General features: G+C 69.9%; 46 protein-coding genes and 3 pseudogenes (1 of these 49 running past the window's edge). 29 read left to right on the top strand and 20 right to left on the bottom strand.

The annotated features are described in order from the left end of the window. Positions 1-438 carry the final stretch of a proline--tRNA ligase gene (locus ACZ6TU_RS22220; RefSeq protein WP_467677119.1) on the top strand. Its footprint begins 1,263 nt before the window's first position, so 438 of the gene's 1,701 nt are visible here — the last part of the coding sequence; its start codon lies beyond the left edge, outside the window; it ends in the stop codon at positions 436-438. Positions 439-477: 39 nt separating this feature from the next. Here ACZ6TU_RS22220 and ACZ6TU_RS22215 read toward each other — a convergent pair whose 3' ends face one another. Genes ACZ6TU_RS22215 through ACZ6TU_RS22205 form a run of 3 tightly spaced genes read right to left on the bottom strand, consistent with a single transcriptional unit; the run spans position 478 to position 2,475 of the window. After that, on the bottom strand, positions 478-1,416 hold the full coding sequence (locus ACZ6TU_RS22215) for an aminoglycoside phosphotransferase family protein (RefSeq protein ID WP_467677121.1): 939 nt from the start codon (positions 1,414-1,416) through the stop codon (positions 478-480). Between the two features lie 49 nt (positions 1,417-1,465). Then, on the bottom strand, positions 1,466-1,930 hold the full coding sequence (locus ACZ6TU_RS22210; RefSeq protein ID WP_467677123.1) for a ferritin-like domain-containing protein: 465 nt from the start codon (positions 1,928-1,930) through the stop codon (positions 1,466-1,468). Further along, positions 1,927-2,475, bottom strand: coding sequence for a hypothetical protein (locus ACZ6TU_RS22205; RefSeq protein WP_469550484.1), 549 nt, complete (start codon positions 2,473-2,475; stop codon positions 1,927-1,929). The genes ACZ6TU_RS22210 and ACZ6TU_RS22205 overlap by 4 nt, the downstream gene beginning before the upstream one ends. A gap of 205 nt (positions 2,476-2,680) precedes the next feature. On the opposite strand from ACZ6TU_RS22205, the gene rimP reads away from it, so the two are divergent. From rimP to ACZ6TU_RS22160, 9 genes are all read left to right on the top strand, one after another. Then, positions 2,681-3,181, top strand: a complete 501-nt coding sequence (gene rimP / locus ACZ6TU_RS22200) for a ribosome maturation factor RimP (protein WP_467677127.1) — start codon at positions 2,681-2,683, stop codon at positions 3,179-3,181. 2 nt (positions 3,182-3,183) lie between these two features. Then, on the top strand, positions 3,184-4,194 hold the full coding sequence (nusA, locus tag ACZ6TU_RS22195; RefSeq protein WP_467677129.1) for a transcription termination factor NusA: 1,011 nt from the start codon (positions 3,184-3,186) through the stop codon (positions 4,192-4,194). A gap of 102 nt (positions 4,195-4,296) precedes the next feature. Continuing rightward, on the top strand, positions 4,297-4,593 hold the full coding sequence (locus ACZ6TU_RS22190; RefSeq protein ID WP_467677131.1) for a YlxR family protein: 297 nt from the start codon (positions 4,297-4,299) through the stop codon (positions 4,591-4,593). Positions 4,594-4,737: 144 nt separating this feature from the next. Next, positions 4,738-7,857, top strand: coding sequence for a translation initiation factor IF-2 (gene infB / locus ACZ6TU_RS22185; RefSeq protein ID WP_467677133.1), 3,120 nt, complete (start codon positions 4,738-4,740; stop codon positions 7,855-7,857). Between the two features lie 251 nt (positions 7,858-8,108). After that, complete coding sequence (locus ACZ6TU_RS22180) at positions 8,109-8,402, top strand: DUF503 domain-containing protein (protein ID WP_193507094.1); 294 nt, start codon at positions 8,109-8,111, stop codon at positions 8,400-8,402. Positions 8,403-8,446: 44 nt separating this feature from the next. Then, positions 8,447-8,899, top strand: coding sequence for a 30S ribosome-binding factor RbfA (rbfA, locus tag ACZ6TU_RS22175; protein WP_274820165.1), 453 nt, complete (start codon positions 8,447-8,449; stop codon positions 8,897-8,899). Further along, positions 8,896-9,801 carry a tRNA pseudouridine(55) synthase TruB gene (gene truB, locus ACZ6TU_RS22170; protein WP_469550478.1) on the top strand — a complete coding sequence of 302 codons (906 nt, stop codon included), beginning with the start codon at positions 8,896-8,898 and terminating at the stop codon, positions 9,799-9,801. Before rbfA ends, truB begins: the two co-directional genes overlap by 4 nt. Before the next feature lie 245 nt (positions 9,802-10,046). Beyond that, a complete protein-coding gene (locus tag ACZ6TU_RS22165; RefSeq protein WP_469550476.1) occupies positions 10,047-13,538 on the top strand; it encodes a trypsin-like peptidase domain-containing protein in 3,492 nt (1,163 codons plus the stop codon). Positions 13,539-13,707: 169 nt separating this feature from the next. Beyond that, positions 13,708-14,664, top strand: coding sequence for a bifunctional riboflavin kinase/FAD synthetase (locus tag ACZ6TU_RS22160; RefSeq protein WP_467677139.1), 957 nt, complete (start codon positions 13,708-13,710; stop codon positions 14,662-14,664). A gap of 45 nt (positions 14,665-14,709) precedes the next feature. Here ACZ6TU_RS22160 and ACZ6TU_RS22155 read toward each other — a convergent pair. Further along, positions 14,710-14,882, bottom strand: a pseudogene (locus ACZ6TU_RS22155) (TetR/AcrR family transcriptional regulator); the annotation flags it as partial. 9 nt (positions 14,883-14,891) lie between these two features. On the opposite strand from ACZ6TU_RS22155, the pseudogene ACZ6TU_RS22150 reads away from it, so the two are divergent. After that, positions 14,892-15,026 (top strand): annotated as a pseudogene (locus ACZ6TU_RS22150) (TetR/AcrR family transcriptional regulator); the annotation flags it as partial. Between the two features lie 90 nt (positions 15,027-15,116). Here ACZ6TU_RS22150 and ACZ6TU_RS22145 read toward each other — a convergent pair. From ACZ6TU_RS22145 to eccE, 9 genes and pseudogenes are all read right to left on the bottom strand, one after another. Continuing rightward, entirely contained in the window at positions 15,117-16,118 is a 1,002-nt protein-coding gene (locus ACZ6TU_RS22145; RefSeq protein ID WP_467677141.1) for an oligopeptide/dipeptide ABC transporter ATP-binding protein, read from the bottom strand. Further along, the gene (locus tag ACZ6TU_RS22140) at positions 16,115-17,146 is read right to left on the bottom strand and encodes an ABC transporter ATP-binding protein (RefSeq protein WP_469550472.1); all 1,032 of its coding nucleotides are present in this window, start codon (positions 17,144-17,146) and stop codon (positions 16,115-16,117) included. The genes ACZ6TU_RS22145 and ACZ6TU_RS22140 overlap by 4 nt, the downstream gene beginning before the upstream one ends. After that, positions 17,143-18,054, bottom strand: a complete 912-nt coding sequence (locus ACZ6TU_RS22135) for an ABC transporter permease (RefSeq protein WP_467677145.1) — start codon at positions 18,052-18,054, stop codon at positions 17,143-17,145. The genes ACZ6TU_RS22140 and ACZ6TU_RS22135 overlap by 4 nt, the downstream gene beginning before the upstream one ends. Then, positions 18,051-19,097, bottom strand: coding sequence for an ABC transporter permease (locus ACZ6TU_RS22130; RefSeq protein WP_467677147.1), 1,047 nt, complete (start codon positions 19,095-19,097; stop codon positions 18,051-18,053). The genes ACZ6TU_RS22135 and ACZ6TU_RS22130 overlap by 4 nt, the downstream gene beginning before the upstream one ends. Positions 19,098-19,116: 19 nt before the next feature. Further along, the gene (locus ACZ6TU_RS22125) at positions 19,117-20,970 is read right to left on the bottom strand and encodes an ABC transporter substrate-binding protein (protein ID WP_469550469.1); all 1,854 of its coding nucleotides are present in this window, start codon (positions 20,968-20,970) and stop codon (positions 19,117-19,119) included. Between the two features lie 299 nt (positions 20,971-21,269). Then, positions 21,270-24,161, bottom strand: a complete 2,892-nt coding sequence (locus ACZ6TU_RS22120) for a MinD/ParA family ATP-binding protein (protein ID WP_469550896.1) — start codon at positions 24,159-24,161, stop codon at positions 21,270-21,272. 672 nt (positions 24,162-24,833) lie between these two features. After that, positions 24,834-24,995, bottom strand: a pseudogene (locus ACZ6TU_RS22115) (SCO5717 family growth-regulating ATPase); the annotation flags it as partial. A 301-nt stretch (positions 24,996-25,296) separates the two neighbouring features. Continuing rightward, on the bottom strand, positions 25,297-26,085 hold the full coding sequence (locus ACZ6TU_RS22110) for a hypothetical protein (RefSeq protein ID WP_467677151.1): 789 nt from the start codon (positions 26,083-26,085) through the stop codon (positions 25,297-25,299). Next, positions 26,082-27,398, bottom strand: a complete 1,317-nt coding sequence (gene eccE / locus ACZ6TU_RS22105) for a type VII secretion protein EccE (RefSeq protein ID WP_469550466.1) — start codon at positions 27,396-27,398, stop codon at positions 26,082-26,084. The genes ACZ6TU_RS22110 and eccE overlap by 4 nt, the downstream gene beginning before the upstream one ends. 201 nt (positions 27,399-27,599) lie before the next feature. Here eccE and eccB point away from each other — a divergent pair, with 201 nt between their 5' ends. The 9 genes from eccB (at position 27,600) to ACZ6TU_RS22060 (ending at position 36,122) form a co-directional block, all read left to right on the top strand. Then, positions 27,600-29,126, top strand: a complete 1,527-nt coding sequence (gene eccB / locus ACZ6TU_RS22100; protein ID WP_469550463.1) for a type VII secretion protein EccB — start codon at positions 27,600-27,602, stop codon at positions 29,124-29,126. Positions 29,127-29,146: 20 nt separating this feature from the next. Beyond that, positions 29,147-30,409, top strand: a complete 1,263-nt coding sequence (gene mycP / locus ACZ6TU_RS22095; RefSeq protein ID WP_467677157.1) for a type VII secretion-associated serine protease mycosin — start codon at positions 29,147-29,149, stop codon at positions 30,407-30,409. Further along, positions 30,397-30,744, top strand: coding sequence for a hypothetical protein (locus ACZ6TU_RS22090; RefSeq protein WP_469550459.1), 348 nt, complete (start codon positions 30,397-30,399; stop codon positions 30,742-30,744). The genes mycP and ACZ6TU_RS22090 overlap by 13 nt, the downstream gene beginning before the upstream one ends. 453 nt (positions 30,745-31,197) lie before the next feature. Next, positions 31,198-31,650: a hypothetical protein gene (locus tag ACZ6TU_RS22085; RefSeq protein WP_469550456.1), complete on the top strand. Its 453-nt coding sequence runs from the start codon at positions 31,198-31,200 to the stop codon at positions 31,648-31,650. Next, the gene (locus ACZ6TU_RS22080; protein ID WP_469550453.1) at positions 31,650-33,323 is read left to right on the top strand and encodes a WXG100 family type VII secretion target; all 1,674 of its coding nucleotides are present in this window, start codon (positions 31,650-31,652) and stop codon (positions 33,321-33,323) included. The genes ACZ6TU_RS22085 and ACZ6TU_RS22080 overlap by 1 nt, the downstream gene beginning before the upstream one ends. Positions 33,324-33,517: 194 nt before the next feature. Beyond that, positions 33,518-34,615 carry a S8 family serine peptidase gene (locus ACZ6TU_RS22075; RefSeq protein WP_469550894.1) on the top strand — a complete coding sequence of 366 codons (1,098 nt, stop codon included), beginning with the start codon at positions 33,518-33,520 and terminating at the stop codon, positions 34,613-34,615. Positions 34,616-34,708: 93 nt separating this feature from the next. Further along, the gene (locus ACZ6TU_RS22070) at positions 34,709-35,047 is read left to right on the top strand and encodes a WXG100 family type VII secretion target (RefSeq protein WP_467677165.1); all 339 of its coding nucleotides are present in this window, start codon (positions 34,709-34,711) and stop codon (positions 35,045-35,047) included. An 87-nt stretch (positions 35,048-35,134) separates the two neighbouring features. Further along, on the top strand, positions 35,135-35,437 hold the full coding sequence (locus ACZ6TU_RS22065; RefSeq protein ID WP_097221215.1) for a WXG100 family type VII secretion target: 303 nt from the start codon (positions 35,135-35,137) through the stop codon (positions 35,435-35,437). Between the two features lie 343 nt (positions 35,438-35,780). Next, positions 35,781-36,122: a hypothetical protein gene (locus ACZ6TU_RS22060; RefSeq protein WP_469550448.1), complete on the top strand. Its 342-nt coding sequence runs from the start codon at positions 35,781-35,783 to the stop codon at positions 36,120-36,122. A gap of 631 nt (positions 36,123-36,753) precedes the next feature. On the opposite strand, the gene ACZ6TU_RS22055 is transcribed toward ACZ6TU_RS22060, so the two are convergent. The 4 genes from ACZ6TU_RS22055 to eccCa all read right to left on the bottom strand — a co-directional run bounded on the left by ACZ6TU_RS22055 (position 36,754) and on the right by eccCa (position 44,428). Then, positions 36,754-37,305, bottom strand: a complete 552-nt coding sequence (locus ACZ6TU_RS22055) for a hypothetical protein (RefSeq protein ID WP_467677169.1) — start codon at positions 37,303-37,305, stop codon at positions 36,754-36,756. A gap of 27 nt (positions 37,306-37,332) precedes the next feature. Further along, complete coding sequence (locus ACZ6TU_RS22050) at positions 37,333-39,627, bottom strand: hypothetical protein (protein ID WP_469550444.1); 2,295 nt, start codon at positions 39,625-39,627, stop codon at positions 37,333-37,335. Continuing rightward, on the bottom strand, positions 39,627-40,142 hold the full coding sequence (locus ACZ6TU_RS22045) for a hypothetical protein (RefSeq protein WP_467677173.1): 516 nt from the start codon (positions 40,140-40,142) through the stop codon (positions 39,627-39,629). The genes ACZ6TU_RS22050 and ACZ6TU_RS22045 overlap by 1 nt, the downstream gene beginning before the upstream one ends. Before the next feature lie 311 nt (positions 40,143-40,453). Further along, positions 40,454-44,428 (bottom strand): type VII secretion protein EccCa, encoded by a 3,975-nt coding sequence (eccCa, locus tag ACZ6TU_RS22040; RefSeq protein ID WP_469550891.1) that lies wholly within the window; start codon positions 44,426-44,428, stop codon positions 40,454-40,456. A gap of 325 nt (positions 44,429-44,753) precedes the next feature. On the opposite strand from eccCa, the gene eccD reads away from it, so the two are divergent. Continuing rightward, positions 44,754-46,259 (top strand): type VII secretion integral membrane protein EccD, encoded by a 1,506-nt coding sequence (gene eccD / locus ACZ6TU_RS22035; protein ID WP_467677215.1) that lies wholly within the window; start codon positions 44,754-44,756, stop codon positions 46,257-46,259. Between the two features lie 192 nt (positions 46,260-46,451). Here the strand turns inward: eccD and ACZ6TU_RS22030 are convergent, their stop codons facing one another. Further along, a complete protein-coding gene (locus ACZ6TU_RS22030; RefSeq protein ID WP_184989017.1) occupies positions 46,452-46,745 on the bottom strand; it encodes a DUF397 domain-containing protein in 294 nt (97 codons plus the stop codon). A 301-nt stretch (positions 46,746-47,046) separates the two neighbouring features. Here ACZ6TU_RS22030 and rpsO point away from each other — a divergent pair, with 301 nt between their 5' ends. From rpsO to ACZ6TU_RS22005, 5 genes are all read left to right on the top strand, one after another. Then, the gene (rpsO, locus tag ACZ6TU_RS22025) at positions 47,047-47,334 is read left to right on the top strand and encodes a 30S ribosomal protein S15 (RefSeq protein ID WP_010042739.1); all 288 of its coding nucleotides are present in this window, start codon (positions 47,047-47,049) and stop codon (positions 47,332-47,334) included. Between the two features lie 299 nt (positions 47,335-47,633). Then, entirely contained in the window at positions 47,634-49,850 is a 2,217-nt protein-coding gene (locus ACZ6TU_RS22020; protein ID WP_469550439.1) for a polyribonucleotide nucleotidyltransferase, read from the top strand. Continuing rightward, positions 49,847-51,226: a M16 family metallopeptidase gene (locus ACZ6TU_RS22015; RefSeq protein ID WP_469550435.1), complete on the top strand. Its 1,380-nt coding sequence runs from the start codon at positions 49,847-49,849 to the stop codon at positions 51,224-51,226. Before ACZ6TU_RS22020 ends, ACZ6TU_RS22015 begins: the two co-directional genes overlap by 4 nt. Positions 51,227-51,253: 27 nt before the next feature. Then, the gene (gene dapB, locus ACZ6TU_RS22010; protein ID WP_467677179.1) at positions 51,254-52,006 is read left to right on the top strand and encodes a 4-hydroxy-tetrahydrodipicolinate reductase; all 753 of its coding nucleotides are present in this window, start codon (positions 51,254-51,256) and stop codon (positions 52,004-52,006) included. Positions 52,007-52,019: 13 nt separating this feature from the next. Continuing rightward, positions 52,020-52,475 carry a tetratricopeptide repeat protein gene (locus tag ACZ6TU_RS22005; protein ID WP_467677181.1) on the top strand — a complete coding sequence of 152 codons (456 nt, stop codon included), beginning with the start codon at positions 52,020-52,022 and terminating at the stop codon, positions 52,473-52,475. 83 nt (positions 52,476-52,558) lie between these two features. Here ACZ6TU_RS22005 and ACZ6TU_RS22000 read toward each other — a convergent pair whose 3' ends face one another. Continuing rightward, positions 52,559-53,113, bottom strand: coding sequence for a hypothetical protein (locus ACZ6TU_RS22000; RefSeq protein WP_467677183.1), 555 nt, complete (start codon positions 53,111-53,113; stop codon positions 52,559-52,561). Positions 53,114-53,224: 111 nt separating this feature from the next. Continuing rightward, the gene (locus ACZ6TU_RS21995; RefSeq protein ID WP_467677185.1) at positions 53,225-53,464 is read right to left on the bottom strand and encodes a hypothetical protein; all 240 of its coding nucleotides are present in this window, start codon (positions 53,462-53,464) and stop codon (positions 53,225-53,227) included. A 176-nt stretch (positions 53,465-53,640) separates the two neighbouring features. On the opposite strand from ACZ6TU_RS21995, the gene thyX reads away from it, so the two are divergent. From thyX to ACZ6TU_RS21980, 3 genes are all read left to right on the top strand, one after another. Continuing rightward, positions 53,641-54,381 (top strand): FAD-dependent thymidylate synthase, encoded by a 741-nt coding sequence (thyX, locus tag ACZ6TU_RS21990; RefSeq protein WP_467677187.1) that lies wholly within the window; start codon positions 53,641-53,643, stop codon positions 54,379-54,381. Between the two features lie 211 nt (positions 54,382-54,592). Continuing rightward, a complete protein-coding gene (gene dapA, locus ACZ6TU_RS21985; protein ID WP_467677189.1) occupies positions 54,593-55,492 on the top strand; it encodes a 4-hydroxy-tetrahydrodipicolinate synthase in 900 nt (299 codons plus the stop codon). Between the two features lie 155 nt (positions 55,493-55,647). Continuing rightward, positions 55,648-57,333 (top strand): ribonuclease J, encoded by a 1,686-nt coding sequence (locus ACZ6TU_RS21980; protein WP_469550428.1) that lies wholly within the window; start codon positions 55,648-55,650, stop codon positions 57,331-57,333. Positions 57,334-57,671: the final 338 nt, after the last annotated feature.

The raw sequence follows: 57,671 nt of genomic DNA, 5'->3' as shown, positions 1-57,671 counted from the left end.
TACACCGACGCCCTCAAGCTCGACGTCCTCGGCCAGAACGGCAAGCCGGTCCGCGTCACCATGGGCTCCTACGGCATCGGCGTCTCCCGCGCGGTCGCGGCCCTGGCCGAGCAGAGCGCCGACGACAAGGGCCTGTGCTGGCCCAAGGAGGTCGCCCCGGCCGACGTCCACGTGGTCGCCGCCGGCAAGGCCCTCCAGACCGAACTCGCCCTCGACATCTCCGGGAAGCTGGCCGCCGCCGGCGTCCGCGTCCTGGTCGACGACCGCCCCGGCGTCTCCCCGGGCGTCAAGTTCACGGACTCCGAGCTGATCGGCGTACCGCAGATCCTGGTGGCCGGGCGGCGCGCGGCCGACGGCGTGGTGGAGCTGAAGGACCGCCGCACCGGTGAGCGCGAGGAGCTGACGGTCGAGGAGGCCGTCGCCCGGCTCACGGCCTGAGTTCCCGTGCCCTGTGAGCGCTCCGGACCTCCGGAGCGCTCACAGCCAGCTCGCGAACTCCAGCAACAACTCGGCATCCCGCGGCCGGCCGACCCGCCCCGCCCGCACACCCGACTCCACGGCCCGGAACAGCGTCCACCCCCGCAACCGCTCCTGGTCCACATCGAGCGACTCCGCGAGCCGCTTGACCCGCCGGCGGGTCGTCGCCGCACCGGACGGCTGGGCGATCAGGTCCTCCACCCGGTCGCGGACCAGCCGGGCCAGATCGAAAGCGCACTCGCCGACCACCGGGTCGGGGCCCACGGCCAGCCACGGCGTCCGCTCCCCGGAGAGCACCTTGCTCTGCCGGAACGTGCCGTGCAGCAGCCGGTGTTCGGGCGGCGCGGCCAGCAACTCCTCGCGTGCCGCGAGCGCCAGGCCGACCAACGGGGCCACCTCGGGATCGGCCTGCGCCCGAGCCCGCATCGCCTCGGCCTGCCGCCCGGTCCGCTCGGCCACGGTCTCGAAGGGAAAGTCGGCAGGCGGCTCCACCCACAGCCGCCGCAGCGTCCCCGCCGCCTCCAGCAGCGCCTTCGCCTCCGGCAGCGACCGCACCGACACGTCCGGATGCAGCCGCTCCAGCAGCAGCACTCCCTCGGTCGCCGGGGGTACCTCCCTGCTCGAGTGAAGCCGAGATCCTGGGGGAGGTCCGAGCAGCTGTACGGCACCCCGTCCGCCCCAGTGCGCGAGCGCGGCCCGCTCCGCCTCCGGGCGGGCCCGGCCCGGCGCCAGCTTCAGCACGGCGGGCGTTCCGTCGGCCGTCCGCACCAGCACGACCAGGCTGCTGCGCCCGCCGGGCACCTGCACCCGCTCCACGGTCAACTCGCGTAGCGTGACGGCCTGCTGCGCCGCCTCGGGCAGCTTCTCCAGCCAGTCGTCACCGTCCGGTGCCGTCTCACCGAACGCCCTGACCAGACGCTTCGGCGGTTCGAAAACCATGCGCGAGTCGTTCCCTTCGTGCTGTCCGCGGTGCGTGCCCTTGCGCGGGTCACGCCGTCGGCGCCGCCAAGGGCGGGGCCGTGCCGGCCCGCTCGGCGAGCCCAGGGAAGGCTACGCTCTCGCCGCGCCAGCGCACCGCCCGCACCGCCGCCTCCCGCAGCGCCTCGGCGGCCAGCGCCCGCCGTCCGCCGCCCGCCGCGCGCACCAGGTCCGAGTACACCCCGGCCACCCGGTCCTCCAGCTCGGCGGCGAGCCGCGCGGCCGCCGCCGCGTCCGGCACCGGGAACGGCAGCGCGTACCCGGCGGCCGCCGCCACGGGCCTGCCTCCCAGGTCCTTCACCTCGCGCACCAGCGCGTCCCGGCGCGCCCGGTGCGCGTCGTACGCCGTCCGTGCCTCGGCGCGCTGCCCCTCACCGATCCGCCCGCCGACGACGCCGTACCCGTACACCGCCGCGTGTTCGGCCGCCAGCGCCGCCTGGAGGGCCCGCATCTCCCGGTCCTTCGCCTCGCTCACGCGCTACCTCCCGTCAGCAGATACACGTGCGCGGCCCCCGCCGCCGCCACCGAGGCCAGCAGCCGCGCCAGCTCGCCCGGCACGTCGAGCAGCTCCTTGGCCCGCCGGTCGGCGAGCTCCCGCTCCGCGGCGGCGAGCGCGGCCAGTGCCTCCTTGTCGTCGCCCGGCACGGCGGCGGCCGAGGGAGAGGCGGAAGGGGAAGGAGAGGCAGAGTCAGAGACAGAGGCAGAGGGAGACGCCTTCCGGCCCGGTCCCCCTCCGAAGGCCTGCGCATGCCGTAGGGCCACCGCCCGCAGCGGCCGCAGCCGCTCCGCGAGCCCCGGGTGGACGGCGATCACGGCGTCGTACCGCTCCACCAGCCCCTCGCTGTCCCGCGCCGCACGCGCGCGTGCCCGGCGGTCGGCCGCCGACGGGCCGTCCTCCGGGGCACCCGGGTCCTCGCCGCCGGCGGTGCAGCCGGCCAGGGCGAGGGCCGTCGGGCCGACGGCGAGCAGAGTCCTTCTGCGCGGCCCCGAGCGGGCGCGCGGCGAAGAGGGGAACGGCACGTCAGACGTCCTCGGGGGCTCGTACGAGAAAGAAGCGACTCACAGGGCTGAACGCTCGTGATCACGGTACCCGGGCGCCCGCCCGGGACCACTCAGCGGCACCGTTCGTCACCGGGTGGACGGCAACACACCCCGCGACCGGATACCCTTTGACCAGACACGCGACCCATCCCACAACAGCACACGCGGCCGAGGAGTCACCCGGATGAGCACCACCCAGAGCGAGAGGCTGCGAGGACTGCTGGAGCCGCTCGTCACCTCTCAGGGCCTGGACCTCGAAGAGATCGAAGTGGACTCCGTCGGACGCAAGCGTGTGCTGCGTGTCGTCGTCGACTCGGACACGGGCGCCGACCTGGACCAGATCGCCGATGTGAGCCGCGCGCTCTCGGCGAAGCTCGACGAGACGGACGCGATGGGCGAGGGGGAGTACACCCTCGAGGTCGGCACCCCGGGCGCGGAGCGCCTCCTCACGGAACACCGGCACTACGTCCGCGCCACGGAGCGGCTGGTGAAGTTCCAGCTGGCCGAGGGCGGCGAACTGGTCGCCAGGATTCTGAAGGTCGACGACGAGGGCGTCGACACCGAGGTGCCCGGAGTCAAGGGCCGCAAGGCCACCGCGCGCAGACTCGCCTTCGACGACATCGTCCGGGCGCGTGTCCAGGTCGAGTTCAGCCGCAAGGACAACAAGAAGGAAGAGGAGGCGTAGCCGTGGACATCGACATGAGCGCCCTGCGGGGCTTGGTTCGGGAGAAGGAGATCTCCTTCCCCCTGCTGGTCGAGGCGATCGAGTCGGCCCTCCTCATCGCCTACCACCGCACCGAGGGAAGCCGCCGCCACGCGCGCGTGGAGCTCAACCGGGAGACCGGCCATGTGACCGTGTGGGCGAAGGAGGACCCCGACGACCTCGAGGAGGGGCAGGAGCCCCGCGAGTTCGACGACACCCCGTCCGGCTTCGGCCGTATCGCCGCCACCACGGCCAAGCAGGTCATCCTGCAGCGCCTGCGCGACGCCGAGGACGACGCGACGCTCGGCGAGTACGCCGGCCGCGAGGGCGACATCGTCACCGGCGTGGTCCAGCAGGGCCGCGACCCGAAGAACGTGCTCGTCGACATCGGCAAGCTCGAGGCCATCCTGCCGGTGCAGGAGCAGGTACCGGGGGAGACCTACCAGCACGGCATGCGGCTGCGCAGCTACGTGGTCCGGGTCGCCAAGGGCGTCCGCGGCCCGTCCGTGACGCTGTCGCGTACACACCCCAACCTGGTGAAGAAGCTCTTCGCCCTGGAGGTGCCGGAGATCGCCGACGGGTCCGTGGAGATCTCCGCGATCGCCCGTGAGGCGGGTCACCGCACGAAGATCGCCGTACGGTCCACCCGGTCCGGCCTGAACGCCAAGGGCGCCTGCATCGGCCCCATGGGCGGCCGTGTGCGCAACGTGATGGGCGAGCTGAACGGCGAGAAGATCGACATCGTCGACTGGTCGGAGGACCCGGCCGAGATGGTGGCGAACGCGCTGTCCCCGGCCCGCGTCTCCAAGGTGGAGATCGTGGACATGGCGACCCGGTCGGCCCGCGTGACCGTGCCCGACTACCAGCTGTCCCTGGCCATCGGCAAGGAAGGGCAGAACGCCCGCCTCGCGGCCCGGCTGACCGGCTGGCGGATCGACATCCGGCCGGACACGGAACCGGCCGGGGACCGGACCGGGGACCCGACCGGGGAATAGATCCAAGCCGCGGGTCGTTCAGATCACGACAGGTTCGGGCGCGGCAACTGTTCGAATCCTGCCCCAAAGGGGTGAGGCGCCTACGGGGAGGTAGACTTAACGGTGTCTGGCCGGACGCGCACCCGCGCATGCCCTGAACGCACCTGTGTGGGGTGTCGGGAGCGAGTGGCCAAGGCCGATCTGTTGCGGATCGTGGTGATCGAGGGTGCATGCGCCCCTGATCCACGCGGTACGCTGCCCGGCCGGGGTGCGTATGTGCATCCCACACCGGTCTGTCTTGACCAGGCGGTTCGCCGCCGGGCGTTCACGAGGGCACTGCGCGCCCCGGGAGCGCTCGACACAAAGGCGTTGCGCCGATACGTCGAGCAGACGACAGTTGCCGAGCAGGCAACACGGTAAGACGTGCCGTACGGAACCCCGTGCGGCTAGGTACCTCGCGAGTCGAAAGCAGGTCGAGATTGCGATGAGCACTCGATGAGTACGCGATGAGTACGCCCATGAACTAGCGACGGTCCGGCTTCACCCGGACCTCAAAGGAGCGAAGTGGCTAAGGTCCGGGTCTACGAACTCGCCAAGGAGTTCGGTGTCGAGAGCAAGGTCGTCATGGCCAAGCTCCAGGAGCTCGGTGAATTCGTCCGTTCGGCGTCTTCGACGATCGAAGCGCCCGTTGTACGCAAGCTGACGGACGCCCTCCAGCAGGGCAACGGAGGCGGCAAGTCCGCCCCCGCCCGCAAGGCTGCCCCGGCGAAGCCGGCAGCCCCCTCCCCGGCGCAGGCTGCCCGTCCGGCCGCCCCGCGCCCGCCGGCCCCCAAGCCGGCCGCCGCCGAGAAGCCCGCGGCTCCCGCCGCGCCGGCCTCTCCCGGCCCCCGTCCCACCCCGGGCCCGAAGCCCGCGCCGCGGCCCGCCCCGGCGTCTCCGGCTCCGACCACGCCCGAGTTCACGGCACCCCCGTCGGCTCCCGCCGCGCCGTCGTCGCCGTCGTCGCCGTCCTCGTCCCAGGGTTCCGGTCCGCGTCCGGGCGCCCCGCGTCCGGCCGGCCAGGCGCCGCGTCCGGGTGCTCCGCGTCCGGGTGGTTCCGGTCAGGGTGGCCAGGGTCGTGGTGACCGTGGCGACCGTCCCGGCGCCTCGCGTCCGGGTGGCGGCGCTCAGCGTCCCGGTGCCCGTCCGGCGGGCCCCCGTCCGGGCAACAACCCGTTCACCTCTGGTGGCTCCACCGGCATGGCGCGCCCGCAGGCGCCCCGTCCGGGCGGTGCCCCGCGTCCGGGCGGCCCCGGTGCGCCCGGCGGCGCCCCGCGTCCGCAGGGCCAGGGCCAGGGCGGTCCCCGTCCGCAGGGTGCCGGCGGCGGTCCTCGTCCGCAGGCTCCGGGCGGCGCGCGTCCGACCCCGGGCGGCATGCCCCGCCCGCAGGGCGGCGGTCCGCGTCCCGGCGGCGGCCCGGGCGGTCCGCGTCCGAACCCCGGCATGATGCCGCAGCGTCCTGCTGCCGGTCCGCGTCCCGGTGGCGGTGGCCCCGGCGGCCGCGGTCCCGGTGGCGGCGGTCGTCCCGGTGGCGGCGGCGGTCGTCCGGGTGGCGGCGGCTTCGCCGGTCGTCCCGGTGGCGGCGGTGGCGGTTTCGCCGGTCGTCCCGGTGGTCCCGGTGGCGGTGGCGGCGGTTTCGCCGGTCGTCCCGGTGGTCCCGGCGGCGGTGGCCGTCCCGGCTTCGGTGGTCGTCCCGGCGGTCCCGGTGGCCGTGGTGGCACGCAGGGTGCCTTCGGCCGTCCCGGCGGTCCGGCGCGTCGTGGCCGCAAGTCGAAGCGGCAGCGCCGTCAGGAGTACGAGGCCATGCAGGCCCCGTCGGTCGGCGGTGTGATGCTGCCTCGCGGCAACGGCGAGACCGTTCGCCTGTCGCGCGGTGCCTCGCTCACCGACTTCGCGGAGAAGATCAACGCCAACCCGGCGTCGCTCGTCGCGGTCATGATGAACCTCGGCGAGATGGTCACGGCCACGCAGTCCGTCTCCGACGAGACGCTGCAGCTCCTCGCCGACGAGATGAACTACACGGTTCAGATCGTCAGCCCCGAGGAGGAGGACCGCGAGCTGCTCGAGTCCTTCGACATCGAGTTCGGCGAGGACGAGGGCGACGAGGAGGACCTGATGGTCCGCCCGCCGGTCGTCACCGTCATGGGTCACGTCGACCACGGTAAGACCCGGCTCCTCGACGCCATCCGCAAGACGAACGTCATCGCGGGCGAGGCCGGCGGCATCACCCAGCACATCGGTGCCTACCAGGTCGCGACCGAGGTCAACGACGAAGAGCGCAAGATCACCTTCATCGACACCCCGGGTCACGAGGCGTTCACCGCCATGCGTGCCCGTGGTGCGAGGTCGACGGACATCGCGATCCTGGTCGTCGCGGCCAACGACGGCGTCATGCCGCAGACGGTCGAGGCGCTCAACCACGCCAAGGCGGCCGAGGTCCCGATCGTCGTCGCGGTCAACAAGATCGACGTCGAGGGTGCGGACCCGACCAAGGTGCGCGGTCAGCTGACCGAGTACGGCCTGGTGGCCGAGGAGTACGGCGGCGACACGATGTTCGTCGACATCTCCGCCAAGCAGGGTCTGCACATCGACTCCCTGCTGGAGGCCGTGGTCCTCACGGCCGACGCCTCGCTCGACCTGCGGGCCAACCCGAACCAGGACGCGCAGGGCATCTCGATCGAGTCCCGCCTCGACCGCGGCCGTGGTGCCGTGTCGACGGTCCTCGTCCAGCGCGGCACGCTGCGGGTCGGCGACACCATGGTGGTCGGCGACGCGTACGGCCGAGTCCGGGCGATGCACGACGACAACGGCAACAGCGTTGCCGAGGCCGGTCCGTCGACGCCGGTTCAGGTCCTGGGCCTGACCAACGTCCCGGGTGCGGGCGACAACTTCCTGGTGGTCGACGAGGACCGTACGGCCCGTCAGATCGCCGAGAAGCGCGCCGCCCGTGAGCGCAACGCCGCGTTCGCCAAGCGCACGCGTCGTGTCTCGCTCGAGGACCTGGACAAGGTGCTCAAGGCCGGCGAGGTCCAGCAGCTGAACCTGATCATCAAGGGTGACGCTTCCGGTTCCGTCGAGGCACTCGAGTCCTCCCTGCTCCAGCTGGACGTCGGCGAAGAGGTCGACATCCGCGTCCTGCACCGCGGTGTCGGTGCGGTCACGGAGTCCGACATCGACCTGGCGATGGGCTCGGACGCCATCGTGATCGGCTTCAACGTGCGCGCCGCCGGGCGTGCGCAGCAGATGGCCGAGCGCGAGGGCGTGGACGTCCGGTACTACTCGGTCATCTACCAGGCGATCGAGGAGATCGAGGCGGCCCTCAAGGGCATGCTCAAGCCGGAGTACGAAGAGGTCGAGCTCGGTACGGCGGAGATCCGCGAGGTCTTCCGCTCGTCCAAGCTGGGCAACATCGCGGGTGTGCTCATCCGCTCCGGCGAGGTCAAGCGCAACACCAAGGCGCGACTCCTGCGCGACGGCAAGGTCATCGCGGAGAACCTCAACATCGAGGGTCTGCGTCGCTTCAAGGACGACGTCACCGAGATCCGCGAAGGGTTCGAGGGCGGTATCAACCTCGGCAACTTCAACGACATCAAGATCGACGACGTCATCGCGACGTACGAGATGCGCGAGAAGCCGCGGGTGTAACCCACGGTTCCCAGACCGGCCGACGGGGCCTCGCCCCGTCGGCCGGCTGGCCGTTGGAGGAGTGCCGGGGCGTAGTCCCCGCCGGGGTCTGGGGCGGAGCCCCAGGGGCAGTACCTCCTGGCCGACCGTGTCGGGCGGGTGGGCCGAGGAAAACCCCGTCGAGCCACCGGCAGGTACGCGGTACCGTTCTTGATGTCCCTGCCCCGACCGCAGGGCCATCGATCCCGTACCGGCGGGTCATCCGGTTGCACATGTATGTGGGGACGCTGTCCTTCGACCTGCTCCTCGGCGACGTACGGTCGCTGAAGGAGAAGCGCTCCGTCGTCCGCCCCATCGTCGCCGAGCTCCAGCGCAAGTACGCGGTGAGCGCGGCCGAGGTGGATCACATGGACCTCCACCGCAGGGCCGTCATCGGCCTCGCGCTGGTGTCCGGTGACGCGGCGCACGTGAGCGACATACTCGACCGGTGCGAACGGCTGGTCGCCGCCCGCCCCGAGGTGGAGCTGCTGTCCGTCAGGCGGCGCTTCCACGGCGAAGACGACTGACGAACCGAGAACGACCCAGACAGGAAAGAACGGGAGACGGACCAGTGGCCGACAACGCGCGGGCCAAGAGGCTGGCGGACCTCATCCGGGAAGTGGTGGCCCAGAAGCTGCAACGCGGGATCAAGGACCCGCGGCTCGGCTCGCACGTCACCATCACGGACACGCGGGTCACGGGTGATCTGCGGGAGGCGACCGTCTTCTACACCGTGTACGGGGACGACGAGGAGCGGAACGCGGCCGCGGCCGGCCTGGAGAGCGCCAAGGGCATCCTGCGCTCCGAGGTCGGCCGGGCCGCCGGCGTGAAGTTCACGCCGACCCTGACCTTCGTCATGGACGCCCTCCCGGACACCGCCCGGAACATCGAGGACCTCCTCGACAAGGCGCGCCAGTCCGACGAGAAGGTGCGCGAGGCGTCCGCCGGTGCGAAGTACGCCGGTGACGCCGACCCGTACCGCAAGCCGGACGAGGACGACGAGACGGACGACACCGCCGAATGACCCAGAAGCACACCACGCCCGACGGCCTCGTCATCGTCGACAAGCCGTCGGGCTTCACTTCGCACGACGTCGTCGCCAAGATGCGCGGCATCGCCAGAACGCGACGCGTCGGGCACGCCGGCACCCTCGACCCGATGGCGACGGGCGTCCTCGTCCTCGGCATCGAGAAGGCCACCAAGCTCCTCGGCCACCTCGCTCTGACCGAGAAGGAGTACCTGGGCACGATCCGGCTCGGGCAGAACACCCTCACCGACGACGCCGAGGGGGAGATCACCTCCTCCACGGACGCCTCCGAGGTCACCCGCGACGCCATCGACGCCGGCGTCGCCAAGCTGACCGGCGACATCATGCAGGTGCCGTCCAAGGTCAGCGCCATCAAGATCAACGGCGTGCGGTCCTACAAGCGGGCCAGGGACGGCGAGGAGTTCGACATCCCGGCCCGGCCCGTCACGGTCTCCTCCTTCGGCGTGTACGACGTCCGGGAGGCCGTCGCCGAGGACGGCACTGCCGTACTCGACCTGGTGGTCTCGGTCGTCTGCTCCTCCGGCACGTACATCCGGGCCCTGGCCCGCGACCTGGGCGCCGACCTCGGTGTGGGCGGGCATCTCACCGCCCTGCGCCGCACCCGCGTCGGCCCCTACAAGCTGGACGCGGCCCGCACCCTGGACCAGCTCCAGCAGGAGCTGACCGTGATGCCGGTCGCCGAGGCCGCCGCGGCCGCGTTCCGGCGCTGGGACGTCGACGCCCGGCGCGCCCGGCTGCTCACCAACGGCGTACGGCTCGACATGCCCGAGGAGTACGCGGGCTCGGGCCCCGTCGCCGTCTTCGACCCGGAGGGCCGCTTCCTCGCCCTCGTCGAGGAGCAGCGGGGCAAGGCCAAGTCCCTGGCCGTCTTCGGCTGACAGCCGTCCGCCCGTGGAGCGGCGACCACGGGGTACCTCCACTGCCGCCGCTCCACGGTCCCCCCTCGGTTCCCCCACCCCTAGGGTGTATCCAGCCGCCCCGCTCAGTTCACCCGTCCGGGCAGGCGCTCGGAGTGAACCGGGGGAGCGGAAGGGGGCGCTTTCGCCGAGCGATCTGTCCCGCTGATCTTCTCGCCCCTACCGTCGAACACAAGGGCACGGGTGTACGGCGGGGAGGTTCGACGATGACGTCGCGGAACCGGTCCGGGGAGACACACGACAGCGCACCAGGACCCCAGGACCGCCCCCGAACAGCAGAGCAGACGAGCGAGGGAGCCGACGGCGGGGCGTACGGCCCGGCCCTCGTCCGGATCCACGACCTCGCCGGCCGCCCCCGGGGCACCGGCTTCCTGGCCGACCACCACGGCACGCTCGTCACCAGCCACGAGGCGGTCGACGGCCTTCCCAGGCTCGTCCTGCACGGGGCCGGTGACCGCCGCCGGGTCGTGTCCGCCGACGCGGTGACCCCGCTCCCCGCGCTCGACCTGGCCCTCGTACGGACCGAGGGGCTCGGCGTGCCGCCGCTGCCGGTCACCGTGCGGGGCGGGGCCGGGACGGGCGCCTATGTGCGGATCGCCGCCGACGGCTGGCGCGAGGCCAGGGTGCTGGGCTCGACGGCCGTGACGTACACGGCCACGGACCGCCTCCACCGCCTCGACGGCGCACTGGAGCTGGCGGTCGGCACGGCAGGGCGGGACGCTCTGCGACGGGGCGGCGGAGCGGCCGGCGGCCCGGTGCTCGACGCCGCGACCGGCGCGGTCGTCGGTGTCCTCGGCACCGCGCTCAGTTCCGACCACAGCGACGTCGGGTTCGCCGTACCCCTGCATCCCCGGGCCCCCGGCGCGGCGGGCCCGCTCGCCGGGCTGCTCGCCGAGAACGCGGCGACGGTCCCCGCGTACGGCGCCGATCTCAACCTGGCCGGGGTGCTGGAGCTGACCGGCGCCGCGGTGGGACTGGACGGCCCGCCCGGCGGCACGGGTCTCCCGGAGCCGGTCGAACGGGCGGCCGTGGTGGCCGAGTTCAGCGAGTTCGAGGCAGGCCCGGCGGCCGTGCTCGGCCTCGTCGGGGCGCCCGGCAGCGGTCGGACGACGGAACTCGCGGCGTTCGCCGCGCGCCGCGCCCGCAGCGGGCATCCCACGCTGTGGCTGCGCGGCTGCGAACTGCGGGACGACGACGCCTCGGTGGCCGACGCGGCACGCCGGGCGCTGACCCGGGCGGCCCCTGCCATGGCCGCGTCCCGGTCCCGTTTCCCGTCGGCCGACCTGGGCGACACCACGCCCGAGCGCATCGCCCACCTCACCGGTGCCCTCGGCAGGCCCCTGTTCCTGCTCCTGGACGGCCCGGAGGAGATGCCCCCGGCGCCGGCCCGCCGCCTGGCCGACTGGACGGACCGGACGGTGCGGTGGCTGCGGGAGACGGGCGTGCGCCTGGTCGTGGCGTGCCGGGCGGAGTACTGGGAGAAGGCGGGGTTCCCGGCGGAGGTCCTGCACCGGCCGGCCGGTGCCGAAGGGCGGCCCGCGTGTGTGCGCCTCGGCGATCTCACCGAGGACGAGGCCCGGGAGGCCCGGCTGCGCCACGGCATCCCGGAGGGCGCCCTCGTCGACACCGACGCCCGGCACCCCCTCACCCTGCGACTGCTCGCCGAGATCCGGGACGCCCTGGGTGTCTTCGACGGCCCGGACATCGCCGGCGCCCCCGACGGCCCCGGTTCCACCGTCGACCGCGACGACGTCTTCGCGGCCCACCTGGACCTGATGTCCCTGCGCATCGCCGTGCGGCTGGCCGCCGGGAACGGCCTGTACGGCACCGCCGTGCGCCGGCTGGCCGCCAAGGTCGCCGGGCAGGTGCACGAGGCCGCCCGGCGCAGCCTCGGACCCGGGCTGGGGGATCTGGACCGGGAGGCGTTCGAGACGGTGTTCCCGTGGGGGCCCGCACCGGCGCGGCTCGGCGGCGGGACCGGATGGGCGTCGGCCGTCCTGGCCGAGGGCCTGCTCGTGCCCGCCGGAGACGGCTACCGCTTCGCCCACGAGGAGCTCGCCGACTGGCTCCAGGGCCTGCACCTCGACCTCGACGAAGCCCTGCAGGCCCTCGTCCACCCCCGGCAGGACGCCCAGTCCGACCCCGTCCCGCACCACCGCATCGGGCCCGTCGTCCAGGCCCTGCTGTTCCTCGCCCGCCAGCACGGCACCGGCCGGCTGGCCTCCCGGCTGGCGGACCTGGTGCACGCCCTGGACGCCGATCCACGGTCCTGGTGGGCCGCCCGGCTACTCGCCGGAACCCTGTCGGCCGTGCCCGAGGCGGCGCCGTACACGGAGGTGCTGCGGCTGCTCGCCGACCGGATCGTGGCCTGGCGGCGGCAGGAGAGTCCCGTGCCGGAGGAGGTCGGGCCCGCCTTCTGGGCCGGCGTACGGCTGCCGGAGCACGAGCGCTTCGCCCTGCTGAGGCGGCTGGTGCGCGCCGACGGCCCGCCGTGCGAGGCCGACCCCCGGTTCCTGGACACGGTCGCGCAGCTGCTGGCCGCCGATGCCACCGCCGTACAGCCGCTGCTGGCCCGCTGGTTCGACGACGAGCAGCCGCTGCCCGCCACCCCCCACGCGACCGTGGCCACGGCCGCGCAGGCACTGCTGCACACCCACCGGCACAGTGCCCTGGACGACTTGGCGGACGTGCTCGCCGACCGCGCGCACCGGAGGGCCGACGAGCTGCTCGCCGTGCTGGCCGAGGAGGAACCGTCGGCGGTGTGCCGGGCCGTCGACCGGTGGGCGCGCGACGAGCGGCCGGCGCGACGGAGTGCCGCGGTGGCGCACGGCCTGCGCGTCGCGCCGCACGTGAGCACGGGAGGCGACCGCGCCCTCCTGCGCTACGCGGCCCTCACCCTGCTCGCCCGCCCCGCCGACGCGGCCCTGCACGGCGGCGCACTCGCCCTCCTCGTCCAGGATCCGCACACCCGGGCCCGCTATCTCCCGCGGGCGCTGGAGCACTTCGCGGCGGGCGACCCGCATCTCCCGCCGACCGCGCCGGCCGCCGCCCTCCTGGCCCATCCCGAGCCGGTCCTCGGCGCCTTCGCGGTGCGCCTTGAGCGGCCGGACGCGGAGGAGGCGCTGCGGGCGCTCGCCGACGCCACCCCGCCCGGCCTGGCCCGTCGAGTCGCCGGGCTGGTGGGGCAGGCGGCGGAGCGGCGGCCGGAACTCGCCGGGCACGTGGCCGCGTACGTGGACCAGCGGCTCGACCGGGGCCCTGCCGCCCGGGACGTGCTCCTGCCGCTGGTCACCGGCCTGCTGGAGGACGGCCCGGTGCGGCTGCGGTGTGCCCTCGCCGCGGTCCTCACTCCGCCCGGCATTCCCGCCTCCTGCCCGCTGCGCCGCGAGCTGCGCGACGCGCTCCTGGCCCGCGAGCACGACAGCGACGTCCTGGACGCGCTGCTGCAGGCCGCCGCCCGGAACAGCGGCGACGACCTGCGCGACCTCGTCCGCCGCGTCGGACTGCTCCTCGTGCGCACCCCGGAGGGCGCCGCCCGCTTCGACCGCGCCCTGGTCGATCTCGGCAGGCACGTGCCCGGCTTCGCCGCCCGCGTGGCCCGCTGGCTGGCCGACGCGCCCGGGGAGTGGGCGGCGCTGGTCGGGCCGAGCTCCCACCGGACGATCGAGAGCCTGGCGGGCGTGAGCGTCCTCGTCTGAGGGGCATCGCGCGCACGCAGGAGGGGACGAAGCGTCGTGCGCCCCGTCACAGCCCCCATGCCGATGCGGGCCGGAGACACCCGGCATGGCACCCTTAGACCTGCGTACGAGGCAACCAGGAACAACCACGGACACGGGTTCGACGAGCTTTCGACAAGGAGCAGGCACAGTGCAGCGCTGGCGTGGCTTGGAGGACATCCCCCAGGACTGGGGGCGCAGCGTCGTCACCATCGGCTCCTACGACGGAGTCCACCGCGGACACCAGCTGATCATCCGGCATGCCGTGAACCGGGCCCGGGAGCTGGGCGTGCCCGCCGTCGTCGTCACCTTCGACCCGCATCCCAGCGAGGTCGTCCGCCCCGGCAGCCACCCGCCGCTGCTCGCCCCGCACCACCGCCGCGCCGAACTCATGGCGGACCTGGGCGTGGACGCGGTGCTGATCCTGCCCTTCACGACCGAGTTCTCGAAGCTGTCCCCGGCCGACTTCGTCGTCAAGGTCCTCGTCGACAAGCTGCACGCGAAGACGGTGGTCGAGGGCCCCAACTTCCGCTTCGGCCACAAGGCCGCCGGCAACGTGGAGTTCCTGGCCACGCAGGGCAAGACCTACGACTTCGAGGTCGAGGTCGTCGACCTGTACGTGACCGGCGAGGCGGGCGGCGGTGAGCCGTTCTCCTCGACGCTGACCCGGCGTCTGGTCGCCGAGGGCGACGTCGAGGGCGCCGCCGAGATCCTGGGCCGTCCGCACCGGGTGGAGGGCGTGGTCGTCCGGGGCGCCCAGCGCGGCCGCGAACTGGGCTTCCCGACGGCGAACGTCGAGACGCTGCCGCACACCGCCATTCCCGCCGACGGTGTCTACGCCGGCTGGCTGCACGCCCAGGGCGAGGCGATGCCGGCCGCGATCTCCGTCGGCACGAACCCGCAGTTCGACGGCACCGAGCGTACGGTGGAGGCGTACGCCATCGACCGGGTGGGCCTCGACCTGTACGGCCTCCATGTCGCCGTCGACTTCCTGGCGTTCGTGCGGGGGCAGGCCAGGTTCGACACGCTGGACGCGCTGCTGGAGCAGATGGCCGAGGACGTCAAGCGCTGCCGGGAGCTGGTGGCGGCTGCCGAGCGGTCGGCCTAGGGCCTGGCACATCCGCTTCGTGCTCCAAGGTGCTCGCTGTGCGCTCGCGACCTCGTCCAGCTCCGCCGCGCCTCTGAACGGCAGGCTCAGTTCCTGGAGCACGCACCCGTACAGGTAGCTGTCGGTCGGCGAGACGGCGTGCGCGGCCATGGGACGGAGAATCCTCCGGCGCGCAACGTTCCGATGACGGCGTCGTGATGGCGCAGGGTCGCGGGTCCGGTGTTCGCGAGATCGAACTACCGCCGCGCGACACGGACTGGAAGAGTGCCCTGCGCCACCGCGCGGACTCCGCCCGTGCCGTCCTCCGGCTCCACCCCTGGGCCGTTGGCCTCATGGACTCCCGCTCCCAGCCCTCGTCGGCTGCCGGACCCCCAGCGCCCTCACTCACGCCGGGAAACCTCACGCCTGGCCGGGCGACACAGCGCGCCGGGGCGTCCCGCCCGGCTTCGCCTTCAGCGTGTCGCCCAGTGGCATGCCACCTGGGCCGTGCCGCTGCCGTCGAGGATCTCCGGATCCTGCTCGCGGCACGCGTCCGCGACGCCCGCCCGTTCCGCCTCGCCGCTCGCGAGGATCTGGCAGCGGGCGTGGAAGCGGCAGCCGGACGGCACACGCGACGGGTCCGGGGGCTCGCCGGTGAGGACCACCGGGTCGCCGGGGGCCTCCGGCAGCACCGACAGCAGGGCCTGGGTGTACGGGTGGCGGGGTGCGGTCAGGACCTGCTCCACCGCGCCCGTCTCCACGATCCGGCCCAGGTACATCACGGCGACCCGGTCGGCGATGTTCCAGGCCAGTCCCAGATCGTGCGTGACGACCAGCGCGGACAGGCCCAGCTCGGTGCGCAGCCGCAGCAGCAGGGCGAGGATCTCACCGCGCACGGAGGCGTCGAGGGACGCCACCGGCTCGTCTGCGACGAGGAGTTCGGGTTCCAGGACGAGCGCGCCCGCGATGACGACCCGCTGGCGCTGCCCGCCGGACAGTTCGTGCGGGTAGCGGAGGAAGAAGCGCTCCGGGGGGCGCAGCCCGGCCCGGGACAGGGCCCCTGCGACCGCCGTCCGTTCGTCTCCGCCACAGCCGTGGATGCGCAGGCCCTCCGCGACAGCGTCGTACACCGTGTGTCGTGGATTGAGCGAGCCGCTCGGGTCCTGGAGGACCAGCTGGACGCGCTTGCGGTACGCCTTGAGGGACCGGCCGGAGTACTCCAGCGGGCGGCCGTCGAAGGTGACCCGGCCCGAGGTCGGCTCGACCAGGCCCAGCAGACAGCGGGCCAGGGTCGTCTTGCCGCAGCCGGACTCGCCGACCAGCGCGACGATCTCGCCGGGCCGGATGTCGAGGTCGACCCCGTCCACCGCGCGGGCCCGGGGGCCGCCGTGCCGGCCGGGGAAGGTGACGTGCAGGTCCTGTGCGCTCAGCAGCGGTGCCGTGGCGACCTCGGGGGCCGTGGGGGACATGGTCATGGCGTACTGGGCCTCGCTTCCTCCAGGGTCTCCGGGTCCTGCGCTGCCTGCTCGTCCAGGGCCTCGCGCTCGTCCCCAGGCGGGCCGACCAGGACGCACGCCGCCCTGCGCTCCGGCCCCGCCTCGCGCAGCACCGGGTCCACCTCGGTGCAGGACTCCAGCGCCACCGGGCACCGCGGATGGAACGTACAGCCGGACGGCAGCGCCGCCGGGTCGGGCGGGTCGCCCGCCAGCCCTTGCGGCGCGAACCGTGAGGCCGGGTCGCCGATGCGCGGGAACGCGGCCGACAGGGCCCTGGCATACGGGTGCCGGGCGTCCTCGTACACCTGCTGGGCCGGGCCCTCCTCGACCACCCGGCCCGCGTACATCACCGCGAGCCGGTCACAGGTGTCGGCGAGGACCGCCAGGTCGTGGCTGATCATGATCAGACCCAGGTCCTGGTCCGCGACGAGCTGCTCGATGAGCCGGAGGATCTGCGCCTGGATCATCACGTCGAGCGCGGTGGTCGGCTCGTCGGCGATGATCAGCCGCGGGTCGCAGGCCAGCGCCATGGCGATCATGACGCGTTGCCGCTGCCCGCCGGACAGCTCGTGCGGATAGGCGTCCGCGCGGGCGGCGGGCAGGCCGACGTGCTCCAGCAGCTCCCCGGTCTTCTTCTTCGCCCCGGCCGGGGTCGCCTTCCGGTGCAGCAGGATCGGCTCGGCGATCTGGTCACCGATGCGGTGCACGGCGTTCAGGGAGTGCATCGCGCCCTGGAACACGACCGAGGCCCCGGCCCAGCGGACCGCCCGCACCCGGCCCCACTTCATCGTCAGCACGTCCTCGCCGTCGAGGAGGACCTCACCCGTGATGCGGGTCCCGACGGGCAGCAGCCGCAGCAGGGCCAGCGCCAGCGTGGACTTGCCGCAGCCGGACTCCCCGGCGAGACCGAGCTTCCGGCCCGCGTCCAGACGCAGGTCCACCCCGCGCACGGCGGCCGCCCCGCCCGGGTACGTCACCGTCAGGTCCCTGACGTCGAGCAGGGTCACCGCGACACCCCCAGCCTGGGGTTGAGGACGGACTCCACGGCCCGCCCGCACAGCGTGAACGCCAGCGCCACCGCGGCGATGGCGATGCCCGGCGGCACCAGGTACCACCAGTCCCCGGCACTGACCGCGCCCGCCTCACGCGCGTCCTGGAGCAGCCCGCCCCACGACACGACCGTGGGATCACCGAGGCCGAGGAAGGCGAGGGTCGCCTCGGCGAGGATGGCCGAGGAGATGATCAGGGTCGTCTGGGCCAGTACCAGCGGCATCACGTTGGGCAGGACGTGCCGGGACATGATGTGCCAGTGGCCGCCGCCGAGCGCCCTGGCCCGCTCGATGTACGGCCGGGTCTCCACCGCGAGGGTCTGCGCGCGCACCAGCCGGGCCGTGGTCGGCCAGGTGGTGACGCCGATCGCGACGACGGTCGTGGTCAGCGAGCGGGACATCACGGTCGCCAGGGCGATCGCCAACACCAGCGTCGGCATGACCAGGAACCAGTCGGTGATCCGCATCATCACCGTCGCGTACCAGCCCTTGAAGTGCCCGGCCGTCACCCCGATCAGCGTGCCGATCGCCACCGACAGCACGGCGGCGAGCAGCCCGACCAGCAGCGACACCCGCGAGCCCCAGATCACCAGGCCCAGCAGGTCCCGCCCGAACTGGTCGGTGCCGAGCGGGAACTCGGCGCTCGGGCTCTGCATCGGACGCCCCGGCGCGTCGGTCACACTGCTCACGTCGGAGCCGAGAAACAGCGGAGCGAACAGCGCCAGCAGCGCGCACAGGGCCAGCACGGTCAGGCCGTACAGGCCCGCCCGTTCGGCGCGGTACTGCCGCCAGAAGCGCGCGACGGAGGCCCGGCGCCGCTGCCGGGCGAGGGCACGCGGGCTCGGGGCCGTGTCGGTCGTCGTCATCGGGCCACCCGGGGGTCCAGCAGCGGATAGACCAGGTCGGCAAGGGTGTTCATCACGATCACCGCGGCGGCGAACACGAAGAACAGCCCCTGCACCAACGGCAGGTCGGGCACGCTCAGCGCCTGGTAGAACAGCCCGCCGAGGCCCGGCCAGGAGAACACCGTCTCCACCAGGATCACGCCCGCCACCGTCCGGCCGAGGTTGATGAAGATCAGGGTCACCGTCGGCAGCAGCGCGTTGGGCACGGCGTGCCGGCGTCGTACCAGGTCGTCGCGCAGCCCCTTGGCCCGCGCGGTCGTCAGATAGTCGCTGCCCATCTCGTCCAGCAGCGCCGACCGGGTGACCAGCAGCGTCTGCCCGTACTCCACGGCCACGAGCGTCACCACCGGCAGCACCAGATGGTGCGCCACGTCGAGGACGTAGGCGAAGCCCTCCTTGCCCCCCGACTCCATACCGCCGGTGGGGAACATGCCCGGGATCGGACCGATGCCCACCGACAGCACGATGATCAGCAGCAGCCCGAGCCAGAAGGACGGGATGGAGTACAGCGTCAGCGCCAGGCCGGTGTTGACCCGGTCGCCGAGCCCGCCGCGCCGCCACGCCGAGCGGGTGCCGAGGAAGATGCCCAGCGCGGTGTAGAGGACGAAGGCGGTCCCGGTGAGCAGCAGGGTGTTCGGCAGCGCCTCGGTGATCTTGTCGACGACGGGGGCGCGGAACTGGTACGACGTCCCGAAGTCGCCGGTGAGCGCCTTGCCGCAGTAGTCCGTGAACTGCCGCCACAGCGGCAGGTCGAGCCCGAACTCCTCGCGGTAGGCGGCCAACTGCTCCGCCGACACCTGACGGCCGCCCGTCATGGTTTTCACCGGGTCGCCGGGGATCAGCCGGAAGAGGAAGAAGCTGGTCACGAGAACGGCCAGCAGCGAGACGAGCGCACCGGCCACCTTGCCGGCCAGGTACCGCGGGTACGCGGAGCCCTTGCGTACCCGCGGCCCGGCCGCCGTGTGCTTGTCCTCGACCAGTGCGGGGGTCGCGTCAGCGGTCATCAGTGCCCGCTCGCCCGCGCTACTCGCGGTCCTCGGCGGTGGAGCGCCGCCGCATCGCCGCGAAGACGCCGAGCCCGGCGAGGACCACGACACCTGCGACGATCCCGACCACGACCCCTGTCGACGACGCGTTGTCCGACGAACCACCGGAGTCCGCCGGGACCGCCGACCACCAGCTCCAGTAGCCGTCCTGGCCGTAGATGTTCCCCGCCTTCGCCGGCATGGTCGTGATCGACTTGATCTGGTCCGTCCGATAGGCCTCGACCGCGTTCGGATACGCCATGACGTTCATGTACCCGAGGTCGTACAGCCGCGACTCCATCTGCTTGACGATGTCCGCCCGTTTGGCGGGGTCGTACTCGGCGAGCTGCCGGGCGTAGAGCTCGTCGTACTTCTTGTCGCAGATGAAGTTGTCGGTCGCGCCCGTGTCCTCCGGGGTCGCCGGGAGCGCCCCGCAGGTGTGGATGGACAGCACGAAGTCCGGGTCCGGGTTGACCGACCAGCCGTCGAAGGCCAGGTCGTACTTGCCGGCGAGCCAGGGGTCGGTCACGTTGTCCAGGCAGTTGAGCTGGACGCCGATGCCGATCTTGCCCCACCACTCCTGGAGGTACTTGCCGACCGCCTTGTCGTTGGGGTCGGTGGCGTGGCAGAGGACCCGGTAGGTGATGGGCTTGCCGTCCTTGCCGACGCGCTTGCCGTCGCCGTTCTCCTTGTAACCCGCCTGGTCGAGCATCCGGGCCGCCTCGGCCGGGTCGTACGTCAGCCCCTGGCCGCCGGACGGCTTCCAGAAGTACTGCGAGAAGCGCGGCGGGAGGTACCCCTCGCCCTCGACGGCGTGCCCCTGGAACACCTTGTCGATGATGGCCTTGCGGTCGACGGCCTTGAACAGCGCGTTCCGCACCCGCTGGTCCAGCAGGGACGGGTGGCCGTCGCCGAACTTCTTGCCGTTCTTCGCCTTCGCGCCCGGGTTGGTGGCGAGGGCGTAGAAACGGCGGCCGGGGGCGTCGTTGACCCTGATGTTCTCAGCGCCCTCCAGGGAGGCCGCCTGAGCGGGCGTCAGGGACGGCGAACCGGCGACGAACGACACCTCGCCCTTGCGCAGCGCCGACACCGCCGCGTCCTGGTCCTTGTAGTACCGGAAGACCAGTTCGTCGAACTTCGGCGACCCGCGCCAGAAGCTCTTGTTGGCCTTGAGCCGGACGTAGCTGTCGGCCTTGTACCCGGTCAGCACGAACGGCCCGTTGCCCACCACCGGGAAGCTCTTGTCGTTGTTGAACTCGGAGAAGTCCGACACCTTCTCCCACACGTGCTTCGGCACGATCGGTACATCGAGTGCGGTCATCGTGGCCTGCGGCTTCTTCAGCTCGATGACCAGCTTGGTCGGGCTGGGCGCCGTCACCTTCCGGAAGTTGCCGACGTAGCTGCCGTTCGCCGTGGCCGCACCGGAGTCGGTCATCATCTTGTTGAACGTCCACGCCGCGTCCTCGGCGGTGGCCGCCTTGCCGTCCGACCACTTGGAGTTGGAGCGGATCGTGTACGTCCAGGTCAGCTTGTCCGGCGACGGCTCCCACTTGGTGGCCAGGCCCGGGATGGCGTGGTTGTCCTTGGGGTCGTAGTTCGTCAGGTACTCGTACATGAGCCGGTGAATGCTCGTACTGAGCAGCCGGACCGCCAGGAACGGGCTGAGCGAGTCGACGCTCTGCGCCACCGCGACGGTCAGCACCTTCTTGCCGTCGTCGGCCGCCCGGGCCTGCCGGGGCGCGGGGTCGAGCGGGGTCGCGAGACCGGCGGTGAGGGTGAGCGCGGCCGCTCCGGCCACGGCGACGAGCCGGAGGCCGCGCGGGAGGCTGCGTGTCTGATCTTTCGTACCCATGGTCGGACCTCGCGTCATCGCTCGGACGGAAAGGACGGGTTGATCAGGTGTCAGATGGATGATGAGTGTGTCTACCAGCGGCCGTCTCTACGCGTCAACGGCACATTCACCCCTTGTGGCCTGCGGAAATAACGAATTAGCGAGCTTTTCGTAGCCATTGGTCAAGACCACTGACGCCGCCCTGGCCAGGGCCTGGCAACGGATTTCGCCCCGGAACGCGCCGTGGCCCGCGCCGAGTGGGAACGGCGCGGGCCACGAAGGGGATCGGCCCCTCGAAAGGGGCCGATCGGGTGAGGCGATTACTGCGATGGCGGCGGAGGCGGCGGGGTCTGTCCGTCGGGCTGCGCCGGGTGACCCGGCTGTCCGGGCTGCGGGTAGCCGTAACCGGGCTGACCCGGCTGACCGGGCTGCGGATAGCCGTAGCCCGGCTGCGGGGGCGCTGCCGGGGGCTGTCCGGGCTGGGGGTACGGCTGCCCAGGCTGCGCGGGCGGCTGCCCGGGCTGCGGGTAGGGCGGCTGGCCGGCGGCCTGCGGGTACGGCTGTCCTGGCTGGGCAGGGGGCTGGCCCGGGTGGGGGTACGGCTGGCCGGGCTGGGCGTACGGCTGTCCGGGCTGGGGCTGCGGCTGCCCAGGCTGCGGCTGCTGGGGGTACGGGCCCGGCTGCCCTGGGATCTGCTGGCCGGGATACGGAGGCTGGGGCTGGCCCGGGGCGGCCTGGCCGGGCAGCGGCGGGGCGGCCACCGGCGGCGGGTTGCCGTCGGAGGTCCACAGGCCGTGCGCCTGCTGGTGGCGGGTGAAGTCCTCGGCGACCATCGCCGCGAGGTTGAAGTACGCCTCCCGCACCTTCGGCCGCATCATGTCGAGGTCGACCTCGGCACCGGCGGCGAGATGCTCGTCGAACGGCACGACGATGACGCCCCGGCAGCGCGTCTCGAAGTGCGACACGATGTCCTCGACCTTGATCATCTTGCCGGTCTCGCGCACCCCGGAGATGACGGTGATGGAGCGGGCGACGAGGTCGGCGTACCCGTGCGCCGACAGCCAGTCCAGCGTCGTACTCGCGCTGCTCGCACCGTCCACCGACGGCGTCGAGATGATGATGAGCTGGTCGGCGAGGTCCAGCACCCCGCGCATGGCGCTGTAGAGCAGACCGGTACCGGAGTCGGTGAGGATGACCGGGTACTGCTTGCCCAGCACGTCGATCGCGCGCCGGTAGTCCTCGTCGTTGAACGTCGTGGACACGGCCGGGTCGACGTCGTTGGCGATGATCTCCAGCCCGGACGGCGCCTGCGACGTGAACCGCCGGATGTCCATGTACGAGTTGAGGTACGGGATCGCCTGGACGAGGTCACGGATGGTGGCCCCGGTCTCCCGCCGCACGCGGCGCCCGAGGGTCCCCGCATCCGGGTTCGCGTCGATCGCGAGGATCTTGTCCTGCCGCTCGGTGGCGAGCGTGGAGCCGAGCGCGGTGGTCGTGGTCGTCTTGCCGACACCGCCCTTGAGGCTGATCACGGCGATCCGGTAGCAGGAGAGCACGGGCGTGCGGATCAGCTCCAGCTTCCGCTGCCGCTCGGCCTCCTCCTTCTTCCCACCGATCTTGAACCGCCCGCCACCGGCCACCGGACGGCTGCTCTTGGCCTTCTGCTTCTTGCTGTTGAGCAGCCGGTCGGACGACAACTCCACGGCAGCGGTGTAACCGAGCGGCGCGGCACCCGGGTTGGTCGGCTGCCGCTGGTCGTGCTGCATGGGCTGCGGCCAGGCGGCACCGGTCCGCGGGTCCACGGGCTGCGGAGGCTGCCCTTGCCCTTCGGGCTGCGGCTGGGCCTGGGCCTGCGGGGGCACGCCGGGGTGGGGCTGCTGCGCGGCCGGGGCCGGGGCCGGGGCGCCGGGGTGGGGGAAGCCGTAGCCGCCTTGGGGGTTGGGAGCGGCCGGGGCGGGCGCGCCGGGGTGCGGGAATCCGTAGCCGTCCTGCGCGTGGGGTGCGGGCGCGGGTGCGGGCGGGCTGTCGGGCTGCTGGGCCGGGGGCTGCTGGGCGGCCGGGGCCTGGGCGGGGGTGCCGGGGTGGGGGAAGCCGTATCCGCCTTGCGCGTTGGGTGCGGCGGCTGACGGGTTGCCGGGCCCGGGGGGCGGGAAGCCGTAGCCGCCCTGCGTGTTCGGCGCGGGTGCGGGCGGGGTGTTGGGGTGCTGGGTCGGGGGCTGCTGGGCGGCCGGGGCCTGGGCCGGGGTGCCGGGGTGGGGGAAGCCGTATCCGCCCTGGGCGTTGGGTTCGGCCGGGGCCGGACCTCCCGGGTGCGGGAAGCCGTAAGCGCCGGGCTGCGGTCCGGGCTGGGCGGGCGGCTGGTTCGGCGGCGTCGGTGCGGCCTGCGGATTCCAGGCGGCCGGCGCGGGCTGCGGCGCCTGCGGCTGGAACGGCGGCTGCTGAGCCGGCACCTGCGGCTGTCCCTGCGCGGCAGTCGGCTGCGGCTGCGCGGGCGCGTTCGGGTCTGTGGGCTGTGCCTGCGGCTGAGGCTGGTGCTGCGGCTGCGCGGGCCACTGGCTGGCCGGCGCGGGGGCGGCCGGCTGATACGACGGCGGCAGCGGCGGCATGGCCTGTGGGGCCGGGGGAGTCCAGGCGGGCACGGCGTCGGCAGGCGGGGCGTTGTCGGGCTGTGCGTCGGCCGGCTCGGGAGCCACCGGGACCTCGTCGGCCCCCACTGCGGCAGCGGGGTCCCCATCGGCAGGCACGGGGTCCCCGAGCGCGGCGTCCTCAAGCTCGGCATCCTGCGGCACGGCCTCTTCCGTCTCCGCCTCCGGAGCCGCTTCCTCCGAAGTAGGTTCCTCGGGAGCTTCCTCCTCCGGTGCGGTCACCGCGGCTTCCACGTCCCCGCTGTCGGCGTCCTCGGAAGCAGGACCGTCCGCACCGGACACGTCAGCCGCACCCACCGTGACCGCCGTCTCGGAGGAGACGTCCTCGTCCTCGGCCTCGTGCTCGTCGGCGTCGGCGTCGGCGTCGGCGTCGCTGGGAGCGTCCTCGACGTCACCGCCGGACTCCTCATCCGGCTCGGACCCGTCACTCGGGCCGGAAGCGACCGCGCCGTCCTCGTCCCTGCCCTTGTCTTCGTCCTGGTCCTCGTCGGCCGACTCCAGCCGCGCCTCGGCCTCGGCGGCACGCTCCTCGATCTCCCGCTTCAGGGCGACGGCGGAGAACCGCATCGTGGCACCGCTCTCCAGATCACCGTCCCCCGACTCCGCATCATCGGAAGCCGGAGCGGCTGAAGCCTCGGGAACAGCCGGAGCGTCGAGAACAGCCGGAGCCTCCGGAGTAGCCGGAGCGGCCGGCGTCCACTGCGCCTGATACCCGCCGACGGGGATGTTCGGCACGGCCGTGGGAGAGGCCGGATCCGCCGCAGGCGCCTCGGTCCTCTCCTGCGGCTGCGCCCCCGGGGACTGCGCACCCTGCGGCTCGAACCCCACCGGAAGCCGGGGCACGGCAGCCGGCCCTCCGGCAGCAGGCGCGGGCGGCGCGAAGGGCGTACCCGGCGAGGGCGCGGGAGGCGCGGGAGGCGTGAACGGAGCGCCCGGTGCAGGCGGCGGCGCGGGCGGCGTGAAAGGCGCCCCTGGAGCCGGAGAAGGAGCCGGTGCCGAGCCAGAATCCTGCCCCTGCCCCTGCCCCTGCCCCTGCCCCTGCCCCTGCCTCGGAATGGACGATGCCCCACCGGAAGGATTGGCATGCGGCGGCGGAGTGAGCCCCGGCAGCGGCGGAACGGGCCCGCTCGGCGCCCCGGAACCCCCCTGCGGACGGGACTTCCCGGTTGCCCCGGAAGCACTGGAACCCTCGGACGCACCCGCCCCCTGCCCTGAGCTCGAACTCCCCGAGGCGTTCTGCGTGTACCACGCCGGCGGCGCGTAGTCGATGGTGAACTCGCCCGTCATCTCTGCCGCGGACTCCGCGTCGGGCTGGTCATCGCCGGGTGTCGCCCAGCCCCCGCGGTTCCCGTCCCGATCGCTGCTCACAGTGTTCCTCCTGGTGTGGTCGAGCACCCTCATGCCGTGCTGGGGCGACCCTTGCTTGTCGTCCGACGTCGTGCGATGTCGTTTGAGGCGTATGGAGGTCGTCCGAGGTCGTCCGATCCACAGGCGCCCCCGCTTCCCCCTGGGACGCCGACGCCGACTCCACGGGTTCTGACGTCGCGCCCCGTACCAGCCTAATCACCACACGCCTCGCCCCGGCAGGCCCGTCTGCCCCTCCACAGCAACGCGGGCCCCTGAAAGCCCCGCAAATGCGACGTAATTCCTGGCGCAACAGTTGACGAACCGGGTGCTACGAGCGCTTTCGCTGCGAGGTCCGTCAGTCCATCCGACGTGGCGTACCCAACAGGCCGGTCTCCGCGTCCGTGGGCTGTGTCATCACGTACTGCCGATCGCGATCGGTACACCACAGGGTGAGACCGTCGGAGAGTCCCGGCAGGGAGTCCATCTCGGCTCGGGTGAGCGCCATCGTGCGGCCCAGTTCCATGGCCTCGTCCGGCGATACCCTCTGAATCCCGACCAGCCGCGACTGCCGCACGAGCCGCGGAGCGACCGGGCTGACGTACGGCAACAGGGTCAGCACCGACTGCCAGGGCCCGGAGACCACGCGACCGCGAGGCGGCCGCATCCCGCAGTCCCGCACCACCAACACCGGCGTACCGGCTGAGGCACCCTGCGGCGGCACCCGCCCGACGTCGTACACGGCCATCCCGTTCTGCCCGCCCCCCATGGCGTGCACCATCTGCATCCAGACCTGCGCCCGCCCCGTCTCCACGGCGACCCGCGCCCCCGTCGCTGCCGCCCTGAGCGCGATGACCTGCACGGTCCACAGCCCACCGATGAGGACGACGTCGTACGGCATCGGCCGATTGAGCCCGAGTACCGCGGGCCGGCTCTCCGCGTCCACGCCGATGACGACGCCGTCGTCGGCGACGGGGAGGGCGAGGGTGTCCAGTTGGTCGACGGTCACGGAGTGCCGCGGGTGTCTCGGGCCGATCAACCCGAAGCCGCGGCGCAGTAGTTCACGCGCCTGCCCGGGGGCAGAGGTCTGCGGCTCGCCCCGGCCGGTGGCCGCCGCCTGCCCCACGCGCGGGGTCGTCGCCGTCACCGGGCACCTCCGAGGGGCAGAGTGGCGAGCATGCCGGGTACCTGTTCCCGGTCGAGGCGGGCGAGCCCCATGCCCGTGTGTCGGGCCGCGGCCTGCACTGCGCGCCGGGCGGCGACGAGTTCGTCGTCGCTGCGCCCGGTCACCCGCAGGTGCCCGCACACGGACACCTCCTTCCGCTCCCCGCGCCTGAGCGTGAGGCTGAAGGTGGTGGCGAGGGTGGGTACGGCCGTGACCAGGGCGACGAGCTGCGGCAGCGACGGCGCCCTCTCGCCACCCAGCGCGGGCCACCGACGGATCCAGTACGTGGTGTGTCTGCGGTTGTCGCAGCGCCAGTTCCGGCCTGACTCCTCAGTCCGCCGCTCCCGCGTGTCCGTCCGTCCCGCCTCTGCCGTCACCAGCGGGTTGGCGCAGGCCGAAGTGGCGATGGCGGAGGTCAGCTGCTCCTCGTCGAGGAGGGTCGCCCGGAATCCGGCTCCGGTGAGTCGGCTCGCGAGATGATCGGCGGCACGCACGACACACTTCTGCGCTCCGACCAGGCCGCCCCCGCGCGCGGCCACGGCTTCCGGGCACAGTTCCGGGTCGAGCTTCAACGCGATCCACGTGATGCGTACGGCCGGAGCACCCGTCTGTTCCTGCAAGGGCGCGTAGTTGGCGACGGCCACGGACTGCTGGGGCAGATGGATCGCGGGCGCGGGCTGGGTGTGGAGCACGACCTGCGCCGACTCCAGCCGGACACCGTCCACCTCCAGGGCGTCGTATACCAGAGCGAGCGGCAACGGCTGTCTGTTCCGCTCGGCCCGCAGCGCGGTGGCTTCGGCCTCGACATGCAGGACCGCGGTGACGAACGTACCGTCCCCGACGATTCCGACAGGCCGGCGGTCACGGCCGGCGTACGTGTACGTCCGCAGACTCGGGTCGCACTCCAAGGCCGGCGCCAGCCCGGGCTCCGTGCCCTCCGGTATCGGCGTACTCGCCGCCCGCCGCTGCCGCGCCCGCAACGCCTGCGCCGTGGCCAGCCATTCGGGCAGGGAACGCCCGCGGCGACGGAGGACGGAGAGGAGCACCAGGCAGACGGCGAGGGCAGCCGCAGGCACCAGGGCCACGGGGTCGATCACCCACCCGACGAGCAGGATGGCGGCCGCGATCTCGAACAGGACAAGGCGTCGCAACCGGAATGCCCCGACCTGACCGGAACGCACCTTGGAGTGGAATGCGCCCGGCGAGGCCGGCCGCTGCGCCGGTCTCTGCGCAGGCGCCGAAGCGCCCCGTGCCCGCGATCGGTCACGGGGCCGGGCGCGCGTTCCGGAAGCCATCACTCCATCCCCCCGTTTTGCCGGCAACTCGCCGGTATTTCAGCACCGCACAAGGCCCTTGATGGCCCAGGTACCCTACCCGCTCCGCAAGACCCCGCGGATACCAGGCATAGTAGGGGGCCGCTCTGACACCGGGGGCCGGGGGACCATGTCACACCTGGTGAGCGCGGCACATGTGAACACGGGGAGAGACAGGGACAGATGGCATCTCGGCGCGACCAGCTCAATGCCTACACCTTCGCGAAACGCCGCATGCTCGCGGCCTTCCTGCAGTCGTCGCCCGACGGTTCGGAGGAGGGGGCGCCACGTCCGCTGCGCGCGGTCGTCCCCGGCGTCATCGTGGGTGTGGTCGTCATGGCCGTGTTCGGGGCCTGGGGCATGTTCAAGCCCACCGCGCCCAAGGGCTGGAACGAGCCCAACGCCAAGGTGATCGTCGCCAGCGACTCGACCACGCGCTACGTCGTCCTGAAGACCGGCAAACAGGTCCAGCTGCACCCGGTCCTCAACATGGCGTCCGCCAAGCTGCTCCTCAACGAGGGCCAGGGCGAGGTGGTGACCGTCGCCGAGTCCGTCCTCGACAACGGCAAGATCCCGCACGGCGTCACCATCGGCATCCCGTACGCGCCCGACCGTCTCCCCTCGGCGTCCGAGGCGGGCAGCGAGAAACGCTGGGCGGTCTGCGAACGCCCCAGCGCGGGCGGCGAGTCCATCCAGAAGGCGGCCCTGGTCCTTGCCTCCCGCGACATGCAAGCGACCGAGGGCAAGGGAGAGAAGCTGACGGGCGGTCAACTCCTCTACGTCGCCTCCCCGGACGGGAGCCACTACGTGGTGGACGCGAGTGGACGCTCGTACCCCGTCGACAAGAGCGACGAACTGTTGCTGCGCGCCGTCGTCGGCTCTGGACGCAAGCCGCAGAAGGTATCCGAGGAGTGGCTGGAGACCCTGCACACCGGCGACCCGATCTCCTTCCCGAAGATCCCCGACCAGGTCGGCATCGCGGCCGACGCCCCAGGTCAACTGGACGAGAAGACCAACAAGGTCGGCATGGTGCTCAGGGCGTCCGACCTCAACAGCGACCAGTACTACGTGGTGCTGCCGGGCCGGGTCGCCCCCATCTCGGCCTTCGTCGCCCAACTCCTGCTGTTCAGCGAGGACCTGGCCTCCCTCGGCCAGGCCGGTGAAGCCAAGGGCATGAGCCCCGGTGCGATCGTCCCCGGCAAGCCGTTCGGCACCGAGCACCGCTGGCCGACCGAGGACCCCCAGCCCGTCAACGAAGCCTCCGGCGCGGCAGGGAGCCGCAGCACCGTGTGCAACGTCCTGCACGGCGTCAACACCGGCTCCGGCGCCACAACCCTGAGCACCTGGGCGGGCACGGACTTCCCGGCCAAGCTCCCCACCGGCTCCTCCAGCGCCTACGTCACGCCCGGCTCCGGCCAGCTCTACCGCCAGTTCCAGGGCAGGGAGACCAAGGCCGGCCCCGTCTTCCTCGTCACCGACACGGGCCTGCGTTACGTCCTGCAGTCCAACGCCGACAGCGGCGCGGACGACGCCGGCATCGGTACGACGGCCAAGGACCGCGAGCAGGCCCAGCAGGAGGCCCGGCAGGCCCAGACCCGGCTCGGCTACAAGGACGTGGACCCCGCGCCGATCCCCGCCGCCTGGTCGGAGTTCCTGCCCACCGGCCCACGCCTGTCGACGACGGCGGCACGCCAGCCGCAGGGATCCTGAGGGGGCAGGACGTGCCACACGTGCCCTCCTTCCTCCGTACGGCGACCACGGTGGCGGCCGCGACCCTGCTCACGACCGCCCCCGTCGTCCTCGCGCCCCCCGCGGCGGCGGCCGACCTCCCGTACTCGGACCAGTGCGCCTTCCCCAACGGCAAGTACCCGGGCCGACCCTGGTCCCTGCAGCGCGTCCTCCTGGACGAGCTGTGGAGCCAGTCCAAGGGCAAGGACATGCGCGTGGCGGTGATCGACACCGGCGTCGATGTGACGAATCCTCAACTCACCGACGCGGTCGACGTGAAGAGCGGCCGCAACTTCCTGCCCAAGAACCTCAAGGACGAGGACGGCAACCCGATCGAACGGGGCAAGGAGAACGGCACCACGGACACGGTCGGCCACGGCACCAAGGTCGCCGGCATCATCGCGGCCCGGCCCGCCGAGGGCACCGGCTTCGTGGGCCTGGCCCCCGAGGCGACGATCATCCCGATCCAGCAGAACGACGCGGAGGGTCACGGCGACGTCGACACCCTGACCGACGCGATCCGCTACGCCATCCAGGCCAAGGCCGACGTCATCAACATCTCCCAGGACACCACAAAGCCGATGACGTCGACGTCCGATCTGAAGCTGGCGATCGACCGGGCCCTGAACGAGAAGATCGTGGTCGTCGCCTCCGCGGGCAACGACGGCCTCGGCGGCAACGTCAAGGAGACCTACCCGGCTTCCTACGAGGGCGTCCTCGCCGTCGCCGCCTCGGACCGCAACAACGAGCGCGCCGCCTTCTCCCAGTCCGGCGAGTTCGTCGGCGTCGCGGCCCCCGGTGTCGACATGATCTCCACCGTTCCCAAGGGCGGCCACTGCTCCGACAACGGTACGAGCTTCTCGGCGCCGTACGTCGCCGGCCTCGCGGCGCTGATCAAGGCGAAGCACCCCGACTGGACGGCCCGGCAGATCGTCGCCCAGATCGAACAGACCGCGGAGCGCACCGTCGCGGGCCACGACCGCCTGGTCGGCTGGGGAGTGGTCGACCCCGTGCGCGCCCTGACGGAGGACGAACACCCCATAGAGTCCCCCAACCCCCAGGCAGGCCTGGGCAAACCGGAAGCCCCCACCCCGGCCAAGTTCCAGATCGGCGAAACCGCCGAGGAACGCAACGCCCGCCTCGCCACGTACGTGGCCGTGGGCGCGGTGGTCCTCGTCGCGGCGCTGGGCGGCACGGCGGTGGCGCTCCGGGACGCGCGGCGCAGGCAGAAGCGACGACCGGAGGGCGGATCATGGACGCGCTGACCCAACTGAATGTCCTGGGCCTCGTCCTGTCCGCCGTGCTGCTGGCCATGGCCTGCATCAAGGCGGACCGCATCCGGGCGTGGCGCGCCGGCATCAACCCGTCGGCCGAGGAACTGCCCGACGCCTTCTTCGTCGCCGCTCGCGTCACCTTCGTCGCCTTGGCCGGCGTAGGCATCTACCTGAGCGTGCAGGGCTTCGGCGTCTCCGACGACATGGAGTGGGATGACAGCGAGCTGACCAGCGCGGTGCAGGGGGCCACGGACGCCTTGGACGGCAGTTCCGGCTTCGGCGACATCTATGCCGAGGACAACGACACCCGCTGGATCGACGAATAGGCGACGAAGATCGAAAACGAGGTCGTCGAGCACGGCGGCGGCGACGCCCCGCAGTACGGCGTGAACGCGACGCCCGCCGCCACGAACACGGCCTCCGAGGCGCGTTACACGGTCAGCGGCGGCGGCTCGGCCTTCTGCATGCAGGTCACGCGCACCCGGTCGAAGGACGGGGACTATGAGTCGCCGGGCATAGCGGGAGGACAGGGGACGGTGACGGTCCCTTCGTACGACTTCGCGGTGACTACCCGTGAGGGGGGCTGCTGACTTCGTGGCTCGGCCGAGGGCGTCGGCCTCTCGATGACGGGTCTCGACAACCTCGTAACTCGCGCAACGCAAAGTTCAGTTGGCCGCGTTTCACACCTTGACTACAGTGGTCATCGAGCGTGTCGATCAGGTCATCACCTGTGCACCGCTCGACAACTTTACAAACGGGGAACGGGGAGGGAAGGCATCGTGCCTGCTGCGGAGCGCCGAGCTCTCAAGGTCAGACTCGAGTCACTGAGCGAGTTCAAGAAGCGCGTGGACGCCGCGCTCTCCGATTTCGAGGGCTCGCAGGGCAGCGCGCAGAAGGTCGGTGCGCACCGCCTCTCCGAAGCGTCGTTCAGCGGTGCGGGTGGGTTCGCCGAGGCCAAGGGCCTCCATGCGCAGTACGAGCGGGTCCATGAGCGTCTGACTGCGCTTTCCAAGAACCTGGGCCTGCAGATCGAGGCGCTCCAGATCGCCGTCATCGGTGCGGGGGGCAACTTCAGCGACCTCGACGAGGAACAGCGTCGACGGTTCTGGGAGATCCGGACCGGCATCGACCGCGAGTGGCGGGACGCGCAGCGCGAGAAGGACGCCGCAGAGGCCGAGAAGCAAGGCAAGTCCGCACCGAAGAGCAACGACGAGCGGACGGTCACCTACTAGTGAGCGACAAGCAGAAGCCCCAGGATCCGCACCAGGCGGAGAAGAAGCAGGTCGCCGAGCAGGCCGGCATCATCAACAAGGCCAGTCGCGTGGTGAACGCGACTCCCTTCGCCGCCGCGACCCTCAGTGCCGCCCTGGGCAGGTCGAACTTCGAGGGCCACGACCTGAACGCCATGATCGACCTGGTCGAGTCCGCGAGGCCGGAGGACCTGGAGACGGCGGGCACGGCTCTGTGGAACGCCAAGGACGCGATCGAGAAGGCAGCCGAGGAACTCAAAGGCCACATCGGTCGGGTGGAGTGGGAGGGCGAGACCGCCACGGCTTTCTACAAGTGGGGCGAAAATCTCGTCAAGCACGCTCTCGAACTCGCCGCCTTCGCCGGAGTGACGGGCACGCAGATCACAGCAGCGGCCACGGGGCTTGCCTCCGTCCGTACGGCTATGCCGCCACGTGACAGCCGGCTCGTCCCCAAGACCGTGGACCAGATCCCGACGCACATGCAGGTGGAGGGCAACAAGGAGTACGCGGCGGCGGTCAAGGCCGAGAAGGACCGCCAAGAGGCGATCAACCAGATGAATCGTCTGGCGTCCTTCTACGCGGTGTCGGAGGAGGTCATGGCGGGGCAGGAGCCGCCGACGTTCGAGCCTATGCCGGATGTGGGGGTGCCTAAGCCGGATCCGAACTACAGGGCTCCCCGCGACGCTGGGGAAGTGCAAAGCTCCGGTGGGCTTGCGGCCGTTCGTGAGTCCATGGCTGCCGGACATGACACTCCAAACAGGGGAACAGAACACCCGCGCTCGGGAGACACCACGCCGCCGCTGAGGACAGTGGACGACTCGGCCATTTCGCAGGATGGGAACGTTGGCACGAGGATCGACAGCGTAGGCACCCTGCCGTCCCAGGAAACCACAAGGCCGCTTACCAATGCGCCACATACGGTGACGGGTCCGAGCGGCAGTGGTGGGATCACCCCTCCCTTTCCCTCCGGCACGGTTCCTCCTGCCCAGAGCGGCTTGGCCGGCCGCACCTCGGGTTTCGGCGGAGCGAACGGCAACAGGGCCCCGATCTCGGCTCAGGGTCGTACAGGCGCTTCGAGCGGCACCGTCGGCAGTCGCGGTACCACTGGCCCGATGGGTCACGCCACCACCACGGGGCAGTCAGGTGCTCGAGGTGGCAGCGCTTCCCCCATGGGCCGAGGCGTGTCCGGCGGAATGCCACGCACCGTCGGAGGACAGTCGAGCGACCGCGCGGGCGGTGCGAGTGCCACAGGTGCGGCGCGCGGTAACGGAGTTGTCGGAGGAAGACCCGCCGCAGGTCCTCAAGGGGCGACCGGTTCCAAGGTCCCGCGCGGTACGGTCGTCGGCGCCGGCGGCAACACCGGCTCCCGTGCGCCCGCCGGCCAAATCGGGCAGCGCGGAGTGATCGGAGCGCCGAAGTCCACCCCTGGCGCTCGTCCGGGCCAGACTGCGCGTCCCGCCGCGGGCAATGCCGACGGCGTCGTCGGTACACCCAAGGGACGAGCCCCAGCAGGGAGAAGCGGTGGACCGGCCGGAGGCGGTGCAGGCGCGCCGCATGGCGGGACCGGAAATCGACGAATCACGAACCGCAGGGATCGTGAGGGTGAGTCTCAACCGGAGACCGGGCGACGCAACACGCCACCAGTGACTGACTGATAAGAGCGAGGATCTACAGAGGCATGACAGGGACCAGCCCACGTGGCGGAGTGACTGCGTTCTTCGCAGGACTTGCCGGAAGACGGGTGTCCACCGCGTGCGCGGCACTCGGTGCTTTCGCAATCATGTCTTCGGGGCTGGCTCCGAGTGCGGTCGCCGCAGACGTTCAGTCGAAGCAGTGGTACTTGAACGCGATGCACGCCGAAGACATGTGGAAGATCAGTACCGGCAAAGGCATCAAAGTTGCCGTGCTGGACACCGGCGTGAATCCAGATACACCTTCCCTGAAGGGTCAGGTGCTCGGAGACGAGGTACCGGATGCAGTCTCGTACAACGCTACCGAGGACTACGACGGCCACGGCACCAGCATGGCGGAATTGATTGCCGGGACTGGTGCCGGAGGGGGTATGCAGGGCTTGGCTCCAGGGACGAAGATCATCCCCATTCGGATGCTCGTCAACGGTGTGGAGAACCAGACCGACAAGAAGAAGACCCCCTCCGCGGCGGATGCGATTAAGGCGGCTGCGGACAGCGACGCTCAGATCATTAGCATGTCCTACGGCGGTCGCTTCATCGACCCGGACGAGGAGAAGGCCATCAAGTACGCCCACTCCAAGGGCAAGTTGATGTTTGCCAGCACCGGCAACGACGCTAAAGCTAAGAACTTCATTGACTACCCTGCGGCCTATCCCTATGTGGTTGGGGTGGCTGCCGCAGACGACAAGGGGAGGGTGGGCGACTTCTCGGAGCACGGCAACTATGTCGATCTGGCGGCTCCTGGTCTCAACGTGCCCGCGTGGTGCGACGCTACATTCCGCTCGTACTGCGACGGACGAGGAACGAGTATGGCCACTGCCATCGCCTCCGCCTCGGCGGCCCTCATCTGGTCCGCCCACCCCAACTGGACGGCCAACCAGGTCCTGCGCACCATGATCGATACAGCTGGCCGTACCTGGGCGAAGGGAGAGCGGAGCAACTACCTCGGCTACGGCGCCGTCCGCCCCCGCAAGGTGCTGGAGAACAGCAGCATCAACCCGGGGCCAGCCGCCACCGACCCCCTCAGCTTTGAGAACGGAACCGGCGTCACAGGCGTCACCGCCTCACCCTCCGCTCCCTCATCGACCTCGTCACAGGCCCCCAAGAACCCTTCTGGCGGCCAGACTTCGGCGGCAGGATCGATCTCGGAGTCGTCCGACAACACCACGATGTGGGTCGCCCTCGGAGCTGCAGGGGCTGTCCTGGTCATCGGGGGCGGAGCCTTCGCGGTGATCCGCTCGCGCCGAAAAGCATGACGACTCACACACGTCAACCGGTCACACGCGACCTCTCCGACGCGGTGACGCGCTCGGAAACGAACCATAGCTCTTACGAAGGGGAGTGCCGAAATGGTCGACCGCAAGCTTAATGAAGGCGACGTACAGAGGCTTCAGACCGAGGTCGTCGATCGGTACGACAACATCAGGGGATCGCTCGCGAAGCTGCAGGGCACGATCGACATGATCGAGAAGGCCTGGAGGGGACAGGGCGCCCAGGCGTTCAACGCGAAGCAGACGGAAATCAACCAGCACATGGTCGCGATCGGCAAGATGCTCGACGACTTCCTCGAGGGCATCAACCTGAACAAGATCGACAAGCGCAACCTCGAAGACCAGATCGAGGCCGACCTCAAGCAGATCTCGGTGGACGATCTCGGTGGAAAGACTTCGGCGCTCAACAGCTACTGAAGCTACTGACGAGCCATCGGCGGCAATGGGCCGCACCGTTTCCGGGCTGCGCAGTCCGGCTGAAATCTGCACAGAAACGAGGGAAACATGTCCGGAGCCCACTACGACGAACTGGCCGTCACGTACGGCACCATGGATGCGCTCGCCACTGAGCTCGGCAACCAGGCCAAGAAGCTCGAGGAGGACCTCGAGGCCCTGAAGCAGGCCGTGCTCAACGTGTCCTCGGGCTGGGGCGGCGAGGCGTACGAGGAGTTCCAGAAGAAGTCCAAGCAGTGGGACACGCACGCGCGGGGCATCCACCAGGCGCTGGTCAACATCTCGCAGCGAGTCCACACCGCCGGCGGTGACTACCGAGGCGGCGACCTGAAGGGCGCCAGCTACTTCCAGTAGGAGCGCACAGTCTGCAAAACCAGGGTGGGCACGCACGGGAGGTGCCCACCCTGTATTGCGTTGATCAGTTGCTCTACTTCCAGTGCTCCAGCAGAGGTTCAATTCAGGCACCGGAGCGACGGTGTTGGTGCGGGGGAATCCCGATCCAATGATTAAGTTTCCGAGTCCGAGAAGGTGGCACAGGAGGACAATTAGCGCATTATCTACGAATCAAGCCGCGCCTTTTCCGATCTGCTCGATTGTAAGTCCAACGCGGGACTTCCGGCCTGGCTTCAGGATGCCGTCCGAACTGTAGGCCGGAACAGGCTGACGCCATCTGGGATGGGAAGAAAGGTGCTTTGGCGTGATCAGCAGCAAACTCTTTCCGGTTTTCAGCGTCGTTGTGGCAGGTGTCGTGCTTTCCGGCTGCTCCGGAGCTGAGCTGAGCGAGGAATACCCCACGCAGTGGAAAACCTGTAACGCACTGTTCGGAGGAAAGAACATGGAGTCTCTGCGGGGTATTCTTGATTCCGGCGATCTCAAGTTCTCCAATAGCGCTCTTTCTGTTGAGCAGCTCAAGGAAGGTCTGACTCAAGAAGCGCTTGACCCCTACGGCAAATTCATGGGATTCGAAGAGTACGAGCCTGTGGGATCTCGGGCAACGGCCGTCTTACTTCGACGGCGAGGTGGGCAGCAGACTCCCTGAAGGCCGTGCAGACCAACACCGAACGCTGGCATCGTGCAGCCGCGGACGTCTACGTAGCTGACCCCTCAGGCGTGGGCCGGGACGTCGACCTTGTTTTCCGTTGTGCCATCAAGGGCGCAAGTGAGCAGGCCCAAGTGCTTCTCGAAATTAGGGTCAGCGCGCCGAGTCCCCCGAGAGTCTCGGAGGCGTTCCACCAGCAGTTGGCCGTCAAGCTGGCTCGCACGCTGCGGGATGAGCTGGCATGTACCAATGAGCCGAACATCCCCGATGACTTGGGCGTTGGTGGGTAATTCAGTCAGTTCTGCTGATAGACGTCGCGGTCATTTTTCAACGATGGAGCTGGCGTAGCTAAGTGAGTGTGTCGTCGGTGGTCAAGTCAGGCCCTCTGAAGTTCGTCGGCTTCACGTCCTGTGGTGTTGCCGCGTCAACCCCCGCCCTCAAGCGGATGATCCACACGATCCAGAAAGTAGGAGATGCGCTGCGGGGTCGTTTTCTCCACCGTCGCGCTGACACGTCTGAAGTTTTCATACTGCCCGACAAGTCCAAGGAGTACGGCTTCGGTGGGTGATCCGATTCCTCAGGACGTGATCGACCGGTGTTCCTTCAACGGCAGCAATGATTGGCTGCTTCGCTACAAGGCTCCTGCCTTACATTCAGCTGATTTCTCGACTTCGTTGGTGTATGAGATAATGAGGCGTTTCATGGCTTCGGCGTCCCTATGTTTTGAGCCCGATGCCTGCATGATGGTATAGAGTTCTTGCTTGTACTTGGTGTCGACGCAGCCCCGGGTTTTTCCAAATGCCTCGTATTCGGAGTACCGGAACCTTCCTGACTCTGCGGAATGGCTGGCCCTGTTGAGGGACTGCCTGGCCGCAACGAAGGCCGTCGTATTACCCTCTTCTAGCCATACCTGGCTGGTGGTGAAAATCAACTTGCTGTCTACAGTGACCTGACACCCCTTAGCTCCAGAGTAGGATTTATCCTTCACGGTGATCTTCTGTCCTGCGGGAAGGAAGGGAGTAAGAGCGTCGCTGTCTACAGCAGTTCCGCACAGAGTGCTAGGAATCGCATATTCGCGCTTCTGCTCATCGCCGCCGCATCCCGTTATCGCCAAGGTGAGGGTTGTGAATATGGCTGCTGAGATCAGACTGAACTTCCGAAGGGTCGTTCGGTCGGGTTTCATGCTGGGTCCTCTATCAGGCCGAAGTGATCAGAAATCGGTCAAGCTTCCGGGGGCTTGTCCTTCGAGAATTGCTTGTGAATTTAGATAGCCCTGACGTGCGGCCTCGCGTGCAATCATTCCAGCATCGTCGACGTCTAGCGAATCATGTTCTCTCGCTGCGGCTCGCGCTCCATCTTCTGCGATGGTGCCATTTCTTACCTGCCCTTCAGTCCAGAATTGCCCACCGGTCTTCTGGGCATCGCTTAGGGCGTGACCTTCAGCGTCCTTGTAGACCGACTCCAGTACCGTGCTGGTCGCTGTTCCCGCGGCCCCGCCAACCATTGCTCCCACCCAAGGGGTTGCAACGAAAGAGGTTCCTACCCCAACGACGGTGCCAACCCCGCCGGAAATCATGTTCTTACGCTGGGCAACCGAGTGTTCGTATTCCTTGTCCTTGTTTGAGGCTTCAGACCCTATGGCTTCCCGCACACCGAGGTTGAGGGTCCCAGACACTTCACCCGACCGCGATGCGATTTGTTCGATGACGAGCTTGTGATCGTCGGAGACCCGCTGATCTGCCGGCAGGGTCGGGTCCAAGTGGTGGTCCATCAGTTTCCCCATGTACGCCTTCTGGCCGACCTCGACGGCGGCGTACCCCTGTTCGTTCTGACCGACAGCAAAAAGGAGCTTGGTTACGTCTGTGTGCTCCAGCTTGGCCTCGAAGCCGGCAACCGGGTACAGCCTCTCGATGCTCTGCCACTTTTCCGACGTGGAGTCCCTTGGTACGTCACTCATGGCTCGGTTCATGTCCGGCAGATACTCCGAAGTGATCTGACCGACACTGTCGGACATGTAGCCGTACTTGGTCAGGCGCTCGGGGTCTTCTCCGATGGATGAAACCAAGCTCTGCATAAGCTTGCTTTGCTCAGCATTGTGCGATGGCGTATCCACCGTAGGAATCTCTCCCGCCGCATGCCCCGTCGTAGCCGCTTCCAAAGCAGCAGCAAGATAGTTCCGCCCGGCGATGCTGTCCTCACCCTTGTCGTCCGTGTCCTGCGGCCAGTCGCGCTCCTCGAAGAGGTAGTCGAAATTACTCAGAGTCCTTTTCTCCTCCTTCCCATCAGTTTCCTGCGTGAAGTCATGGTCCTCGTCCTTCGTGACGAAGGTGCCGTTGAAGAACTCCGTTGCCGCATCCGGGCTATTGGACAGCCCCTTGAGGTACCCAGTCATCGGGTCCCAGCCCGAGTCGGTACCGGTGCGGTTGAGGAGCGGGTCGCCACCCGTACGGGCCCACGCCCCGTGACGGCCGTTGTCCGTGAACTTCTTCTCCGTCTCGATCAGCTTGTCGCCGTAGTCGGCGAGGAATCTGTCGTCGTAGTTGCCGAACCGCATCAGGTTGGTCATGACCTGCGCCCCGAGGGGGAAACCGCCGTTGCGGCCCACCGGCTTGTCGGCCAGGTCGGTCATTCTGTACTTCCAGTCCGACATGTCGGCGCTGTCGCTCTGCGATGCCGTAGCAAGCGTGAGACTGAGGTTCTTCTGCAGGTCGTCGAACTTGTCCGACCGCTTATGGCCCAGTTCCCAAGCGCTGTTCGGATCGTTGACACCGGTCCAGAAGTTGAGCGTCCCGTTCGGTCCGAGGCTCGTGGCGAAGCGTTCCGCGAACAGTTCGTCGTCCGTGTAGTCCTTCAGCCCCTTGTTGAGCCGGTCGAACTCCGCAGGGGTGAGGTCCTCGGGCTTCTTCTTCGCCAGCCTGGCCAGCTCGTCGGCTTTCTTGATCGCGTCGGCTGCCTCGTCCCGGCTGTTGTAGTTGGCGTCCGAGAAGCCCAGCCTGCTCTGGTCGGCAATGGCTGTGAGGACCATGCTGGCTGACTTGTCGCTCTCCGTGGCCTTGTCGAGGATCTTCTGGAGCTCGTCTCGAAGCGCGGTGATCTCGCCTTTGTTGTCCTTGTCCTCCTGGACGCGGCCTTCCGGCGGGACATCCGTGGTGACGGTGAAGCCGCCTTCGTAACCGATCACCGTCAGCTTCTTCTGACGGCCGCGTTCAATGGCGTCGAGGAGCTGCCCCTTGTATCCCTTCAGCTCGTTCCGGGTGTCCCTGAGGATCTTGTAGATGGAGTCCGCCTGACCGTGTGCGTCCTTGAACTCCTCGGTCGTCTTGCCGATGAACTCCTTGGAGACGTCGGCGTTGACACCCGCCCACTCGGCCTTGTTGGCAGTGCCTCGAAGGCCCTTTTCGGCTTCTTCCTTCAGTGTCTCCAGGTCCTTGACCATCGTCGACCAGTCGTCGACGGCATCGTCGAGCAAACTGAAGTCGGCTTTGCGAAGGGCGTCGAGATCCATTAGTCCTTGCCCTTCTTGTCATCGGGTTCGCCGTAGACCGAGTTCTGCTTGCCAGGAGGGCCGACACGCTCGTCGAAGCCCGCGTCCAGCAGGTCGATGCTGCTCATCTGCCGGCGGATGTAGCCGTCGTCGTCGGCGTGCAAATTCTTGGTGACTCGCATGTGGTTTGAGATGTGTGCGCACGCGTCACGGAGGGAGGACAGCTGCTGGTCCCAGCGGAGCGCCACGTGTTGGAGCGCGCCGCCGAGGGCGAATCCGCCCTTTGTTAGGGTTCCGGCGGCGCTCTCGCTGGTGGGGACCGCTCTGCGCCCCTTGTTCCACAGATCGTCGTACAGGTCGAAGGCGTTCTGGCCGATCTTCGCCAGATCCTTCTGGTGGACCTTCAGATCGCCGTATTGGCTGGGGTCCGGCGCAGGCCGACCGCCGTTGCCGGGATCCAGCTGGTTCAGTTGCATCCGGGTTGAGCCGTCCTGAGCTGCCTGCGACTTCAGCTGCTCCCATTCATCCCACGCCATCGCGTCGGACCCCTTCCCCGTGTCCCCGTAAAGCCGTCCGGTGGACGGTCATTCTGTCGAACGCGTAACGGACCAGGCCCGTGAGCCCCGTTCAAGCGAGTCTCGGACCGCACACACTTTTCCCTCAAGTCACATCTGAGCCGCGATCGCAAACCTCTACGCAACCATCCTCAATCATTGCCACAGCTCAGACGAACGTCACGATGCGCTTGGACCGACACCTCGAGACCATCACAGCGCCCGCTGGTCGGCCGCACCGAGCCCGACGAGCACCAGAGCCAACGGGAGCAGGAAGATCCCTACCCCGACCATCAGAACGTCCCTTCCGGACTCAACCCGATCTGCACCAACGGCTTCCCCCTCCGCCGAGACACGAAGACCCCCCGCCCCGCAGGCATGGGCCGCGGCCGGACCCCACCCAGCAGGTCTCCCTCACCGGGGTCGCCGGCCAGCACCACACCCTGCGCGCCCAGCTCCTTCACCCGCTGCATGAACGCCTCGTAAGACGCCCGCCCCGCACCGGCTGTCGACCGCGCGATGATGAACCGCACCCCCACATCCCGGGCGAACGGCAACAGCTCCGTCAACCCGGCCAGCGGATTCCCGCTCGACGTGGCCACGAGGTCGTAGTCGTCGATGACGACGTACACCGTGGGCCCGCGCCACCAACTCCGGTCCCGCAGCTGCTGGGCCGTGACGTCGGCCGTCGGTGTGCGGCGCTTCATCAGGTCGGCCAGGGCGGTCATGTGGTGGTCCATGGAGTTGGACATGGGGATGTACTCGGCGAGGTGGGACGACGGCGTCACGTCCAGCAGCGAGCGCCGGTTGTCGATGACGAACAGCTTGGCCTCGTCGCCCGAGTACCGCTGCGTCACCTGCTTGATCAGCAGCCGCAGCAGGTTCGACTTGCCCGACTCGCTTTCGCCGAAGACGAGGAAGAACGGGTCCTGCTCGAAGTCGACGAAGACCGGTTCCAGGTTGTCCTCGTCGAGGGCGAAGGCGACGCCGCGGCGCGGGAAGCGTCCGCCCGGGGGCAGCTGCTCGGCCGGGAACTCGCGGGGCAGCAGCCGGACTTCGGGGGCGCCGGGCGCCTGCCAGTGCCGGGAGACCTCGGTCGCGAGGGCCGCCGTGGCGTCCGCCAGGTCCGTGTCGGAGGTCAGACCGTCGATGCGCGGCACCGCCGCCATGAAGTGCAGCTTCTGCGGTGCCTGTCCGCGGCCGGGCACACCCGCCGGGACGTTCGCGGCCACCTTGCGGTCCAGCTCGGAGTCCATTGTGTCGCCGAGCCGCAGCTCCAGGCGGTTCATCAGGTGGTCCTTGAGGTTGGCCCTGACCTCCATCGAGCGTGAGGCCGTCAGGATCAGGTGGACGCCGTAGCCGAGACCACGCGCCGCGATGTCGAGGATCACCTGGTCCATCGCCTCGTAGTCCGCTCGGAAGTTGCCCCAGCCGTCGATGACCAGGAACACGTCACCCCAGGGCTGATCCGTGACCGAGATCTCGCCCCGGGCGCGCCTGGCACGGAAGTCCGCGATCGACGCGATGCCCGCGGAGCGGAAGTACTCCTCGCGGCGGGTCAGCACGCCGTACACCTCAGCCACTGTGCGCCGCACCCGCTCCGGATCCAGGCGCGAGGCGACCCCGCCCACGTGCGGCAGTCCGGCCACCGCCGCCATGCCGCCACCGCCGAAGTCGAGGCCGTAGAACTGCACTTCGTACGGCGTGTGCGTGAGCGCGAACGACGAGATCAGGGTGCGCAGCAGCGTCGACTTGCCGGACTGCGGGCCGCCGATGATCTGCATGTGGCCGGCCGCGCCGGAGAAGTCGACCCAGAGCGGGTCGCGGCGCTGCTCGTACGGCTTGTCCACCAGGCCGGCCGGTACGACCAGGCGGCCGGCTCCCTCGTAGCCCGGCTGGGTGAGGCCGCGGCCCTGCACCGCCGTGAGGCCGGGCAGGAGCCCGTCGAGTGGCGGCGGACTGTCCAGCGGCGGCAGCCACACCTGGTGAGCCGCCGGACCCTGCGCCTCGAGCCGGCGCACGATCACGTCGAGCACGGTGTCGGCGAGCGCGTCGTCGACCTCCGGACCGTCCGAAGCGGAAGGGCGCTGCTGCGGAACAGCCACGTACTGCACCGGCACCTCGGCCGCCGTGAACAGCACCGGCCGCCGGTCCACCGGCAGCGGGCCGCCGCCCGGCGTCGCCCGCTGCGTGCCCGAGCGGTACACGCCGGAGACGTACGCCGCCTTGAAACGCACCATCTCGCCCGTGCCGAACTTCAGAAGGCCGGAGCCCGGGACGTTCGGCAGCTCATAGGCGTCCGGTACGCCGATCGCCGCGCGGGACTCCGCTGCGGAGAAGGTACGCAGCCCGACTCGGTACGACAGGTAGGTCTCCAGACCGCGCAGACGGCCTTCCTCCAGTCGCTGCGACGCCAGCAGGAGGTGCACGCCGAGCGACCGGCCGATGCGGCCGATCTGCACGAACATCTCGATGAAGTCGGGCTTCGCCGTCAGCAGCTCACTGAACTCGTCGATGACCAGCACCAACGACGGAATGGGCTGCAGGGCCGCACCAGCCGCGCGGGCCTTCTCGTAGTCGTGGATGTTGGCGTAGTTGCCCGCGTCGCGCAGCATCTCCTGGCGGCGGTTGAGTTCACCGCGGATGGAGTCACCCATGCGGTCGACCAGGGTGAGGTCGTCCGCGAGGTTGGTGATGACGGCCGCCACGTGCGGCATCCGCGCCATACCGGCGAAGGTCGCGCCACCCTTGAAGTCCGCCAGGACGAAGTTCAGCGTCTCCGACGAATGGGTGACCGCCAGGCCCAGCACCAGAGTGCGCAGCAGCTCCGACTTGCCGGAGCCGGTGGCGCCCACGCACAGGCCGTGCGGACCCATGCCCTCCTGCGCGGCCTCTTTGAGGTCGAGCATCACGGGGCGTCCGTCCTCGCCGACACCGATCGGCACCCGCAGCCGCTCGGCCAGCGAACGCGGCCGCCACGTGCGCTGGGTGTCGATCGACGCCGCGTCCCCGAGGTTCAGCAGGTCGGTGAACTCCAGGTTGGCGAGCAGCGGTTCGTCGTCGTCCCCGCCCGAGGCCATCCGCAGCGGGGCCAGCTGACGGGCGAGGGCCTCGGCGGACTCGTACGAGAGGACGTCCGGAGTTCCTTCGTAGACGACACCGTGTCCCGACTCCAGGTGCAGCGCTTCGGGCTGTACGACGATGGAGAGCTCGCCGCCGCCCGTGGTCAGATCGCCGGGAACCACCTCGAGGACGGTGACGCCCTGGAGCCCTTCAGGGTTGGCCAGGACCGAGTCCGGCGGCAGGGAGAGACCGTCGAGTACGACGACGATGTGGGGCTCCTCCGGCAGGGGCGCCGCGTTCGGGTGGAAGCGCGGGCGGCCGGTCAGCCGGGTGGCGAGCAGGTTCTCCAGCTCGCGGCTGTCGCTGTCGATCAGCCTGCGGCTGCCGGCTCCGTCCACGGCACCGGGCGCCTGGACGTGCGGCAGCCACTTGGCCCACTCCCAGTGGGGCAGGGCCTCGCGGCCCGCCGCCACCACGATGAGCAGATCCTCCGGGGAGTGGAGCGCGGCCAGCGAGCCGGCCATGGCCCGGGCGGAGGACCGTACGGACTGCGGATCGCCGCTGATCGTGACGTGGTAGAACGCACGCAACGAGACCGCCATCGGCAGGTCGTCCAGGGTGCTGTGGACGGCGAGGAAGCGCTGCATCGCACCCGCGGTCAGCGGCTCCAGTTGCGCGACGGGGGCGGTCTCCGGGGCGACGAGGGTCCTGGCGAGGGCCTGCGAGCCGAGGCCGATGCGGACCTGGGCGAAGTCCTCGTCGCCGGGGCGTCGTTCCCACACCCGGCTGCCCTCGGCGACCAGGGCCCACAGCTGTTCGGGGGAGGGGTGGAGGAAGTACTGCGCGTCGCGCTGTGCCTTCGCCGTGTCGACGGCCGTGCGCCGGGTCTGCGCCAGGTAGCTCAGGTAGTCGCGGCGCATGTCCGCCAACTCCCCCTGGGACCCGCGGCGGAAGCGGATCACCATCGCGACGGACATGGCGATCGTCGAGGCGATCATGACCATGCCCATGATCCTCATGAACGGCTGCCCGCTCGTGAAGAAGAAGACCACCGAGCCACCCATGCCCAACGTCGGCAGGAGTTGCATCAGCACGCTCTCCCGGTGTCCCCGCGGCAGTTCGGGCGGAGGCTGCAGGACGATCTCCTGCGTGGACACTTCGGACGGCAGCACCCGAGGCGGGCGCTTCACGACGATGTGGCTCACTGTCATCCATTCCCTCGGCCGGCCCGAGAGTCCGTCCGCCGCCCCGTGTCAGGCGGACGCAGGCCGCCGCGTGATCCTACTGACTTCAGTGGAGGCAAGGGGGGCGATAGGGTGCCGGATGTTCGCGTCGGCACACGCGAGTTGAGCTGGTGCAATGGGGCGTTCCACGCCATCTGGCGAGATGCGGAACCCCGGCGACGGGCACGAAGGCATTGTTCCCACGACCTCGCCGCACGGCCGGTCACAGGGGACGGGGAAAACCGCGTAGGACTGACTTCCATACCGTAGGTACAGAATCATCACTGAGGGGGAGCAGCAGGTGAGCATGACGGCCTCCGCGGCAGCCACTGGAGGAGGATCCGGTACGGGAACTCCTGCCGGTGCGGGCACGGGTCTCGGTTTCTGCCGCGTCACCATCGTCGCGCCCGACAGCCGGATCGACGTGGCGCTGCCCGACGACATCCCGGTCGCCGACATCTATCCGGAGATCCTCACACTCTCCCAGCAAAGTCCCACCGAGGGCGCACCCGTCGGCTACCACCTGGTCCGTCGGGACGGCACCGTCCTCGACAGCGCCCGTTCCTTCGCCGCCCAGCGCATCCTCGACGGCGAACTCCTCGCGCTGCGCCCGTTCTCCGAGTCGCTGCCCCCCGCCGTCTTCGACGACGTCTCCGAAGCGGTCGCCTCCGCCGTGACCAGCGAACGCACCTTGTGGAGCGGCGACTTGACGCGCGCGGCGGGCCTCGTCGGGGGAGGCGTGCTGCCGGTCCTGCTCGCCTTCGTGGCCTGGATGGGCGACCCACTCCACGACATGAACAGCCTGCCCGGCATCCTCGCCGGCGTCGCCGGTGTCCTCCTGGTCGTCCTCGCCTGCGTGCGCGCCCGGGTCTACGACGACCGGGCCTCGGCCATCGCCTTGGGCCTCGGCGCCCTCCCCAACGTCGGAGTGGCGGGCTCGGGTCTCCTGCCGCTCGCCGACGGACAGGGCATCGGCAGGCTCCAGTTCCTCCTCGCCTGCGCGGCGGTGTTGCTGGCCTCGGTCGTGCTCACCCTGTGCTCGCCGAGTGGGGACGGCCCGTTCGTCGGCTTCGTCGTCGCCTCCGCCGTCGGCCTGCTCGCCGTGTTCGCGGCGATCCTCGCCGACTGGACGCCTTCCGAGATCGCCGCCCTGTGCGCCCCGATCGCCGTCGGAGGCCTGGCCTTCCTGCCGGGCCTGTCGATGCGCTTCGCCCGGCTCCCGATCGGCTTCGACACCCCGAACACCGCCCCGCGCAGCGCGTACGACACCGAGCCCACCCCCCAGGAGCCGGTCGACGCCGAGCGGGTCACCGCCAAGGCGCGGCGCGGACACGAACTCCTGGTCGGCCTGGTGGGCGGCTGCGCGCTGATCGCCGTCGGTTCCTCGGCGGTCCTCGGATTCTCCTCGAACGTCTGGGCCCAGCTCCTCGCCCTCGCGACCGGCCTGGCCCTGCTGATGCGCGCCCATCTCTTCCGGTACACCGGCCAGGTGGCCCCCGTCCTGGCCGCCGGTCTCGCCTCTCTCGTCCTGCTCGGCCTCGGGCTGGCGCTCAATCCGCCGCACTCGATCGTCCGCGAGGCCCTCACGGGCGACCGCACCGACCTCGACATCCGGACCATCTGGCTCGTCGCGGCGATCGCCGCGGCGGCCGCGCTCGTCACGGCGATCGGCCTGATCGTCTCGCGCGGCGGCCTCAGCCCGTTCTGGGGACGCTTCCTGGAGATTGCCGAGGGCTTCGTGCTGCTGACCCTGGTGCCGCTGGCCCTGGCCGTGTTCGACGTGTACTCGACGGTCCGCTCGATGACCAGCTGAGCCCCGAGCGGCTTCCTTCGTCCAGCGGGGTAGCGGCGGCCGCAGGTGCCGGGCTGCAGCGGGACCTTTCCCGCTCAGTCGGACACGCCGTCGACCGCCACGATGCAGAGCCGCCTGCCGGTTCGTCGGCTCGATCACCGGGTCATCGGGGAGCGCGCGACGCCCCGGTCAGGCCGCTCCCGTACCGACCCGTCACTCCGGGGCAAGCCCCCCATTGCGGGGCGCCGGCTCCAGATCGAACTCCCCGTCCCGCGCCCCCAGCACGAACGCCCGCCACTCCGCCTCCGTGTAGCGCAGCACCGTGTCCGGGTCGAGCGAGGACCGCATCGCCACGGCCCCCTCGGGCAGGTACGCGATCTCGACCCGCTCCTCGTGCTCCTCGGTGCCCGGCGCGCAGTGCCACTCGACACCGGAGATGTCGAGGGCGTAGAGCTCGTCCCGCTCCCGCTCCTTGCGTGCCTTGATCTCCTCAGCCGTCTCCGCCATGCCGCAGCGACCCCTTCCCGACGTACCAGTTCCCGGAGTGCGGATCCTCGACGTACGAACGATCCGAACCTGCTCACCCTAGTGGCCCCGGCCACCCCGTCCGGCAGGTTCGGGGACCAGCGCAAAGACGCCCCTGACCGCCTGGTACCCTGGTCGACGGCCGTTTGTGTACGCACCCCCGGAGCGAGCTCTCGCCCTGGAGGCCGCGCCCAGCGGATCCCCGCCTTCCGAGTCACGGAAGCTCCCCCGAGAAGCAGACCGGGGGCACTCGGTGGCCAATCACAGACTATGAGGAGTACGCGTGTCGCTCGACGCCGCTACGAAGAAGCAGATCATGTCCGAGTTCGGTACCAAGGAGGGCGACACCGGCTCCCCCGAGGTCCAGGTCGCTCTGCTGTCGCGTCGGATCTCCGACCTGACCGAGCACCTCAAGACCCACAAGCACGACCACCACTCCCGCCGTGGTCTGCTGATCCTGGTCGGCCAGCGCCGCCGGCTGCTGCAGTACCTCGCCAAGAAGGACATCCAGCGCTTCCGTGCGCTGGTCGACCGCCTCGGCATCCGCCGCGGTGCGGCGGGCGCCAAGTAAGACGCCGTGAAGGGAGCGGTTCCCGGCTGGAAAGGGGACCGCTCCCTTTGCTGTACGTGCGGAGTGTCACTACTGCTTTGTAGTGTGGTAGCACAACGCAATACGGACGACACAGCACGACAAGAGGAGGAGCGCGCCTAGCCGCCGCCGGTCCTCGGTAGTGGCCCCCGGGGGGAAGTGAGCCCCGGGTGCTTCGATCGAAGACCGGCCCGCACCGCACGGAGCGCTTCTCCGCCACCGTCTCCCTGCCACACGGGCAGTGTGGGACGAAAGACGACAAAGTAACGGAGAAAACGCTAGTGGAGAACGAGACCCACTACGCCGAGGCTGTCATCGACAACGGCCCCTTCGGCACCCGCACCATCCGCTTCGAGACGGGCCGCCTGGCCAAGCAGGCCGCCGGCTCCGCCGTGGCGTACCTGGACGACGACACCATGGTGCTGTCGGCCACCACCGCCTCCAAGAACCCCAAGGACCAGCTCGACTTCTTCCCGCTCACGGTGGACGTCGAGGAGCGGATGTACGCCGCCGGCAAGATCCCCGGCAGCTTCTTCCGCCGTGAGGGCCGTCCCTCCGAGGACGCCATCCTCACCTGCCGCCTGATCGACCGCCCGCTGCGCCCCTCCTTCAAGAAGGGCCTGCGCAACGAGATCCAGGTCGTCGCCACGATCATGGCGCTCAACCCCGACCACCTGTACGACGTCGTCGCGATCAACGCCGCCTCCGCGTCCACGCAGCTGGCCGGTCTGCCCTTCTCCGGCCCGATCGGCGGCGTCCGCGTCGCGCTGATCCGCGGCCAGTGGGTGGCCTTCCCGACGCACACCGAGCTCGAGGACGCCGTCTTCGACATGGTCGTCGCGGGCCGCGTCCTGGAGGACGGCGACGTCGCGATCATGATGGTCGAGGCCGAGGCCACCGAGAAGACCATCAAGCTGGTCGAGGGCGGCGCCGAGGCGCCGACCGAGGAGGTCGTCGCGGCCGGTCTGGACGCCGCGAAGCCCTTCATCAAGGTGCTCTGCAAGGCCCAGTCGGACCTCGCCTCCAAGGCCGCCAAGCCGACCGGCGAGTTCCCGATCTTCCTGGACTACCAGGACGACGTTCTCGAGGCCCTCACCGCCGCCGTCAAGCCGGAGCTCGCCTCCGCGCTGACCATCGCCGGCAAGCAGGAGCGCGAGTCCGAGCTGGACCGCGTCAAGGCGCTCGCCGCCGAGAAGCTCCTCCCGGAGTTCGAGGGCCGCGAGAAGGAGATCTCCGCCGCGTACCGCTCGCTGACCAAGACCCTGGTCCGTGAGCGCGTCATCAAGGAGAAGAAGCGCATCGACGGCCGCGGTGTCACCGACATCCGCACCCTGGCCGCCGAGGTCGAGGCCATCCCGCGGGTCCACGGCTCCGCCGTGTTCGAGCGTGGCGAGACCCAGATCCTGGGCGTCACCACCCTCAACATGCTCCGCATGGAGCAGCAGCTGGACACCCTCTCCCCGGTGACCCGCAAGCGCTACATGCACAACTACAACTTCCCGCCGTACTCCACCGGCGAGACCGGCCGCGTCGGCTCCCCGAAGCGCCGCGAGATCGGCCACGGCGCCCTCGCCGAGCGCGCCCTCGTGCCGGTCCTGCCGACGCGCGAGGAGTTCCCCTACGCGATCCGCCAGGTCTCCGAGGCGCTGAGCTCCAACGGCTCGACGTCCATGGGCTCGGTCTGCGCCTCCACCATGTCGCTGCTGAACGCCGGTGTGCCGCTGAAGGCCCCGGTCGCCGGTATCGCCATGGGCCTCATCTCCCAGGAGATCGAGGGCGAGACGCACTACGTCACCCTCACCGACATCCTCGGTGCGGAGGACGCCTTCGGCGACATGGACTTCAAGGTCGCCGGCACCAAGGACTTCGTGACCGCCCTCCAGCTCGACACCAAGCTGGACGGCATCCCGGCCTCCGTCCTGGCCGCGGCCCTCAAGCAGGCCCGTGACGCCCGCCTCCACATCCTCGACGTGATGATGGAAGCGATCGACACGCCGGACGAGATGTCCCCGAACGCCCCGCGGATCATCACCGTCAAGATCCCCGTGGACAAGATCGGCGAGGTCATCGGCCCCAAGGGCAAGATGATCAACCAGATCCAGGAGGACACCGGCGCCGACATCACGATCGAGGACGACGGCACGATCTACATCGGCGCGGTCGACGGACCGTCCGCCGAGGCCGCCCGCACCACGATCAACGGCATCGCCAACCCGACCATGCCGGAGGTCGGCGAGCGCTACCTGGGTACGGTCGTGAAGACCACCACCTTCGGCGCGTTCGTGTCGCTGCTCCCGGGCAAGGACGGTCTGCTGCACATCTCGCAGATCCGCAAGCTGGCCGGCGGCAAGCGCGTGGAGAACGTCGAGGACGTCCTCGGCGTGGGCGCCAAGGTCCAGGTCGAGATCGCCGAGATCGACTCCCGCGGCAAGCTCTCCCTGATCCCGGTCATCGAGGGCGAAGAGAACGATGAGACGAAGGACGACACCGACAAGTGACGTCGAGTAGCTCCCAGGCGACGGCCCGCACCTCTTCCGAGGCGCGGGCCGTCGCCCGTACCCAAACCCTGATCAAGGGCGAGAACGGCATCGGCACGGTCCGCAAGACCACCCTCCCCGGCGGCCTGCGCATCGTCACCGAAACCCTGCCCTCGGTCCGCTCCGCGACCTTCGGCATCTGGGCGCACGTCGGCTCCCGCGACGAGACCCCGGCCCTGAACGGCGCCACGCACTACCTGGAGCACCTGCTCTTCAAGGGGACGACCCGCAGGTCCGCCCTGGACATCTCCTCCGCGATCGACGCGGTCGGCGGCGAGATGAACGCGTTCACGGCGAAGGAGTACACGTGCTACTACGCGCGCGTGCTCGACGCCGACCTGCCCCTCGCCATCGACGTCGTCAGCGACATGCTGACCGGCTCGCTCATCCTCGAAGAGGACGTCGACGTCGAGCGCGGCGCCATCCTCGAAGAGATCGCCATGACCGAGGACGACCCGGGCGACTGTGTGCACGACCTGTTCGCGCACACGATGTTCGGCGACAACTCCCTCGGCCGCCCGGTCCTCGGCACGGTCGACACGGTCAACTCCCTCACCGCCGACCGCATCCGCCGCTTCTACAAGAAGCACTACGACCCGACCCACCTCGTGGTCGCGTGCGCCGGCAACATCGACCACTCCAAGGTCGTACGGCAGGTCCGCGCCGCCTTCGAGAAGGCCGGCGCCTTCAAGGATCTCGCCGCCGAGCCCGTCGCCCCGCGCAGCGGTCGACGCGCCCTGCGCACCGCCGGCCGGGTCGAGCTGATCGACCGCAAGACCGAGCAGGCCCATGTCGTGCTCGGCATGCCGGGCCTGTCCCGCACGGACGAGCGCCGCTGGGCTCTCGGCGTGCTGAACACCGCCCTCGGCGGCGGCATGTCGTCCCGGCTCTTCCAGGAGGTCCGCGAGAAGCGCGGCCTGGCCTACAGCGTGTACTCGTACACCTCGGGCTTCGCCGACTGCGGCCTGTTCGGCGTGTACGCGGGGTGCAGGCCGTCGCAGGTACACGACGTGCTGAAGATCTGCCGCGACGAACTCGACCACGTCGCCGAGCACGGCCTCTCGGACGACGAGATAGGGCGCGCGATCGGCCAGCTCCAGGGCTCCACGGTCCTCGGCCTGGAGGACACCGGCGCGCTGATGAACCGTATCGGCAAGAGCGAGCTGTGCTGGGGCGAGCAGATGTCCGTCGACGACATGCTGTCGCGGATAACCTCGGTCACCCCGGACGACGTCCGCTCCGTCGCCCGCGAGATCCTGGGACGGCGGCCCTCCCTGTCGGTCATCGGCCCGCTGAAGGACAAACAGGCGGCCCGCCTGCACGACGCCGTCGCCTGACAACCCCTGGTTAAGGAAGCACAAGAGATGAGCAAGCTGCGCGTGGCGGTCCTCGGCGCCAAGGGCCGGATCGGCTCGGAAGCGGTACGAGCCGTCGAAGCCGCCGACGACATGGAACTGGTTGCCGCGCTGAGCCGCGGTGACCAGCTGGAGACGCTGGCCGAGACCGGCGCCCAGGTCGCGGTCGAACTGACCACGCCCGACTCGGTCATGGCCAACCTCGACTACTGCGTACGCCACGGCATCCACGCGGTCGTCGGCACCACCGGCTGGACCGACGAGCGCATCGCGCGGCTGAAGGGCTGGCTGGAGCAGTCCCCGGAGACCGGCGTGCTCATCGCGCCCAACTTCTCCATCGGGGCCGTCCTGACCATGAAGTTCGCGCAGATCGCCGCCCCGTACTTCGAGTCCGTCGAGGTCGTCGAGCTGCACCACCCGAACAAGGTGGACGCCCCCTCCGGCACCGCCACGCGCACCGCCCAGCTCATCGCCGAGGCCCGCCGCAACGCCGGCTCCGCGCCCGCCCCGGACGCCACGGCCACCGCCCTGGACGGTGCCCGCGGCGCCGACGTCGACGGCGTCCCCGTCCACGCCGTCCGGCTGCGCGGCCTGCTCGCCCACCAGGAGGTCCTGCTCGGCGCCGAGGGCGAGACCCTGACGGTCCGGCACGACTCGCTGCACCACAGCAGCTTCATGCCGGGCATCCTGCTCGGCGCCCGCCGTGTGGGGAGTGTCCCGGGCCTGACCTTCGGCCTGGAACACTTCCTGGACCTGAGCTGAGCCCCTGACCGTCATGCGCGCGAAGCTCACCTACGCCCTCACGGCCGCCGTCCTGGTCGTCTACTTCGTCCTGGTCGGCAGCCGCGGCGTGCTGCTCATCGAGACCGGCACGCCCCTCACCGTCGCCTTCGGTGTCGCGGTACTGATCCTGCCGGTCATCGGCCTGTGGTTCCTGTGGAAGAACACCCAGTTCGTCCGCAGGGCCAACGCCCTCGCCGCCGAACTCGACGCCGAGGGCGGCCTGCCCGTCGACGAACTGAGGCGCATGCCCAGCGGCCGGATCGACCGGGACTCGGCCGACGAGGTCTTCGCCAAGCGCAAGGCCGAGACGGAGGATGCCCCCGACGACTGGCGCACCTGGTTCCGCCTCGCCGTCGCCTACCACGACGCCCGCGACACCCCGCGCGCCCGCAAGGCGATGCAACGCGCGATCGCCCTGCACGACGGCAAGCAGCCCGAGACGGCCTGAACCGCACCCCACTCATGCCGGAGGGGCCGGACCGCGAACGGTCCGGCCCCTCCGGCACGAGAATCAGGGATCACCAAGGGACGTCAGTGCGGTCGGTACTCGTCCGCCCAGGCCTCGACCGAGTCGGCCGCCCGGTCGAAGGCCTCCGCCCGGCCCACGAAGTCCGCGTTGTGCGTGGTCAGCAGCGCCGGCCCACCGCCGGGCGACTGCCCCTGCCGGACGAGCAGCAGCGCCTGTCCCTGCACCGTCCGGGGCAGTCCCAGCCAGCGCACCGGCTGCTGCACCGTGCGCACGGAGGCGACCTGGTCCCAGGACGCCGTACGAGTCGTGAGGAAGCCCACGTGCCGCAGCCCGCGCGCGCTCACCCACACGCCCACGCGGAGCAGCCGCAGCGCCCCGGCGATGACGAGCAGCGCGAGCCCGAAGACCACACCGGCCGAGGCCAGTTCGGCCGTCGCCGCGATGATGACCGCCGCGAACAGCACGAACGAGGCGAGCAGCAGCGCCAGCGCCGACGCCCCAACCCGCCAAGGCCCGGGCCGGTACGGCCGCCGCCAGCGGTCACGGTCGTCGTACGGCAGCGGAACGTCGTCCGCCGCCTCGAAAACGCGGTCGGCCGTCAGGAAGGGCAGGGGCACGGCTGGTCCTCACTCGATCCATGCGTGGGCTGTGCCCGGTGAGGCTACCGATCTGTGTCCCCGGTCACCACTGGCGGGGGCTGGATGGAGTCACCGCCGGCCTGTGGCGGCTCAGTTCTTCTGCGACGCCTGGGATTGCTGGGGCTGCGAGCCAGAGTGGTCGTCCGACAACGCGGGCGTCCCGACGACCAGGGAACCCACGAGCCCCGCCACGATGCTCAGACCCAGCAGCCAGCGCCCGGCCATCTGGCCGACGGACAGCCGCTCACGCGGTGGGGGAGTGACATTACTGCGGAACCTGTCGGCCTCGGCAACGAAGGCAAACGGTACGGGTTCACGCCGACCGAACATCAGGGGTGCGTCTCCCTTCAAGGGGTGGAACAAATCTGTCATCTGTAGAGACGAACGAACTCCCTCAGAGGTGCCCTGTTTCACCAACTTCATTGCGGCACGCCACCGATCGCGCGGTTTTCCTCGGGCCGTAGAGTGGCGTCGCCACACGACGAGATGGGAAGGCCCTGCCAACCGTGACCGACATCCCCGCCGACGACCCCAAGCCCAGCTACCGCAGCGATGTGACCGTCGAGCTGGTCAAGCACACCGCGTCCGACGCGGACGTCCTGTTCGCCGCCCGTGTCTCGACGCTCGGCGAGCAGTCCCTGGACGAGCTGAAGAAGGACCCCGAGCGCTCCAAGGGCCTGATCAACTACCTGATGCGGGACCGGCACGGCAGCCCCTTCGAGCACAACTCGATGACCTTCCTCATCAGCGCCCCGATCTTCGTCTTCCGCGAGTTCATGCGGCACCGCGTCGGCTGGTCGTACAACGAGGAGAGCGGCCGCTACCGCGAGCTCCAGCCGGTCTTCTACGTCCCCGACGAGTCCCGCAAGCTCGTCCAGGAGGGCCGCCCCGGCAAGTACGTCTTCGTGGAGGGCACCCAGGCCCAGCAGGAACTGGTCGGCCGTGTCATGGAGGACTCCTACCGGCAGGCCTACGAGGCCTACCAGGAGATGCTGGCCGCCGGCGTCGCCCGCGAGGTCGCCCGCGCGGTCCTCCCCGTCGGCCTGTACTCCTCGATGTACGCCACCTGCAACGCCCGGTCGCTGATGCACTTCCTGGGCCTGCGCACCCAGCACGAGCTGGCCAAGGTCCCGTCCTTCCCGCAACGCGAGATCGAGATGGTCGGCGAGAAGATGGAGGCCGAGTGGGCCCGCCTCATGCCGCTCACCTACGCCGCCTTCAACGCGAACGGACGCGTGGCGCCGTAACGCGCCCCCGTTCCCCGATCCGGTACAGATGTGCGGTTCAGCCGCGCGAAGTGTCCGTATTGCGGCATTTCGAGAAGTTCATCTAGCCTGATCAAACGGGTCCGGCACTGCTTGAACCCCCGAGCAGGCAGTGCCGGGCTCCACCTTTGTCACGACTTGTCGCCTCCCCCTAGGGCAGACCCGGTCCTGAGCAACGAGTAGCGTGTAACCCATGGCTCCGACCTCGACTCCGCAGACCCCCTTCGGGCGGGTCCTCACCGCCATGGTCACGCCCTTCAAGGCGGACGGCGCACTCGACCTCGACGGCGCGCAGCGGCTCGCCACCCACCTGGTGGACGCAGGCAACGACGGCCTGGTCATCAACGGCACCACGGGCGAGTCGCCGACCACCAGCGATGCGGAGAAAGCGGATCTCGTACGGGCGGTCCTCGAGGCCGTCGGCGACCGCGCCCATGTCGTGGCCGGAGTCGGCACCAACAACACCCACCACAGCATGGAACTCGCCCGCGCGGCGGAGCGCACCGGCGCACACGGCCTGCTCGTCGTGACCCCGTACTACAACAAGCCCCCACAAGAGGGCCTCTACCGGCACTTCACGGCCGTCGCCGACGCCACCGAGCTGCCGGTCATGCTTTACGACATCCCCGGCCGCAGCGGCGTCCCGATCAACACGGAGACGCTCGTCCGCCTCGCCGAGCACCCCCGGATCGTCGCCAACAAGGACGCCAAGGGCGACCTCGGCCGGGCGAGCTGGGCCATCGCCCGCTCCGGCCTCGCCTGGTACTCCGGCGACGACATGCTGAACCTGCCCCTGCTCTCCGTGGGCGCCGTCGGCTTCGTCTCGGTCGTCGGCCACGTGGTCACCCCCGAGCTGCGCGCCCTGGTCGAGGCCTACACCTCGGGCGACGTCCAGAAGGCCACCGAGATCCACCAGAAGCTGCTCTCGGTCTACACGGGCATGTTCCGCACCCAGGGCGTGATGACGACCAAGGCGGCGCTCGCCCTGAAGGGCCTGCCCGCCGGGCCTCTGCGCGCCCCCATGGTCGAGTGCGCGCCCGAGGAGATCGAGCAACTAAAGATCGATCTTGCCGCCGGCGGGGTACAGCTCTGACACCAGACTTCGCGCGAACCCCCGCGCACCTGCTTCACAACTGAATAAGCGGGCCACCGGTGCCCGCACCACTCCATACGACAACTGCTTCTGCACGAACGTCATGCGCGCCACGTGCCCCACCGGTACGTGGCGCGCGTGGTGAGGAGAGTCTTTTGAGTCATCCGCATCCCGAACTCAGCTCGCCCCCGCCGCTCCCCGAAGGCGGCCTGCGGGTCACCCCGCTCGGCGGCCTCGGCGAGATCGGCCGCAACATGACGGTCTTCGAGTACGACGGCCGTCTGCTGATCGTCGACTGCGGAGTGCTCTTCCCCGAGGAGGAGCAGCCCGGAATCGACCTGATCCTGCCGGACTTCTCGTCCATCAGGGACCGCCTCGACGACATCGAGGGCATCGTCCTCACGCACGGCCACGAGGACCACATCGGCGGCGTCCCCTACCTCCTGCGCGAGAAGCCGGACATCCCGCTGATCGGCTCCAAGCTGACCCTCGCCCTCATCGAGGCCAAGCTCCAGGAGCACCGCATCCGCCCGTACACCCTCGAGGTGGTGGAAGGGCACCGCGAGCGCATCGGCCCCTTCGACTGCGAGTTCGTCGCGGTCAACCACTCCATCCCGGACGCGCTGGCCGTCGCCATTCGCACCCCCGCGGGCATGGTGGTCCACACCGGCGACTTCAAGATGGACCAGCTCCCGCTGGACAGCCGCCTCACGGACCTCCACGCATTCGCACGCCTGAGCGAGGAGGGCATCGACCTCCTGCTCTCGGACTCGACGAACGCCGAGGTCCCGGGATTCGTCCCGCCCGAGCGGGAGATCTCCAACGTCCTGCGCCAGGTCTTCGCCGGCGCTCGCAAGCGCATCATCGTCGCGAGCTTCGCCAGCCACGTCCACCGCATCCAGCAGATCCTGGACGCGGCGCACGAGTACGGCCGCCGTGTCGCCTTCGTCGGGCGCTCCATGGTCCGCAACATGGGCATCGCGCGGGACCTGGGCTACCTGAAGGTCCCCCCGGGCCTGGTCGTGGACGTCAAGACGCTCGACGACCTCCCGGACAGCGAGGTGGTCCTCGTCTGCACGGGCTCCCAGGGCGAACCCATGGCGGCGCTCTCGAGGATGGCCAACCGGGACCATCAGATCCGCATCGTCCAGGGTGACACGGTGATCCTGGCGTCGTCCCTGATCCCCGGCAACGAGAACGCGGTGTACCGCGTCATCAACGGCCTGACCCGCTGGGGCGCCAACGTGGTCCACAAGGGCAACGCCAAGGTCCACGTCTCCGGCCACGCGTCCGCGGGCGAGCTGCTGTACTTCTACAACATCTGCCGCCCGAAGAACCTGATGCCAGTGCACGGCGAATGGCGCCACCTGCGCGCCAACGCCGAGCTGGGCGCCCTGACAGGCGTCCCGCACGACCGCATCGTCATCGCCGAGGACGGCGTCGCCGTCGACCTCGTCGAGGGCAAGGCCAAGATCTCCGGCAAGGTCCAGGCGGGCTACGTCTACGTCGACGGTCTCTCCGTCGGAGACGTGGGAGAGCCGGCCCTCAAGGACCGCAAGATCCTCGGTGACGAGGGCATCATCTCGGTCTTCGTGGTCATGGACTCGTCCACCGGGAAGATCACCGGCGGTCCGCACATCCAGGCCCGCGGCTCCGGCATCGAGGACTCCGCCTTCGGCGACGTGATCCCCAGGATCACGGAGGTACTCGAACGCTCCGCCCAGGACGGAGTGGTTGAACCCCACCAGCTCCAGCAGCTCATTCGCCGCACGCTGGGCAAGTGGGTCTCGGACAACTACCGGCGCCGGCCGATGATCCTGCCTGTGGTCGTGGAGGTCTGACGGCCCGTCGGGCCTGAGCAGGCGCCAACTGGGAGCGGGGCTCCTCGATTTGCATCGAGGAGCCCCGCTCCAGTAGGTTTACAACTCCTTCCGAAGGGGCACCCGGCCGACTCAGGCACGGGGACCATGCCCGGCCGAGGAAGGGAAATCCGACTCAGAAACCTCTGGTAAAGTCGGATGCGCCGGAAAGGGAAACGCGGAAGCGGGAACCTGGAAAGCACCGAGGAAATCGGATCGAGAAAAGATCTGATAGAGTCGGAAACGCAAGACCGAAGGGAAGCGCCCGGAGGAAAGCCCGAGAGGGTGAGTACAAAGGAAGCGACCGTTCCTTGAGAACT

Source organism: Streptomyces sp. NPDC052064 (assembly GCF_055585925.1).
This window is presented reverse-complemented; position numbering and strand designations above follow the sequence as displayed.

Bases quoted from the DNA above. Each gene is read 5' to 3' on its own strand.
- ACZ6TU_RS22180 (WP_193507094.1), top strand. From the start codon at position 8,109: ATGTATGTGGGGACGCTGTCCTTCGACCTGCTCCTCGGCGACGTACGG.
- ACZ6TU_RS21995 (WP_467677185.1), bottom strand. From the start codon at position 53,464: ATGTTCGGTCGGCGTGAACCCGTACCGTTTGCCTTCGTTGCCGAGGCC.
- ACZ6TU_RS22075 (WP_469550894.1), top strand. From the start codon at position 33,518: ATGCACGCCGAAGACATGTGGAAGATCAGTACCGGCAAAGGCATCAAA.
- dapA (WP_467677189.1), top strand. From the start codon at position 54,593: ATGGCTCCGACCTCGACTCCGCAGACCCCCTTCGGGCGGGTCCTCACC.
- ACZ6TU_RS22050 (WP_469550444.1), bottom strand. From the start codon at position 39,627: ATGGATCTCGACGCCCTTCGCAAAGCCGACTTCAGTTTGCTCGACGAT.
- eccE (WP_469550466.1), bottom strand. From the start codon at position 27,398: ATGGCTTCCGGAACGCGCGCCCGGCCCCGTGACCGATCGCGGGCACGG.
- ACZ6TU_RS22125 (WP_469550469.1), bottom strand. From the start codon at position 20,970: ATGGGTACGAAAGATCAGACACGCAGCCTCCCGCGCGGCCTCCGGCTC.
- ACZ6TU_RS22090 (WP_469550459.1), top strand. From the start codon at position 30,397: ATGGACGCGCTGACCCAACTGAATGTCCTGGGCCTCGTCCTGTCCGCC.
- ACZ6TU_RS22070 (WP_467677165.1), top strand. From the start codon at position 34,709: ATGGTCGACCGCAAGCTTAATGAAGGCGACGTACAGAGGCTTCAGACC.
- ACZ6TU_RS22130 (WP_467677147.1), bottom strand. From the start codon at position 19,097: ATGACCGCTGACGCGACCCCCGCACTGGTCGAGGACAAGCACACGGCG.
- ACZ6TU_RS22165 (WP_469550476.1), top strand. From the start codon at position 10,047: ATGACGTCGCGGAACCGGTCCGGGGAGACACACGACAGCGCACCAGGA.
- rimP (WP_467677127.1), top strand. From the start codon at position 2,681: ATGAGCACCACCCAGAGCGAGAGGCTGCGAGGACTGCTGGAGCCGCTC.
- ACZ6TU_RS22215 (WP_467677121.1), bottom strand. From the start codon at position 1,416: ATGGTTTTCGAACCGCCGAAGCGTCTGGTCAGGGCGTTCGGTGAGACG.
- ACZ6TU_RS22030 (WP_184989017.1), bottom strand. From the start codon at position 46,745: ATGGCGGAGACGGCTGAGGAGATCAAGGCACGCAAGGAGCGGGAGCGG.
- ACZ6TU_RS22120 (WP_469550896.1), bottom strand. From the start codon at position 24,161: ATGCGGTTCTCCGCCGTCGCCCTGAAGCGGGAGATCGAGGAGCGTGCC.
- truB (WP_469550478.1), top strand. From the start codon at position 8,896: ATGACCCAGAAGCACACCACGCCCGACGGCCTCGTCATCGTCGACAAG.
- eccB (WP_469550463.1), top strand. From the start codon at position 27,600: ATGGCATCTCGGCGCGACCAGCTCAATGCCTACACCTTCGCGAAACGC.
- ACZ6TU_RS22055 (WP_467677169.1), bottom strand. From the start codon at position 37,305: ATGAAACCCGACCGAACGACCCTTCGGAAGTTCAGTCTGATCTCAGCA.
- ACZ6TU_RS22005 (WP_467677181.1), top strand. From the start codon at position 52,020: ATGCGCGCGAAGCTCACCTACGCCCTCACGGCCGCCGTCCTGGTCGTC.
- ACZ6TU_RS22045 (WP_467677173.1), bottom strand. From the start codon at position 40,142: ATGGCGTGGGATGAATGGGAGCAGCTGAAGTCGCAGGCAGCTCAGGAC.
- dapB (WP_467677179.1), top strand. From the start codon at position 51,254: ATGAGCAAGCTGCGCGTGGCGGTCCTCGGCGCCAAGGGCCGGATCGGC.
- ACZ6TU_RS22135 (WP_467677145.1), bottom strand. From the start codon at position 18,054: ATGACGACGACCGACACGGCCCCGAGCCCGCGTGCCCTCGCCCGGCAG.
- ACZ6TU_RS22145 (WP_467677141.1), bottom strand. From the start codon at position 16,118: ATGACCATGTCCCCCACGGCCCCCGAGGTCGCCACGGCACCGCTGCTG.
- eccD (WP_467677215.1), top strand. From the start codon at position 44,754: ATGACGGCCTCCGCGGCAGCCACTGGAGGAGGATCCGGTACGGGAACT.
- ACZ6TU_RS22065 (WP_097221215.1), top strand. From the start codon at position 35,135: ATGTCCGGAGCCCACTACGACGAACTGGCCGTCACGTACGGCACCATG.